Here is a 57,671-nt window from a genome sequence, read left to right as displayed (position 1 = left end):
TAGGCTACAGACAGGAAGATAGCGCCGGTAACAATAGCCGCCGAAACAAATCCCAGAATCCTCAGGATCTTTACCCGCAGCGATACTACGAGCTTTTCATATTTTAATGTTTGGGTGTTGTAAAAATACTTAACCTTCTTCATGCACCAGGGTATACTTTATGCGCCATAGTGCAGTGAACGCTATGACAGCAGATTTATTTCGCGAGGCACAAACTTTTGAATGAATGAGGAGCACACTATTTCCCGTGTTAACTTTTTTGCCAGGTAAGATAACCTGTTTTGAATAATCATGCAGGTTTCGATATTTTTGCACTCCCTGTAACACGGCGGGAAATTAAGGCGCACAAACCTAATGTAATTAGATTAAAACATCAACCTTTTGAATGTCAATTTTCTAACTACTTTATAAGGACTTGAAATACAACCACAAGCCCTGAATCAGGTGAAATGCAATTATAAGATATAAAATATATATTAATTCGTATCAATATTTATGACAGCATCTGAAATAAGACAGCAATTCCTGGACTTTTTTGCGTCAAAAGGGCACCAGATCGTGCCATCTGCACCTATCGTCATCAAAAACGACCCTACTTTGATGTTCACCAACGCGGGGATGAACCAGTTTAAGGATTACTTCCTGGGCAACAAAGTACCGGCGCACACCCGGGTAGTAGATACGCAGAAGTGCCTCCGCGTAAGTGGCAAGCACAATGACCTGGAAGAAGTAGGTATTGATACTTACCACCACACCATGTTTGAAATGCTCGGCAACTGGAGCTTTGGCGACTACTTCAAAAAAGAAGCCATCGCCTGGAGCTGGGAGCTGCTCACCGAGATATACAAAATCCCGAAAGACCTGCTCTACGTAACCGTATTTGAAGGCGACGCCGGAGACAACTTGCCCAAAGACGAAGAAGCCTACAACTTCTGGAAAGAACATATTGCGGAAGATCGTATTCTGTTAGGGAATAAAAAAGATAATTTCTGGGAGATGGGAGATACCGGCCCATGCGGTCCCTGCTCTGAAATACACGTAGACTGTCGCCCCGAAGCGGAAAGAAAAGCCGTAGACGGGAAAAGCCTCGTCAACGCAGACCATCCCCAGGTGATTGAAATCTGGAACAACGTATTCATGCAGTTCAACCGGCTGAAAGACCGCTCCCTGGAGCCATTGCCGGCCAAACACGTGGATACCGGTATGGGACTGGAACGCCTGGTACGCGTCATGCAGGGTAAAACCTCCAACTACGATACCGATCTTTTTATGGGTACCATTCACAGTACCGAATCCCTGACCGGTAAGAAATATACCGGCACAGACGAGAAAAAAGATGTAGCCTTCCGCGTTATTGCAGATCATATCCGCGCCATCTCCTTCACCATTGCCGACGGCCAGCTGCCGTCCAATACCGGCGCCGGCTACGTCATCCGCCGCATCCTCCGGAGAGCTGTACGTTATTACTTCTCTTTCCTGGATCAGAAAAAACCATTGCTGCACGAACTTGTGCCTGTCCTGGCTGCCCAGTTCTCACACGTATTCCCTGAACTGCAGCAACAGGTGGACTTTGTGAAGAAAGTAGTATTCGAAGAAGAAAACAACTTCCTCCGCACCCTGGAAAGTGGTATCCGCCGGATCGAAGACTTTATACAACATGCTGCTACCAAAACCGTAGACGGGCAAACAGCCTTTGAACTGTACGACACCTACGGATTTCCTTATGACCTCACCAGCCTGATTGCAGCAGAAAATAGTTTTGCTGTAGACCAAAAAGGGTTCGATGAGGCCATGCAACAACAGAAAGACCGTTCCCGTGCAGCCACCGAGCTGGATATGGGCGACTGGGTAGTACTGGATGAAAATGCCGGTTCTACTTTCATCGGTTACGAACAACTGGAAGGCACCACCAAACTCCTGAAATACCGTACGGTAAAAGCAAAAGGTAAAGAACAATACCAACTGGTACTGGGTCAGACGCCTTTTTATGCGGAAAGCGGCGGACAGGTAGGCGATACCGGTACCCTTCACTTCGGGGATGAAATCATCCACATAACCGATACCAAAAAGGAAAACAACCTGACCATTCACTTTGCAGATAAATTACCGGCGCAACCAACTGCCACTGTAAAAGCTGCCGTAGCCAAAGAGAAAAGACGCGATACCACCCGTCACCACTCTGCTACCCATCTGTTACATGCCGCCCTGCGCCAGGTTTTAGGCACACACGTAGCCCAGAAAGGCTCGCTTGTGAATGCCGATAACCTGCGTTTCGACTTCTCCCACTTCGCTAAAGTAACAGACGAAGAGCTGGCACAGATCGAAACCATCATCAATACCAAGATCCGGGAAAACATTCCGGTGGTGATCAAGGAATTGCCTAAGGAAGAAGCGATGCAACTGGGTGCGATGGCCTTGTTTGGCGAAAAATATGGTGATGTGGTAAGGGTAGTCATCATGGACCCGGCCTACAGCGTGGAGCTGTGCGGCGGTACCCACATCGGCGCTACCGGCGAACTGGGTCAGTTTAAATTTGTATCTGAAGGAGCTGTGGCTGCCGGCGTACGTCGCGTGGAAGCCGTTACCGGCGCACAGGCAGAAGCTTATATCAACGAACAGCTGCAACAACTGAAAGATATCAAAGCGGCCCTGAAAAATCCGAAAGAGCCGGTGAAAACAGTGGAAACACTGCTGCAGGATAAATCTTCCCTGGAAAAACAGGTGGAAGCCCTCGAACTGGAGAAGATCAAACAACTGGCAGCCACCCTGCGTGATCAGGCTGAAGTTATCAATGGTGTTAACTTCCTGGGCCAGGTGGTAAACGTGAGCAATGCAGAAGGCCTGAAACAATTGTCTTTCCTGCTGAAAAATGATATTCCGGACCATGTATTGCTGTTTGTAGCCAACATCGGCGGTAAAGCCAGCGTGGCCCTTACCATCGATGAGAAGCTGGTAGCTGCCAAAGGCTGGGAAGCTCCTAAAGTGATCAAGGAACACATTGCTCCGCTGATCAAAGGTGGTGGCGGTGGCCAGAAAACCTTTGCCACAGCTGGCGGACAGAATACCGACAAGCTGGATCAGGTGATTCCGGCCGTAAAAAATATCCTGCAATAATATTGCTTTAACTACCAATTGATAAAACGGAGATCATACCCGGCTGCATCGCAGCTATGGTAAGATCTCCGTTCGTTTTGTTAAGCCTTATTAACTAATTGTTTTTTAACTTTTTCTTTCCTGCACTCCCCTTTAATTTTGTTACTATAAGCTACATTTAAGTACCAAAAATACTGTGAAACATGACTAAGTTGCTGCAAACCCTGACCTTAGCAGGTTTTACCTGTTTGCTACTGGGCACGGATGCCCGGGCCCAGACCCCTTCCGGTGATAAAAGTAAACTGGGAGAATTCGATGAAATCGTCATTAAACATAAAAGTGACAAGGATGGTAAGGTAACTGTGGAAATTAAGGCCGGCGATATCCTCATTGATGGTAAAAACCTGAATCAGTTCAGCCATCCCGACATCTCCGTATTCAGAAGGCGGATCACCCCTATTGACGGTAATCGTTTAGGGTTTACCGATAATATGCCCGAAGGTGGACTGGAGCTGTTTAATGGCAATGAAGATGAAATAGTAACACCTAATAAAGCAGTATTGGGCGTGATCACAGAAAAGAAAACCGCAACGGGCGTTACGGTGAAAACGGTGGCCAAGGGCAGTCCTGCAGAAAAAGCAGGCCTTAAAACGGGCGATATCATCACACAGATAGACAACACCCTTGTAAACGAACCACGGGAACTGTATGAAACAATCGGTGAATATAAACCTGGTGATAAAGTAACCGTCACCTATACACGTAATAAAAAACTATCCAAAGCGGCCATTAAACTGGAAGAAAGAAAAGCAGGTGATAACAATGGCAGACTACGGGTATATCCTCCCGGCAACAGCGACCGCTTCTTTAACCTGCCTGTTCCTCCCGGAGGCCGGCCAGGATTCGGCGATCACTGGTTTAGCCGGCCGGAAAAAGAAAACGAATTAAAACTGGGCCTGCAGGTTCAGGATACTGAAAAGAATGACGGCGCACTGGTACTCGACATTACGACGGATTCTCCTGCAGCAAAGGCCGGATTTCAGCAACAGGATGTGATCACAGAGCTGGCAGAAAAACCGGTTAAATCAGCCGCGGATGTAGCAGAACTGTATCGTTCCTACCGCGACAAAGGCAGTATAACGGCCAAGGTTATACGCAATGGGCAGTCACAAACCCTCCAGATCAAAATCTCTAAAAAACTGAATAAAATCGATCTCTAAGCTTTATCATATGCAGGATGATGGATAGCATATGATCTCTCCATCATCCTGTTTTACATTATTTTCCGTATCACCTTCAGCTTCTTGCCAAATGGCGCATATTTCAGCGGCACATCCAGCCAGTTGGCGGTTTTCATGATGCCTTTACGGTGGGTGAACGTATCAAAACTATATTTGCCGTGATATTGCCCCGTACCACTGTGCCCTCTGCCACCAAAAGGCAACTCAGGATTGATCAGGTGCAACAATGCATTGTTCACACATCCGCCACCAAACCTCACCTGTTCTATCACCCGTTGTTCTGTTTTACGGCTTTTTGTAAATACATATAACGCCAGCGGAGCAGGCAGCTGTTTGATGGCGCCTATAGCCTGCGACAAATCCGTATAGGTGAGAATGGGTAATACCGGTCCAAAGATTTCCTCCTGCATCACAGGATCCGACCATTCCACCTCATCCAGCAGAGTAGGGGCTATATACAGCTTGTCGCGATCTGTTTGTCCGCCATGTATAATGCGGCCTTCCTGCAAATACGCTGCTACTGTATCAAATCGCCGGGCGTTGATCAGGTGTGAATAATCGTCACTGGCAGCCGGATTTTCGCCATAGAAATCAACAATAGCTGCTTTCATGGCTGCCACCAACTCTTCTTTTACCCGTTGATGCACCAACAGGTAATCCGGCGCTACGCAGGTTTGGCCGGCATTCCAGAACTTCCCCCAGACAATACGTTTAGCCGCTACCGTTATATTTACGTTTTCATCCACCACACAAGGCGACTTTCCTCCCAACTCCAGCGTTACCGGCGTCAGATGTGGTACTGCCAGCTCCATAATCTTTTTTCCTACCGGCATGCTCCCGGTAAAAAATACGTGATCAAAACGGAAAGCCATTAATGTGGGAATCACCGTACTGCCATCTCCTTCTACCACGGCAATGTATGCCGGATCAAAGGTATCGCTGATAAGCGCCGATATGACCGCCGCCGTATGTGGCGCCATTTCGGAGGGTTTGACGATCGCGCAGTTGCCGCCGGCAATGGCACCCAGCAAAGGGCAAAGCAGCAACATAAAAGGATAGTTCCAGGGGCCGATAATCAGCGTTACTCCCAACGGCTCCTTATATACTTTACTGCTGCTGGGATAGGTCACAAAGGGAGAGGTCACCGCTTCCGGTTCCATCCATTGTTTCAGGTTTTCCAGCATGTAATCAATCTCCTCATACATAAATCCTACTTCACTGACATAGGATTCCATCGGATGTTTATGCAGATCCTCCTGTAATGCCTGAATGATCTTCGACTCAAATTTTTTAATCCCGTTTTTAAACCGTTTCAGCTGATTTTTACGAAATGTATATGAATATGTATCCCCCGAATTAAAATAAACCTGTTGTGCCTGATAAAGCTGGCTTGCCTGTATATTACTTAACATAGGGTAAAATTTAAATATTGAGACCTTTCTCAATTTAGCAATTTATTGGAACCAGATAGCCCGGAATCCCGGCATTATTTGAATATATTTGTGCTAATCAGTATGGAATATGAGCGATATATACAGCAAATATGAAACAGTAATCGGGCTGGAAGTACATGCCCAGCTGCTTACCGCGAGCAAATTATTTTGTAATGACAGCGCAGCCTTTGGCGGCGCACCCAATACACATATCAGTGCCATTACGCTGGCGCATCCCGGTACCTTACCCCGGATGAACCGCAAAGCGGCAGAATATGCGATCAAGCTGGGGCTGGCCTGCCACTGCGAGATCGAGAAAAATAATTACTTCGCCCGCAAGAACTATTTCTATCCCGATCTGCCCAAGGGCTATCAGGTATCCCAGCATACAGCACCCATCTGTAAAGGTGGCTACGTAGCCATTGTAACCGAAGAAGGCGCCCGGCAGGTGCAGCTGAACCGCATCCACCTCGAGGAAGATGCCGGCAAACTGCTGCACGACCAGGACCCGGCTAACAGCTATGTGGATTATAACCGTGCCGGCGTACCCCTGGTAGAAATTGTGACGGAACCGGATATGCACTCCAGCGATGAGGCCTATGCCTATCTCACGGAAATGCGGCGGCTGGTACGTTACCTCGGTGTGTGCGACGGTAATATGGAAGAAGGCAGCATGCGCTGCGATGCCAACATCTCCGTTCGCCTGAAAGGTACTACCACTCTGGGTACCAAGGTGGAAGTAAAAAACATGAACTCTATCCGCAACGTAAAGCGGGCAATTGATAATGAAGTAAAACGGCAGATCGATCTGATTGAAGCCGGTGGCACCCTGGTGCAGGAAACCCGCAGTTTTGATGCTGCCAATGGCAGTTCCTTTTCTTTGCGATCCAAAGAAGAAGCCAACGACTACCGGTATTTCCCGGAACCAGACCTGGCGCCTTTCCGGCTCACCGATGCCTTCATTGAGGACATCAGGGCATCTCTGCCGGCATTACCGGAAGAACTGATCCGGAAATATACCCAGGAGTTCGGACTACCGGATTATGATGCCCGCGTGATCTGCGACGATAAAGCCACTGCCGACTATTTCGAAAGCCTGATCGCCCTTACGCCGCAATACAAGGCAGCAGCCAACTGGATACTGGGCCCCGTGAAGTCTTACCTGAACGAGCATACCATAGATATCTCCCGGTTTCCGGTAACGCCGGCAGCACTGGCAGCACTGATAACGCTAACGGATAGTGGAAAAGTAAGCTTCTCCATTGCTTCCTCCCGCATACTCCCGGAAATGATACAACAACCGGAAGAGCCGCTGGCCATAGCCACCCGGTTGAATTTACTGCAGGATAACAACGCCGACAATATTACGCCGATCATTGAGGAAGTACTGGCGAAGTACCCCGACAAGGTAGCGGCATTTAAAGGTGGCAAAAAAGGGCTGATGGCGCTGTTTGTCGGAGAGGTCATGAAACTCTCCAAAGGGAAGGCCGATCCGAGGCTGACCAACGAATTACTGGCAGAGAAATTGAAAAACTGAGGTAGCATTGCCGATAATTAGTTTATATTAACCAACTTTAGCCCAGATTAATGTTCAAAAAATAGTAGCATGAAAAAATACTTATTATGGATGTCCGCGGGAGCCTTCCTCGCAGGGTGCGCCGGACAAGAGGAAAAAGGAGCATTTAAAATAGACGGACAATTTACCCATCTCCCTGCAGGGCCGGTGGTATTGGAAGAATTGACGCTGGACAATGTGAAAGTAGTGGATTCCGCCAACGTAAAAGATGCCAGTGGTAAATTCTCCTTTAAAGGAATGGTAGCAGAACAAGGCTTGTACCGCATCCGCTTCCAGAACGGGAAATTCGTACTGTTGTCACTGGATGCCGGTGATATGAAAGTGGATGGTGACCTGGAGAACCTGGAGCAGGTTAAAATAACCGGTTCTGAAGCCAGTGCCGAACTGCAACAGTTCATGGGCGAAATCAGCAAACAATCCATCTTGCTGACCGAAGATATGCGCAAACTGGACAGCCTGCACAATGCAAAACTGCCCGACAGCCTGTTTCAACCGCAGTTAAAGGCAATACAGCAAAAGGAAAAAGATTTTGAAAACAGATTCTTCGATCTGGCAGAACAAACTAAAAACCCCGCTAACGCAGTTTTTGCGATCAGCCAGGTAAGAAATGCCGAAGAAATCATTGCACATAAAAAAGTAATTACCAGCCTTACTACCCGTTTTCCAAAGAATACGCTGGTAAAAAGTATGACTACTAAAATAGCAGAACTGGAAAAAAACGCACAGGGCGGTGATGCTGCCGGTGGCGAAGAACCAGCTGCTGCTGTAAAGGTTGGACAAACAGCGCCTGACTTTACCCTGCCGGATACCAATGGTAAGATGGTAAGTCTGAACTCTTTCCGGGGCAAATATGTACTGATTGACTTCTGGGCCAGCTGGTGCGGACCTTGCCGTCAGGAAAATCCTAACGTGGTAAAAGCATTCCAGCAGTTCAAGGATAAGAACTTTACTATCCTGGGCGTATCCCTGGATAAAACCAAAGATAACTGGCTGGAAGCGATCAAACAGGATGGATTAACCTGGACGCATGTCAGCGACCTGAAATTCTGGGAATCTGCCGTAGTGCCTTTATATGGCCTTAACGCTATTCCTTCCAATTTCCTGCTCGATCCTCAGGGTAAAGTAATTGCTTCCGATCTGAGAGGAGAGGCCCTGGTAGCCAAATTAAAAGAAGTGATCAAATAAGCCTTCAGGTTATATTATTTTAATAAGCCGGGATGACAACAGACCAATGCGGATAACGCGGCGACTGTACGTCATCCCGGCTTCGTTTTTAGGATGGTATGCTGTCCCTGATATCACTAAACCACGATCGCGTATCATCCTTAACGTGAAGGGTTATACGCGATCGTGGTGTGGGGCAGCTCAGGAAGCCCTCAAATAAAAAGTCCCGGGAAGAATCCCGGGACGTATTGTTAACTGAATATATTACTCATCATCTAATTAAATACTGAATTGCTTATTGTACTCAACTAGTAATTCGGATTCTGTGCATTTTTCAATGTAGGATTAGATGCAATTTCTGTAGCTGGTAATGGCCACAGGAACCGGTAGTGAGAATAAGCAAATCCGCTATACTTTGCCTCTGTAACCGGTCTGGTTACTGCATTATAGTTGCTGCCATCCGCTTTCAGCTCAGTAGGCAATATTTTCGCAGGAATACCGGAAGTACCGTATTGGGCATCCAGTGCCAGACGGTGAATATCCGGCCAGCGACGACCTTCACCTGCAAATTCAACACGGCGTTCATTTAATACGGCCTGTATCATATCTGCCGGAGGCGCAGTGATAATGTTTGGACTGGTAGGCAGCAGGGAACGGTTACGTACTGCGCTGAACAGTTTAAATGACTGTGCATTGTTACCCAAACGAGCGTATGCTTCTGCTGCATTCAGCAGTACTTCTGCATATCTGATCACCGGCGCCCAATCTGATTTATTCAGATAATCGCGGTATTTATAGTTGAAGTAGTAGTTCTGGCTAGGTTTGCCATCTACTTTCAATGTTTGTTTGAACTGCAGTTTTTCCCGACGTAAGTCATCCGCAGCCCAGAAAGTAGCGTTAAACAAAGCAGGACTGGTAGCTACCAGACCACGGCCTTTCAACTCAGCAGGACCGAACATGGAAGCCAGCGCACCGTTGGTACCGGGGTTGGTAACCGCGTTGTTCGCAATAGAGAAGATAGACTCTGTATTCTGATCTGCTTTCAGGAAAGGACCATCCGGGCTTTCTGTCAGTTTGAATCCCTGAACAGGGCTCACGAAAGTACCGCCCTGGTCTGCGCCCAGTTTAGTAGCTTCGTCGATCACCCCTTTCCAGTCACCCATGTGCAGTTTAATCCTTGTTTTCAAAGCAATAGCAGCACCTTTGGTCGCTTTTGCAATGGTAAATGCAGGGGCGGATGCAGCCATATGTGTTTCTGCATAATCCAGATCAGCCAGCATTTTGGTATAATCTTCCTTCACGGTTCCACGACCTATTTTCATAGCAGCCTGGATTTGTTCCGGTGTGCTCACCGGCAGATCCCTGTAAGGAACACCCACCTGAGAACCAGCACCATCTGCATAAGGACGGCTGTAGTGAATCAGCGCTTCATGATGTGCGAGTGCACGCAAGAAGCGGGCTTCTCCTTCAATCTGGCCAGCCTTTGCTTCGGTGATAACACCATTCTTCGCAGCAGTACGCACCCCATCGATCAAAGTATTCGCCTGGTTGATCAGCGCATACAGGTTCACCCACATCTGCACATTGTTGGCAGAAGTAGGGCTGTAGGTAGCCTTGTAGGTAAATTCGTAGAATGCCTGCAGGTTGATCATATCTTCCCCGCGCATTTCGTCCTGCTCAATGGCAGCCGAACCAAAAGGATAACCACGACCCACCGTATAGTCATCATTGTAACTACCAATAGCAGCAGTGCTATACATACCATTCACCGCCAGCTCAATCGTTGCCGGATCTTTAAAAACAGATTCAGACGGATAGGCATTTTTAGGCGCCAGTTCAGTAAATTTTGAACAGGAGGCAGTTCCCAGCGTGATAGCCAGTAAGGCTGCAGTAGCGGTTCTCATACCTCTGTTATATTTATATGCGAATGTATTTCTCATGTTCGTTAAATTTTAAAGTCCTACGTTGATACCGAATGTATAGCTACGGGGAACAGGGTTGGTGTTGTAATCCAGACCAGGCTGAGTGTTGGCTTTTGAATCAACATAGGTATTCAACTCTGGATCCAGACCGGAATACTTAGTGATAACAAATGCATTCTGTACCTGTGCATAGATACGGAAGTTGTTCAGCTTCATTCTATCCAGCATTTTCTTAGGCAGGGAATAACCCAGACCGATGTTCTGTGCACGGATAAAGCTGCCATCTTCCAGGAAACGGCTGTTCATGTTACCACTCTGTAATACGAAGTTATCGGAACCGTAGTGCAGTTTAGGCACATCCGTTACCTGACCAGGCGTTGTCCATCTGTCCAGGATTACTTTACCGTTGTTCTGGAACTTCATGTTGCTCAGACCTTCCTGACTGGTAACATTGTATACTTTATTACCACCGGAGAAAGATAAGAAGATGTTGAAATCAAATCCTTTGTAGGTAACCGTGTTGTTCAAACCACCATAGTAGGTAGGTGTAGCCTGACCCAGGATCTTTTTATCCTTGGCAGACAAACCATCGGCAGATTTGGACACATCGCCCGGATTAGCCGGATCGTATGCATAGTAATTACCATTTTTCTTATCATTGTCAGCTCCCTGATAAGCCTGTACAACTGTACCGTCACCTTTTACCCATAACTGATTACCGTTGGCAGGGTTTACACCGGCAGACTCATAACCATAGAAAGCTCCCAGTGATTCACCTACGCGGGTCAGGTTATAAGGGTAAACGATATCCGCACCATCAACCAGCGCAGTCACTCTGTTCTTTACAAAAGAGAGGTTGAAGGAAGTAGACCAGGTAAAGTCACCTTTCTGAATATTCAGGCTGTTAATAGTGAACTCAAAACCTTTGTTGTACATCTTACCTACGTTGGAGTAGAAAACGTTCGGCTGTGTAGAACTTGGCACACCCAAAGACGGAGGCAGCGGGGACGCCAGGATCATGTTGTCGATATCATTTTTGAAGTAGTCAGCAGTGAACGTGATACGATCTTTCAGGAAAGCCATATCAAAACCAACGTTCATTTTTTTGCTGGTTTCAAAAGTCAGATCAGGATTGTATACCTGGTTAAAGGCTACACCCAGGAAAGAACCATACAGGGAAGGTTTGTAAGTACCGGCATAAGGATAGGCACCAATTTCTACGTTACCTACTTTTGCATAACCACCACGCAGTTTCAGGTTGCTTACAAAATTCAGCCAGGAAGTATTCTGGAAGAAATTTTCCTGAGACACTCTCCAGCCCACAGACACACCCGGCAGGGTTACATTCTGTTTGCCGATTGGCAGGGAAGAAATCGCATCTCTACGTAAAGTACCGGAGATCAGGTAACGGTCTTTGAAACCATAGTTCGCTCTTACAAAGTAAGACTGGAAAGCGCGCTCCAGGATGTTACCACCCACTGTATGCGTGCTAACGCTGTTATCGATCAGGTTATTGGTACCAAAGAAAGGGCTGGTCAGGTTAGTACCTTGTCCGCTAAAGCTTCTTTCTCTTGTTTTCTGATTTTCCATACCTACTACGGCATTGATGTAATGGCTGCCGATAGTTTTGTTATAGCTCAGGGTATTTACCCAGTTGTAACGGAAGTTGGGAATAGACTGCTGGAATACCAGTCCGTTCAGGTTTTTACCATCACCATGGGTACTGTTCCAATATTGATAATCTTCACCATTCAGGTAGTTAATACCTAACTGGGTTCTCAGATCAAAGTTTTTCAGAATTTTCACACTGGCAAAAGTATTACCGGTGAAGTTCAGACTTTGGTTACGGTAGATATTGTGATCCAGTACATATTTAATGTTGGTATAGTTATCGGTGATCACCAGTTTGTTGGCGCCGCTACCCAAAGTATTGGTGGTGCTCAGGTTGTAGCTACCATCATTCCACTGTGCCGGTACGTTAGGGAAAGCACGCATGGCGTTGGCCAGGTTACTGGACAAACCAACCTGGCTGGTGTTCAGACCATTGTTTTTGATGTAGGATACGCCGGCATTTACACCTACGGTTACTACATCCAGCACTTTCTGTTCAACTTTCAGACGCACCTGGTATTTAGTCTGGTCGTTACCTACCAGAATACCTTTCATATCGGTATAACCGAGGGAAACGTAATAGTTGGTCTGATCTGTAGCGCCGCTCATGGAGAGTGCATGATTCTGTTGGAATCCTGTTCTGGTCACTACTTTCTGCCAATCTGTATCGTAGAAGCCACCAGCCGGGTTAGGGGTTGGGTTGGCATATTTTTCAGGATCAGAAGGATCTGCATTGAACAACTTCTCATTGTTGATCATTACAAATTCATCTGCATTCAGCAGTTTGAAACGCTTGGAAGGGGTAGCAGCAGCTAACCAGCTATCGTAGGTTAAACGTGCTTTACCGGATTTACCTCTTTTGGTAGTTACCAGGATCACACCGTTGGAAGCGCGGGAACCATAGATGGCAGTAGCTGCACCATCTTTCAGTACTTCCATGCTTTCAATATCGTTCGGGTTGATATCACCCAACGGGTTGTTTGGCGTAATACCACTCTGGCTACCGGTGATGTAGGGAACACCATCAATTACATACAGCGGATCAGCGCTGCTGCTGATACTGTTTGTACCGCGGATACGAATACGGGCAGGTTGGCCGAGCATACCGCTGGAAACCGTTGCCTGCACACCCGCTACCTGACCAGCCAGCTGGCGGTCGATACTGGGAGCTGCCGCGTTTTTCAGGGAAGCACCTTTAATACTGGAAACAGAAGCAGTCAGGTTTTTACGTTCTACCGTACCATAACCTACTACCACTACTTCACTCAATCCTTTTTCATCTGTAGCCAGCTTCACATTCACAATAGATTTACCGGCTACATTGAGCTGCTGGGTAGCATAACCGATAAAGGAGAATTCGAGAGATGACGTATTTTCTGCAACAGTCAGTTTAAATTCACCAGTAGCTGTGGTCAGTGTACCGGTAGCACCATGGGTCACTTTTACCGTCACGCCGGGTAATGGTGAACCATCTTTTGCATCGGTAACTTTACCGGTGATTGTTCGTGATTGGCCCAACACCTGCAAAGTGCTGATAGCCGCGAACAGCCAGAGAAGCAATCCTTTCTTCATAAGCGATTTTGATTTGAAAAAATAAAAATTGATAAGTAATAGTCTAGATTTTGTGCATGGCAATGCCCTTAAGCATTATAGCTTCCAATATAACCAGTAGGAATAAACGAAAATAAGTGCTGCTGTTGCGGGCGAATGTTCCGCGAATACAGTTGAATGCTACATACTTTGTTGTTCCCTCATAAGCAACTCCAATTTGATTCTACTAATTTTAATGATTCAGGTTCTGTCTACAAAAATTCAACGCTTTTTTACAGCTTTTCTACATAACTTAAACGAATAAACGAAAATAGCAAGCCTACCGGTTACGCACTGGTATACCGCCTCTATTACAGGTAAAATTGTTACGTGACAGGTGTTGCAATCAGCCAGCTAAAAGCAGGCCGCATCCGGTTTTCCGGACAACAGTTGATCACCTACAACCTGACTGATTAACACTTCCCGCTATAGTTTTGAGAAAAAGATACTTTTCCCGTTGGCATAAGCAGGCATGGTAACAAATACACTTCAGTTGTTCTGATAAATAATACGTAAAAGGAAAAGTTTTTGCAGCTTGTTCCTCATAAGCATTTGTGGTTCCTACATACACATCTGTTAACAAAGCAGTAATAATATTCAGCTATAAAAAATAATTTCTATAAAAGAACAGTTACTACCTATGAAAGTAACGTGATGAGAACAAATATAATTAAAAAATGAAAAAAAGAAATTAACATTTTCATGTTATGATAAAAGAAAAGGGCTGCCCATAAGAGCAGCCCTTTTTTCAGTTATCAGGTAAAGCAATCAGATATACTTATTCAGCACCACCAGCCCACCAGATTTTGTTTTTGAAAATGTTCACAGATGGTACGTTTGCCGGATTTGAACTTACCTCACTGGTAGGATAAGGCAATCTTTCCACGAAGCCGTAGTTGGTCAATTGGTTTTGCGGATTATTCATGGCAGGAATCCGGGTTCTGCGGTAGTCATTGTATGCCTCAATAGATTCAGACTCGTAGAAAGAGATATATTTCTGTGTCAGGATCTCTTTCAGGTTATCTGCCTGGGTAGTACCCAGTAAAGGCACCACTTTGTTGTTATAATAATCGGTAGCGCCACTTACGTTGTAATAGGCGAATGATTCCTCTATAGCTCTCTGTAAAGCCGGTCTGAAATCCAGTCCTTTTCTGGCCTGCGCCTCTGCCTCGATGAATTTCAGCTCATGGAAACTCATGAGTGGAGTAGGCGCTGTTTTGGTCCCCAAAAGTGAAAAGGAATAATAATTCCCCTGTGACTGTTCGGCTGTTCCACTGGGAGCAGGAAATACCGCTCCGTCTCTCAATGAAAAGTAGGCGCCCATACGCGGGTCCTGACGAGCAGCCATCAGATCCACCAGTGTTTTACCAGCTGCCAGGTATTTCCTATCTCCCCAGAACTGCGACCAGGGGTTTTCTCCTCTGGCAGTACCATCATACCTGGTAAACTTGAACTCCTGTGCTGCATTTACAAACCCTTTAGGCACACACTCCAATACAGAGTCTATTGCTTTTGAATCTACATTGTTCATATGCAGGAAATACCGTGCCTTTAAACTCCAGGCTGCTTTGATCCATTTGTCAGCTGTCCATGAACCAGCACCAGTGCCACCGTACAGGAGATCATTGGCTCTTAGTGCTGTCGCAATATCGCCAGGCACCTTTACACTCAGATTCTCAATACCTTTGTTCAGGTAAGGCAGTATGGTACTTTTGTATATATCCTGTTGTTTATCAAAAACAGGTTGAAAATTTCCTGCACCTTTCAACGCCTCCTTAAAAGGTACCTGGCCCCACATATCCGACACCACGGCAATATTGTAGGCCATCAGTACCTGAGCAACGCCCAGCACGGTCTTATTTTGCGGCTCACTACCCTCAGGAGAACATTTTTTAATGATATCCTGCAGGATCATCATGTTGTCATATACAGCATTCCAGGAATTATTGGCCAGGGAAGAAGCTTTTACGCCAATACGGGTATCTGCATCCAACATTTGCCCCCAGGTACCGGCATTATGTTCAATGAACACAGAAGCATACCACGCCAGATCAGTACCTGTAGTACCAAAGGCTGATTCTAGTGTTACAGAAGGAATCTGATTGATCGCCGCTACATCAGCGGGGTTATTCCGGTCCCGGTTTATTTCATCCATTATCTTATCTGAACAGGCAGAGAAAGACAATGCGATAAAAGATCCGGCTATATATTTCCAATATTTCATAACTATCCACATTTAAAATTAAAAAGTAAGATTTAAACCACCACCGAAGCTACGTGTTTGCGGGAGTGACATATAATCGAAACCACCCTGCATGTTACCATTACCCTGTGACGCTTCAGGATCGAAGTTTGGCAACTCTGTCCACAGCAGGATATTACGGGCAGATAAAGACAGCGTAGCTGCTTTAATGAACTTAGTACGTTCACAGATCTTACGTGGCAGGTCAACTGATACGGCTACTTCTCTCAGTTTCAGGAAAGAAGTTCCATAGATGTTGGCTTCTGAAATGTTGCCTAATACGTTATTGTATAATGTCTGGAAGTTATTGGCGCCTTTAATAACAATATCATTAGCCTGGCCACCGGTGTTATCATCTTTTACGGTAGAAGCTTTTACACCTTCATAAAGCAGCTGGTCAGTAGCACGACCTTCCGTTTTCTTGGAAGCACCATACAGATTCATCAGCCTATTGGCGCCAGAATACATCTGACCACCTTTTTTCCAGGCCAGCAAAGCATTTACACGGATAAATTTGTAACGCAGCCCTGTGCTGAAGTCCATGAGGAAATCTGGTGTTACCAGACCGATTACTTTATCAGTACCTGCCAGCGGCATTCCGTAAGTCTTGCTATTAGGATCATCATCAATCATCATCTTACCTTCGCTGTTACGCATGAAGGAGGTACCATAAATGGCAGGATAAGTGTAACCAATAGCGGCACGCACCTGTGGATCAGTAAATCCACCCAGGTAGATATTTTCTACTCCTGGAGCCAGGTCAATTACCTTGTTGATTACTTTAGTATAGGCAATATTCACATTCCAGTCGAAATCAGCCGTCTTAACCGGCAGCAGTTTCAGGGTTATCTCATGCACATTGGCGGACATTTCACCACCATTTTTGTACTGACTACCGTAGCCGGTAGAACCAGCCAAAGGCACGGCAAATATCTGGTTAATGGTATTTTGTTTGGTGTAGGTATATTCTGCAGAAATGCGGTTATCCAAAACGCCCACTTCAGCACCTAACTCTATGGATCTGGTGTTCTGCGGTTTCAGGTCTCTGTCATACAAAATACCATTTGGCCTGAATCCAAGTACGGAGTTAAACGGAAACACGATACCGTCTGTAATAAAACCACTACCGGAAGTATGTCTGGTATATACCAGCGGAGAGTATGGACCAGCAGTACCTACCTGGGCAACAGATGCTCTTACTTTAGCATAAATTCCTTTGTCCTGCAGGGCTGGCAGTTCACTCACTACCCACGCCAGGGAAGCAGATGGGAAGAGGAAAGAACGATTACCTTTCGGCATGGTGGAAATATATTCATTACGGGCAGAGATATTCAGGTATACCATCTTTTTCCAGTCTAAACCTGCACTTCCATAGAAACCAACTCTTCTTTCCTTGAATTTGGCTTCTGTACTGTTTTGAGAAAGGGCATTACCCAGCTGATGAAATCCTCCTACACTGAAACCAGTTCCTTCTTCAGCTAATCTACGTACAAAGTTGTCGTTTACTTCATTACCTAATAAAACGTTCAATTTGAAATCTTCACTCAGCTGCTTGTTGTAGGTAAGGTTTAACAGGGAGTTGAATGTACGGTTCAGGAACATCCTGTTGATGATTCTACCACCACCTGGAACGAGCGGAGAAGGAACCGCATTATCAACGGTACTACCAGCAGTAGGAGCAGATCCCAGCTCATATATTTCTTCCATATCTGTAGTGTAGATATCAGTACCCAACTGATAACGCACGTTTAAATCCTTGATCGGATCATAGGAAATATAGGCATTACCGAAGAAACGTTTGGTCTTTTCATTGAAGGAGTTAAACTTATTAGACCAGTACGGGTTATCAAAAGTACCTGTTCTGTAGGAAATCTGTTTGTAAGGTTTGCCTTCTTCATGCATTGGCGTACCTTTCATATCATAGGTAGCAGGAGCACCATAGATTTCAAACAGGATACTGTTATTACCGCTAGGCAGTTTGTCAATATCTACTGTAGACAGGTTAAAGCTGGTTCCGATTTTTACTTTAGGACTTACATCAAAGTTACCGGCAAATTTTGCATTGTATCTTTTCATACCAGTGCTGGGTACAATACCTTTCTGAGAAGTATTGGCGAAGCTAATAGCATAGTTACCCATACTACCATTCTGAGACAGACTCACAGAAGTATTGGAAGTATTACCGGTCTGAAAGAAATCTTTCGGGTTATTGTAAGCCAGTGGCAGTACCCATGCTTGTTTCTGCGGGCTCCAGTAACGGCCACGGGTCGCATCAGTAGGGGTGTTATTATTGTAGGCATTACCTACGTTACCACCATATTTGGGATTATCCGGCAATGTGCCAATTTCAGGCCCCCATGCGAGAGAACCCAAATGGCCATAAGTTCCGCCTGATCCCTGTGAATAGGTAGATTGTATCTCCGGCAGTCTGGAAATCTGGTCAGCCTGATAGTTGGTAGAAACACTAATAACTGGTTTACCTTTTTTATTGCCTTTACCACTTTTGGTAGTGATCATGATCACACCATTTGCCGCACGCATACCATACAAGGCAGATGCAGCCTGACCTTTTAATACGTTCAGTGTTTCAATATCATTAGGATCAATATCTATAGAACGACCGGCAAAGTCGGCACCGGTTACACCGTTACCTGTTACATTATAGTCTGGATTACTGTTGATCGGCATACCGTCCACTACATACAGCGGAGCGTTGTTTCCATCGAAGAAACGCGCACCACGGATGAAGATCTGGGCAGATGCACCCGGCATACCGCTGGATGGTCTTACTTCCACACCGGATACTTTACCCTGGATAGCTGTAGCCAGGTTAGGGTTGGCGCCGCGTACCAGCTCGTCTGCTTTTACGGTACCTACGTTATAACCCAGTGCTTTCTTTTCACGGGTTAAACCCATCGCGGTTACTACCACCTCATCCAACTTCTTGTTGTCGGCGGCCAGGCGCACATTCACCACTTCTTTACCAGCGGATTCTGTTACCTGTGTGTATCCAATGAAACTAAAAATAAGGGTGGCATTTGATGGTACTTCTATTTTATAGGAACCATCTGCATGTGTAACAGTACCGGATTTAGTGCCTTTTACGACTACCGAAACACCTGTTAAAGGAGCGCCGTCGCTGGCATCTGTAACCCTTCCTTTAACGGTTCGTGATTGAGCAGAAGCGTGCAACACGCTAATGGCCACGACAAGCCATAAGAGTAATACTCTTTTCATAAGCAATTCAGATTTTGTATAGATTTCAGTTAACCAATTACAACAAACGGGAATTAAAACATGACGGAACGTATTTCATCTACTATCAGATCACAGGTAACGTCAGAATAACGGCATAACAATACGACAAGTGAAGTCACACACTCTATTTGGCATGTAATAAGGGTATGACAGCATTGGTTCGCAAACACAGAAAATAGCAGAATAAGTATAACGGAATTAAGTTCTCGTCAAAAAGTTACTTCCTGAAACTTTAGATTTTGATTATTATTAAATAATTAAACGCTTCAAATAATTAAACTTCCTGCAATATAGCAAAAATAGAAAACACTTGGTGATACAACTAAGATAGTATTTTTATATGATCGCAATTGAGTATAATAATGCTTGACAAGTTTACTTTGTCATCAAAATAATAAAAAAACATCGGATAACAAGATTTCGAAAAATCCTGTTATCCGATGTTTTTTATTAGGATACCGGCTCTTTTTTGCCGGCAACAAATTATAGTTTGGTATACCTGATGCTCAGACTGGAACCAGGATAGTTAGCTGCATCCGGGCCATAGGGTTGCGCCACCTGGTTACTGAACATCGTCACCGTCAACCCGCTGTTCATGTATACATCCAGCCCTATTTGGAAGTAATCATCCTTTACCAGCGAGGCAGCCGTTTTACCAAACAAGGCAGCCAATTGCGCAGCAGTAGCGGTAACGGCAGTAGGGTAGGCGGTAATATCTGCCTTTAATACTTTTACATTGGTACGATCTCCTTTGAATATCACTACCACATCCATTTTCCGGGGTTTCTCATCATCCTTGAAGTAAAGATCTGCATTGAATTTCGCCTGAAATGTATTTACATCACCAATATTTGCATCTGAACCAGCTGCTTTGGTAATCAATGGTATAGATGCCCGTTTCAGATCATCCGGCAAACGGGGATTCTGATCTTTCTTACATGCTCCTGTCAACACCATCACACTGATTAGTACTACTAACTGTATGAGCTTATTCATATCCTTATGTTTTTAACTTTAGTAAGTATTAGTTTTTATCCCAGAATACGCGGAAATTGGCCGGCTGTTTCTGCGGCGGTGCATTCTGATTCACGTTCAGATCCAGGTTGCTCCAGGGCAAAGACAACGGGAAGTCCCGGCTTTGCTGTACCGGAATAGCCGCCTGGTTGCCCGCGATAGTGGGATCTCCTTTTAGCGGCGGCTGTAAAAATCCGCCCGGGGCCATTGCCGGATCTCTCGGATTAAACAACACCGGATAGCCGGTACGTCTGTAATCCGTGTATTGATCCACACTGTTACCAAAACTGGAAATCCATTTCTGCGTCATAATAATTTCCAGTTGCCCGGCAGCAGGCTTTCCTTCATATTCCTGTATCACTTTATCAATGTAGCCGGATACACCGGTGTTGGCGGCGAGCAGTGGTACATTCTTTTGTTTGGAGGCAACCTGCACAACATAATCTACCTGGTTAAAGGATTCCTGTATGGCCTGTCTTAGCTTGGCTTTTGCATCTCCCGGCAACAGCCCTGCAAACTGTAGTTCGGCTTCAATATACAGCCGGTCTGCATAGGTGAGCATCCGGAAAGGTGCAGCGCCGGTAGCATCTGCGCCGGTTACTTCCATCGTATCTGCCTGATAACGGCCACCAACCGGATAAATACCAAAAATGGTCATAGACCCTCCCTGGCTAAAATCACGATTTACACTCACGGACCCGAAAGGAATACTAACGAAACTACTATCCCGGAAATCCGTCGAATTCTGCGCCTGCTCATCAAACTTCAACTGGCTGTAAAAATAATACCGTACCCGGGGGTCGGGGTTACCGGTAAATATCCTGTTGTTGTTTCCCCGCAGTATTTCGTAAAACCAGGGACTTTGATAATGCGAGCGCTGGGTAGCAAAATAATCATTGTAACCAGGGTTACGATCATCCGGAGTAGTACCCCGTCCGTATTGGAACATAAATCCCCCATCAATATCTTTAATCAGGCTGTCTTTTGCTATCAACGCCTTCACCTGGGCAGATACATCCTGTACCAGTCTTAACTGATTATACAGCTTTAATTTAATGGTATGCGCCAGACGTATCCACTTCTCTTTATCACCACCATAGAAAAGGTCATCTCCGGCAGGTACCAGCGAGTTGACAGCATTGGCATTGTTGATATTGCCGATTGCCTGATCCAGCAATGCGAATAACTGCGGATAGATTTCCGCCCCTTTATCGTATTTAGGATAACGAATACCCGCTGATAAAAATTTATTCGCCTGTGAATAGGGTACATCTCCAAATACATCTACATACTGACTGATCGCATAAGCCTTGATGATTTTTGCGATGCCCACATACACCATATTCCCGTTTTGTGTACCCTGTCCTATCAACACATCTATATTCTGCAAAGTTCCCAGCACATCTGATCCTACCTGTGCAGGGGCGCTGCTATACAGGCCGGTCCAGGAACCGGTAATGTTAATATCATTACCATCTGAACTGTACTGATCCTGATCTTCCCGTACGGTTACCTGATGCATATAAACAGAAAGCACTTCCGTTAATCCGCGGGCGCCACGATTATCATTGGTGAAACCCAATGCATAGGACAGTCCCTGTTCTGAAGACGTAAGCAAACGGTTTTCCGCAGTCTTCGCCGCATAGTTCGGATCCGTATTGATATCCAGAAAGTTCTTGGTACATGATACCGTTATTATCAGGATTCCTAAACATGTATATATTAGTCTTTTCATAATTTCCGGTTTTGGCTTTTTAATTAGAAACTCACTTTCAGGTTGATACCATAACGACGGGTAGTAGGAGCAGAAGACAGTTCTATACCCTGTGTAGTAGAATTACCGAAGCTGTTGGTTTCCGGATTAAAGTTGCTGTACTTGGGAAAATTAGGTGCTACGTACCATAAATTACGACCGGTAAGAGTGACGGTTAATCCACCTATCGGCGTTCTCTTGAAGAGAGTTTTAGGAAAATCATATCCCAGTGTCAATTCGCGGAAAGTATATACCGTCGCGTCGTATACGTTCCATTCCGTAGCGGAGTTGATACCAAAGGATTCTCCGAAATACATTTCAAACATACTGACATTGGTGGTGTTGGGAATTTTATTACCTCTGGCATCTCGAAGGGGCAGCCCTGTATTGGGATCACCATAATATCCGGGAATCACATAACCGGTTTCCCGGTTTCTGGTGTCTTTGGTCACCCCACGTCCCAGCAGGGAACTGTTGGTAACGGAGTACATATCGCCACCCTTCGTCAGATCAAACAATGCATTCAGGAAAAATCCCTTATAGTTGAAGGAGGTGTTGATACCTGTTTTAAAATCAGGATTGGGATCGCCGACCATCTGTTGTTCCGGATTCCTGATCAGCAGCCCTGTGGTAGGATTGATGAGCAGGTTACCTTCTTCATCGCGGTAGTCCACGGTACCTCTCAGGTAGCCGAAAGGTTTACCGGGTTCCAGGTAAGGCGACATGGTGTTCAGTACATTACTCAACGGAATACGCGTTACGCCGGGCAACAAAGACACCACTTCACTTACATTTTTGGTAAATACCCAGTGCAGGTTCCAGGTAAAATCCTTTGTTTTGATGGGCACTACGTTCAGATCTATTTCAATTCCCTTGTTGGATATCTTACCAAAGTTTTCATAATACTGGGTAAATCCGGAAGAAGCAGGTAAGGTAATCGGCGCAATCTGATTCGTGGAACTTCTGCTATACCACGCGAAGTCCAGGGCAATTCTTCTGTCGAAGAATTCGAGGGTTGTACCTACTTCCACATCCTGCGTAAATTCCGGTTTTAATTCCGGGTTGTTGGCTGTGGGTGATTGCACTACCCCGGAAACGCCCATAATAGGGTTATTCAGGCGGAAAATGTTCTGCAGGGAATATGGGTCTGCATCACGTCCTACTTTCGCCCAGCTGGCCCTTATTTTACCGAAATTCAGCACATGGCTTTCCATACCGAAGGCCTGCGTAAATATAAAGGAGCCGGATACACTGGGATAGAAATAGCTCCGGTTATTGGTAGGCAGGGTAGAAGACCAGTCATTTCTGCCGGTAACGGTTAAGAAAGCAAACTGTTTGTAAGCCAGTTCCAGATCGGCGAAGATACCCCACAAACGGCGCTGGGAAAAGGTGCTCAGGTTGGGTAGCAACGTTTTGATATTACCGATCGTATAAATACCCGGCGATACAATTTCGTTACCCAGTACAATCTGGTCGCGAGTCGTACGTTGGTTCACGTTATGCCCTACAATCGCCTTGAAATCAAAATCACGGTTCTTTAGTTTTGGCGTGATGATGGCCAGCAGGTTGGACTCAATTTCCTGGAACTGATAGTTATCTTCCACGATGCGGCCGAGTCCTTCTGCCGCACGCGAACCTATATCGGTTACCTCTCTTCTGAAAAGGGTATTGGTATTGGTTCCTATCTGATAGGAGAGGTTCAGCCAGTCCTTCACGCTATAGGCGAATTTAATACCCGCCACATAACGGTCTGTATTGGTTTTAACGGTATTGTGCCCAAAAGACCATAATGGGTTGTCAAACTGGTCGGTGAGGGGCGATACCGGATGTCCGTTTGCATCGGTAGTCGGCAATCCGGCAATATTCCAGTTTCTGGCCAGGAAGAGGTTACGGGCAAATGAAGAGGCAGAACCTTCTACCTGGTTCTCCCCAAACACGCCTCCCACCTGGTTGGACCGGGAATAGGAAAAGTTCGCGCTGATCGTTAAACCCATATCCAGTTTGGTTTGTCCACCCACGCTGATATTGGCGCGGTTGAAACTGGAGGAAGGCACATAACCGTCTTGCGACAGGTACGAAGCCGTGGTACTGATAGACGTTTTTTCATCGCCGCCATTGGCAGAAACGGAGTTTTCGAACAGCGATCCTGTTCTGAAAAGATCTTTTACGTTATTGGGATAGGGCCGGTAAGCCATTTTTCCAGAAGGGAAAAGCCCCGGGAACGCATTCACATAATCCGGCCAGGCGGGCACCGAATCAATAGACCCAAACTTAGGCCCCCAGGAGCCATTGGCATTGGCATATCTGAACCGGCTACCAGCTCCGAAATCATTCTGATAGCTTGGCAGACCTGCTACCTTTTCCATCGCATAGGAAGAAGAGTAGGTCACTTCCAGGCCTTTTTTAGAGCGGGCTGCGCTACCTGACTTAGTGGTAATCACCACAGCACCGTTGGAAGCCCTGGAACCATATAACGCAGCAGCGGCGGCGCCTTTCAGCACCGACATGGAAGCAATATCATTAGGATCGAGGGAAGACAAACCACTGGAATAGGCACCGCCACCGGATGTCTGGCTGGAAGTAGTTACCTGGTCGTTGTTATAGGGGATACCATCCACAATAATCAGCGGTTCATTGTTGCCAAAGAAGGAAGTATTACCCCGGACATTGATACGCGTGGAAGCACCGGGCGTACCCTGAGAAGTACGTATATCTACCCCCGCTACCTTTCCCTGCAGCCCTTTCAGCATGTCAGGTTCCGATTTTTGCAGAATGTCATCTGGTTTTACCTGTGTGAGGGAGTAGCCGAGTTGTTTTTCATTTCGTTTGATACCTACTGCCGTCACCACTATTTCGCCCAGTTGTTTTTTATCGGCTTCCAGGGCAATGTTTATCACATTGCCGGCACCTACTGCCACCTCTTTGCTCAGGTACCCCACGAAAGAGAATACCAGTACCGCATCGTTGGTAACATTGGGTATTTTGTAGCTACCATCACCGATGGTGAAAACACCTTTCGTAGTTCCTTTAATCACGACTGTTACACCGGGAAGCGCAGATCCGTCTTTTGCATCGCTTACTTTGCCGCTGACGGTCTTTGTTTGGGCTACTGCGGTTACACCGCTGCTGAGAATAAACAGCCATAGGAGTAGCGCTTTTTTCATAAGCAACTTAGTTTTGATTGACTGGAAAAAAGAAGTTAACCTCATTAAATTACAACTAAATCACACAAATGTTATCACAGACAGTTAAAATAATATCATATAATTTGATATTATTTGCTATATGATAAAATGGAAATATTTGTTAATTAACAAGTAGATAACAAGTAGATATCAGCAAAGATTAGTGGACAGACGACAACCGGCTATGTTATTTTTGATGCCGGATCCGGAAGAAGTGCGAAAAAAGATTTTTTCAACAGGGAAACTATGCAGCAGTAAATAAATCCGGCTGTATCAGACAGGAAAAACAAACGTTAAGGTATATACGAAAATATCGGGGTATAAAAAAAGGCGCTGTTTAAAACAGCGCCTTTTTATTGTTATGTAGTCATGCAAACAATTAGTTCGTCTGATACTTTGGATTCTGTACAATCTTCGGATTCGCATCGATTTCTGTCTGCGGAATCGGATAGATAGCGCGGTAGTCGTCTGCAACGATCTTAGCTGCTGTTAAGGCATCTTTATCACGTACAATACGTTCGCCGTTATGTCTGAAAATATCAAACATACGATGACCTTCACCCATCAGCTCTACGCTGCGCTCATATTCAATCTCTGCGTTAATGGCTTTGTCATCGTTGCTTTTAAATTCAGGCAGGCCGCGTTTTGCGCGCAGGGCATTGATATCAGCAACTGCTTCGGTTAATTTACCGGTTTGCGCGTAAGCCTCTGCACGATTCAGTAATACTTCACTGATTCTCAGAATTTTCACGTCGGCCAGACCCAGCATATTGATGGATTTATTGCCTTCCCATTTCATCAGATAGTTACTACCTAAATTTTTCACAAAAGCCAACCGGGCATCACTTGCCGGGATAGTTGCCACAAAAGCATCCTGCAGTCTCACATCACCATAACCACCCACTGCTTTAGGGACATAGATATATCCGAAGTTATTGGTACTGCGGTTATCATTGATGGTAAATTTCAGGCTGAAAATATCCTCTGGTGTCGCATCATTTTTCTGATAGGCTGCTACCAGTTCATTGGCTTCATACAGTTTGTATCTGCTAATCAATTTGGATGATTCTGTAATAACATCCTCGTATTTAGCCATGTACAGGTATACGCGGGAAAGCAATGCAGTAGCAGCATCTTTATTACCACGGAATACCTTGCTGGTTCCTGCAGCTGATTCCGGCGCCAGGTCACGGGCTTTTAACAGATCACTAATGATCGCATCATAGGTAGCTTTCAGTGTAGCTCTGCCTGGTTTGATACCAATCGGACCATCCGGCACTTCTGTTACGATAGGAATACCGCTATTAGGCTGATCCAGGATCGCTTTTCCTGCATTGCTGGCAGGAATCCGGCAATATCTTCTGGCCACGTCAAACTGGGCCAGTGCACGCAGAAAGTAAGCTTCTCCCTGATAAGGTTTGGTGTTGTCATTGGAGGGCAGCTTGCTGATCACAATGTTCGCCTGGTTAATAGCCCGGTAAGCATTCAGCCAGGTATTGGGCTGTGAAGTAACACCTGTAGGCGTAGCGGTATAGGTAAACTCCGTTTTGAATCTGCCGGAACCACCACTGATTACTTTCACATTATCACCACCAACATCATTCAGGACCAGAAAATCACGGCCATAATATTCCAATGCCTGTAAACGCTCGTAAATACCGTTGGTCAGTATACGTACATTCTGTTCATTGATCACCACATTTCCTTCCTTTGAATCGGCAGGTTGTTGGTCCAGCTTTTTACAGGAGTTAAATGAAAGTACTCCTAAGGAAGCCAGCGCCAGTATAGAAATTTTTGACTTTGTCATAATTACACACGCATTAATTAGTTAATAATCTTCCGCTTAGAAACCTACGTTTACACCAATAGTGAATATGCGGGAAGTTGGGTAGCGGAAGAAATCATCACCACCGTTGTTACCAGGTGAAGTCACCGCGGTAGGAGCAATCGGGTTGGTGTTGATATCCGGATCCCATCCTTTATAGCTGGTCAGCGTAAACAGGTTTTCTGCCTGCAGGAACACTCTCACCTGTTGCATTTTCACTCTTTCCAGTGCATTTTTAGGCAAAGTATAACCTACCGTCAGGTTTCTGATTCTGGCGTAGGAAACATCTTCCAACCAGCGGGAAGACAGTGATTCAGATTGCGTATCCACATTCCACATCAGTTTAGGCTTGGAGGCGATATCGCCTTTCTGCTGCCACCTGTCTTTCATCGCGTCTTTAGCAACATTACCTGCAGTATTCAGACCATCGCTTTCCAGGTCAATACGGCTTACGTTGTAAGCTTTGTTCCCCCAGCTGAAAGTGATCAGTAAGGACAAATCAAAATCTTTGTAAGTCAGTTTGTTGGTGAAACCACCGGTGATTTTCGGCAGTGCGCTACCGGCATATTTCCGGGGAGCTTCTGCGTAGTTTTTGGTAGTCTTGCCATCAGCAGTTTCCCACATAGCAGCACCATCTATCGGATCTACACCCGCCCAGATAGGCATGTACCAGGTACCAAACTCACGTCCTACTTCAATACGTTGTCTTTTCTGGGAAATGAACTGTTGTCCTTCACCCAGGGCCAGTACTTTGTTTTTCAGCGTAGCAAAGTTCAGGTCGGTCGTCCACTGGAAGTCTTTGGTTTTAACCGGAATACCACCAATCGCAATTTCAAAACCCTGGTTCATCATACGACCAACGTTGTAGTTGATGGTAGGGAAACCAGTAGTCATGGATAATGGTAACTCCATTAACAACGCAGAAGAGCGTTTGTCATAGAAGCCCAATGATCCGTATAAACGTCTGCCAAACACACTGAAATCAACACCTACGTCAAACAGGTTCTGTTTTTCCCAGCTTAAGCGTGGATTCGCAGGCTGAATGGCAACAGGCGCCGGTTCATCATTGTAAGTACCGGTAAAGCCATACAGCTGAGCAAAAGGATAGTCACCCAGGCCTTCTGCGTTACCCATGATACCGTAGCTGGTACGTACTTTCAGGTCATTTAACCAGGTAATGGATTTGGCAAATTCCTCTTCTGTCACGCGCCATGCGAGTGCACCGGAGTAGAAGTTACCATAACGGCTGTCTTTAGGGAAACGGGAAGAACCATCTCTTCTGAAGCTACCGCTTACAAAGTATTTGGATTTATAGTCGTAGTCAACTTTTGCCAGCATACCGTGGAAAGCATAGCTATACTCGTTACCAATGATGCTCTGCATGTTGGCACCTACGGAAGGCACCTGCAGGGAGTTGTCAGAAAATCCTTTTTTGGCAGCACCGCTGTAAACACGGTTCTGGAAGGAATATTCATTCCCTACCAGCACGCTCAGACCATGGTCTTTATTGAAAGTGGTGGTGTAAGTCAGTAATTGCTGTGTGGTATACAGACCGAAGTTGGTGCTGTAGTTCTGTAACAGACCGTTGTAGATACGGCCATCGTAGGTATTCGGGCCTCTCCATTGTTTTTCACGGATGTTGGTGAGTTCCGCATTTCCTTTCACAACCAGGCGTAAACCTTCAATGATATTGTAACCCAATGCCAGGTTCATATTCATCGTGGTGTTATTGTTTCTGCCGTAGTTGTTTTCCACTGCGTGCAGGAAGTTACCACCGGTTAATACTGGTCTTAATGTTCTTGGAATAGAAGACAGCGGGGCCCAGTCATCCATACCTGGCTGGCCGGGCAGGTAACCATTGTATATATCACCATTGGCATCACGGGCAGGAATAAACGGTACGTTACTCATGGCACCCAGCAAAGGAGACGTATAGGTAGCACCGTTATTGGCGTTGTACTGATCAGAATAGGAACCGCTCATTTTAGCGCTCAGATCCAGTTTATCAGAGAATTTATGGTCTACGTTCAAACGGCCGGCATAACGGGAGAAGCTACTACCGATCAGGATACCTTCCTGTTTGAAATATTCACCTGAAGCGTAGAACTGCGTTTTTTCATTACCACCGCTTCCGGAAATAGCATAATTCTGCGTTCTACCGGTACGGAAAGCTTCTTTACCCCAGTCTGTATCGTAGTTTGCCAGATAATCCGGGCGGGCGTTTTTCACATCCTGCTCAGTAAATACAGGCGTACCGGTTCCTGGATCAATCGCATTACGCATAGCCAGCCGCTGATAATCCAGTAACTCACGGGAGTTCATCATCGGGATTTTTTTCGCCAGATTCTGGAAACCGTATTTACCGGAGAAGTTGATTTTGCTTTGTCCTTTTTTACCGCTTTTGGTAGTAATAACGATTACACCGTTAGAACCTCTTGAACCATACAGCGCAGTAGCAGCTGCATCTTTCAGGATGGTGATGTTCTCGATATCTGCCGGGTTCAGGCTGGAAATCACATCCTGGGTAGGGGTATTCTGGGTAAAGTCACCAGAAGACATAATGATACCGTCCAATACATAGATAGGTGCGTTGCTGGCAGAAATAGATCCTACCCCTCTCACACGTACTTCTGTTTTAGCACCTGGCTGACCAGAGTTGGTAGAAACAGAGATACCAGGAGCATTACCCTGCAGCATCTGGTTTACATCCGGTAAAGCCACGTTGTTGATCTTTGCACCGGAAACAGTAGAAGCAGCAATGGTGGAGCTTTTCTTCTTTTCAATGGTATAACCGGTAACGATTACTTCTTCCAGGTTTTTGGAATCTACCTTCAGTTTAATGTTTAAGGTAGCGTTGGTACCTACTGCCACTTCTTTGGCATCATAACCAATAAAGGATACCAGGAGCGTAGCATTGTCTGCTACCTGTACACTGAAAGTTCCGTCCGGGTTGGTGGTAACGCCCTTGGTAGTGCCTTTGATCTGGATGTTGGCACCAGGGATGGCCGTGCCGTCACCGGCATCGGTCACTTTCCCCGTTACAGTGCGGCTTTGCGCAAAGACCTGTCCGCCCAGCAATAGCACGGACAAGAGGAGAAATAAAACTTTCCTCATAAGCATGATTTTGTTTCCGTAATTTATTGTAACCGTAAATAATTAGTCTTCAAGGCTATTCACCTTGATTGATTTCCGTTAATAGTCGGTAAAATTTGTAGAGAGAAAGACTTCAGGTTAATTGTATAGTATATAGGTATACGTTGACAATATGTAAAAAATTCACTCCAAATATTGCAATTCATTCAATAAATCGACAAGATAAGTTGTAAAAGTTATCCTCACAAGCAGTTTCCTTAGCAAAATTTCAACCGGGCACCAAATATAAACTAATTTAACAAAAAATTAAGCTTGTAATTTTCCCTATAACATTTAGATAACACTCTTTTAACTTTTCGTTAACATATTACATAAAAAGTGCGGTCATAATTCACTGATAACAAAACAAGCGGTAAGATTACCGCCTGTACTCATCAACCAAAATCTAAATCGAGAATAATAAATAGCCCGCCGAAGCGGGCAAAAACGAAGGTCAGGAAAGGGTGAGCGGGTACACCTTCAACAATTCCAGCAATACCAGGTAAAGGTCTTCATTACGGTGATTAAACCTGTACTCGCATTCTTTCAAATGCAGGTAAGCCGTGTTGCGGTTCAGCCCCTTGAATTTAGCCAGCCGGTGCTTTGTAAGCCCCCAGAAAGCATCTACATCATCCATCTGATGGGTATCAGACGACTGGCTGCCCAAACGGTACAACCGGTACTGTCCCAGGTCCACCACCCCATTGTACTTCCGTAAACGTTCCGATACCCCCACAGTCTCCAATACGGAACGACCCCGGGTGGCGGCATGAATCATGGAACGACTTACATCTGGTAAAATTTCGGTGTGTAACCGGTCAGCAGATCTGCAGATGCCAAAAATAACTGGCTTAATAATCCGGTCTACTTCCGGTTTTACAGCCACCAGCGTACCGCTGTCGTGGTCTGTAAAAGGCTCACTGTGCCGATTGTCGTAGGCAACGACAGGAGCTGGCACAGGATGCTGCGTTTCGCAGTAACGGGCTATCTGGTGTCGAAGCTTTTTCAGGTAGCTGTTAATAGTTACCCTGCTTACACCGCTGATATTCGCTATCTGGGTCGCAGTGAGATCATCGGCGAACAGCCGCAGGATCTCCTTAAATTTGCGCTCAGATAAATGAGCGCCCTTTAAGTACTTGTTTTTCATGAACTAGTGTGGTTAGAATGGCATTATAAACCTCATACTTTTTTGTTATAAAGCGTCACCCTTTTTTACAAGCGGTGAAAAAGGTATTTGAATGCTTTCCACTAGATTATTTCACCCCCCTTTTTTGTCCATTCAAGCTAAAAAATTGGCTAAAAAAAAGAATTACAAATCACACATTTGGAATCCTGCGTTTTAAAGCAGGTACAAGCGGTCTATCTTTTCAGATATATGCCCCGCATAATCATCGATTCCTGATGTGTAATCTGTAATTCTCTTTATACAGTTTCCCCTTGCAGGAACACTGCTATTCTTTATCGCTGATACCTAATTTAGCGATCTCTATATCTTCTTCTTCATCCAATGTATTCCACAGCTCTTTCTTCTTCGCCTTCTTCAGCAACGCCTTCTCCATCCATAACAGCAACGCCGGCAGAATCGTCAGGTTGGTAATCATGGCTACGATCAAAGTAAGGGAAGTTAACCAACCCAATGCTTTGGTACCACCGAATCCGGAAAAACTGAAAATCATAAATCCGGCAAACAGAATCAGGGAAGTATAAATAATACTCAATCCGGTTTCATGAATGGTTTGTTTCACCGTAGCACTGATATCATCCCCATGCCGCGGCAATTCCTGTTTAAAGTTCACCAGGAAACGGATGGTAACGTCAATGGCTATCCCAAGCGCTACACTGAATACCAATACTGTAGATGGCTTTAAAGCTACACCCAGCCATCCCATTACACCGGCAGTAACTACCAGCGGTATAATATTCGGAATCAAAGAAATCAGCAGCATCCTCCAGGAACGGAACAGGTACAGCATACAACCCATGATCAGCACAAATGCCAGCAGAATACTCTCTGTAAGCCCATTGATAATAAACCGGGTTCCTTCCTGGAATATCACACTGGTACCGGTAAAGGTTACCTTATAATGGGCGGTATCGAATATGGCCGTCACTTTAGGTCGCAATGAATCCATCAGTACCGGCAGGCGCTGTGATCCCACATCTTTCATATTTACACTCAACCGTGCTACCTGTTTGGTACTATCCATATAAGAAGATACCAGCTTGGAGAAGGTAGAAGTAGCCGGCGCACTGCCTGCCCCCTTCATCCGCAGATAAGGCGCCAGGAATCCCAGGTCAAACTGGTTGGGCACCGCATAATTGGAGCTGTCTCCGTTATAGTAAGCCTGCTTGGCAAATTTAATACCTTCCACTACCGATAAAGGACGACCAAAATCAGGCTGCGCACTGATCAGCGCCGTCAGTTCATCCAGCTTATTCAACGTTTGCAGGTTGATAACACCATTCTTTCTTTTGGTATCCACCGCTATTTCCAGCGGCATTACGCCTTTAAAATTCTTCTCAAAGAATTTTAGGTCCGTAAACAGCTTATCTGTTTTCGGAATATCGTCCAGCATGTAACCAACAGACTTCAAGCGGCCCATACCTACAATCGCCAGTACCAGCAACACTACACTCACACCATATACCCACGGCCGGTATTTAAATACCAGCATCGTCAGGAAATCCAGCATCTTCCCAAAGAAACCATCACCTGCATGGGAGGTATGTTTGGTTTTAGGTGCCGGTAAATAACTCAATACAGAAGGCAAAAAGATGAAGGAGATCAGGAAGATGAACATAATGTTCAACCCTGCTACTACACCAAATTCTTTCAGGATAGCACTATTGGTAAAACAAAACACACCAAAACCAATGGCAGCGGTGATATTGGTAAACAGGGTTACGATCCCCATCCGTTGTATCATACGTACCAGTGCCCTGGTTTTATTACCGTGCTTCGCGTATTCCGTATGGTATTTACTGAGGAAGTACACACAGTTGGGAATACCAATCACGACTATTAAAGAAGGGATAAGCCCCGTCAGCAATGTAATTTTATACCCCATCAATACGATGGTAGCCACCGACCATACCACGCCAATAGCCACTACGATCATGGACATCAATACGGCGCCCAGGGAACGGAAGAAAAGGAATAATATCAATCCGGTTAACAGGAAAGATATTTTCAGGAACAATTTCAACTCATCAGCCACCTTAACGGCCATGACTGTACGAATAAGCGGCAATCCGCTCAGTCTTACTTCTGTATGGTGTTTTTCTTCAAATGCTTTCGCCAGTTTGGTAATCTGCGCTACAACAGCAGTACGTTTGGGAGAATTAAAAACATCCTTGTTTACATAGATAGCCATCAGGTAAGCATGGGTATCCGGGTTGAACAGCAACCCTTTGTAAAAAGGAAGCCGGTTAAAAATACCGGCTAAACTGTCGATGGTGGCCTGGCTCTCCAGGTTCCCCTTGAACAGCAATCCGGCTTCCAGTTTCTGTGTACTGTCATTCTTCACCAGATTCACGGCCATCGGCACACTCATGATATTTTCTACAGCAGATACCTCTTTGATATCTTTATTCAGCTGCACATAATCACGGAAAAAATCTTCCTGGAAAAATTTATCGGTCTGTACACCCAGCACCAGCGTGTTACCATCTGCACCAAACTTGTTCTTAAACTCCTGGAATTCAAGATATCTGGGGTTGTCATGCGGTATGGTAGCCACATAGTCGTAAGACATCTGTACCTTACTGGCAAAGTATGCCATTACTCCCGTACTGATGAGCAATAGAACAAGAAGTGATAATCGGTATTTTAGCACAAAGCCGGCTAAACGTTGCCACATAAGGATCTGCGATTTAGTAAATGCCGTAAAGGTAAATAAAAATAGCTATTGCCCGGTAGTATTCAGGGACTGCGCCCATCGCTGATTATATACAGCTTTTGGCTAAATTGCGGTCGTTCACCAATACAAAAAGCTAACAGCCTAAAACGCTGACAGCAAAAAAAATGTTACATAAAACGCGCGGCATCGTATTACGCACTGTAAAGTATGGAGACACCAGTCTGATTGTGAGTGTATTCACGGAGCTATTCGGACTGCAATCCTATATCGTTAATGGCGTACGCTCTTCCAAACCGAAGGCAGCCAAGGGTAACCTGCTGCAGCCAGGCAATATCCTGGAAATGGTGGTGTATCACAACGAAATAAAAAACCTGCAGCGGATCTCGGAATTTAAGCTGGGATTCATTTACAATGCCCTTCACTTCAATGTGGTGAAAAATACGGTGGCGTTATATATGATCGAGTTGCTGCAGAAATGCCTGAAACAACCCGAGCAACACCTGGAGCTATATTACTTTGCAGAACATACCCTCCAGCTGCTGGATATTTCCACCATGCCGGTAGCAGCCAATCTGCCCCTGTATTTCACGCTGAAACTGGGAGAGCACCTGGGCTTCCGTCTCAATGGCCGTTTTTCAGAATATACCCCTTACCTCGATTTGCAGGAAGGTACCTTCACAGATCTGCCGCCACACCACGTAGACCACCTGGATCCCATTAACAGTGAACTCACCGATCAGTTGTTTCAGTGCAGCGAAGTACAGCACCTGGCCAACGTAAATATGAACAAGGAGAGAAGAAGAAAATTAATGTATGCTTATCTCGATTTCTTCCGGCTGCATTTACCGGATTTTACAGAAATGCATTCTCCGCCTATCCTACACGAAATCCTTGACGCCTGACCGGGCAGCCTTTGCGCCGGCTTCTGTAAAGAACTTCAGGGCAGTATCCTGTCCGTCAAAAACAGCATAGGAAAAATAATTGATCCAGTCACCCAGGTTAATATACCGGCTGCTGTCATTCAGGCGGATATCGAGTGGCAGATGACGATGCCCGAATATGAAGTAATCAAAGTGTTCTTTTTGCAGCACTTCCTTGCTGTAAATGGCCAGCCATTCATTTTCCTCTCCGAGAAAATGCTCCAGTTCCTGTCCGGTAGCGGAGCGGCTTTTGCGGCTGAAATAATTAGCCAGCGAGATACCCCAGGCCGGATGCATGGCAGAGAATAACCAACGGCAAACCGGGTTCCGGAATACCTTTTTCAGCAATTTATAGCCGTGATCACCGGGGCCCAGGCCATCGCCATGACCGATATAAAATTTCTTTCCGGCAATGTTATAGGTCTGCGGCTCATAGTACACAGGGATGTTCAGCTCTTCTTCAAAATAACCATTCATCCACATATCATGGTTGCCGATAAATACAGAGATCCCGATTCCCTTGTCTGACAAAGCTGCCAGCTTACCGAGCGTACGGGTATACCCTTTGGGGATGACGTGTTTATATTCAAACCAGAAGTCAAAAATATCGCCTACCAGAAAAATGTGCGCGGCATCTTTTTCGGCCATTTCAAGCCATTGCAGGATCAGCTTTTCCCGCTCTCTGCTGGCAGCTGCAGTAGGAACGCCCAAGTGAAAGTCGGAGGCAAAATATATTTTCTTATCGGCTGGTAAGTGAATGTCCATGCTTAAAATTATTAAGCTTTCAGCAAATAGCCATCAAACATGCAGTAAACAAAGCAGGATGCTCAGATCACAATATGTTGATGGCTAATGACTGAAAGCTTTTTATACTATTCGTCTACTAAAAATACGTATACTTCTTTAGGGCCATGAATACCTACGACCAGTGTTTTTTCGATATCAGCCGTGCGACTGGGTCCGGTGGCAAAAGAGATCGCAGAGGGCAGGTGTTGGCCATACTTATCTTTCAGCTTATTGAACGCATCTTTCAGGTCAAATACCAGCTGGTGCGTATAGGCGATCATGATATGTACCGGTGTATATACCGGTAATGCCCTGCCGCTGGGTTGCGCTGCACTCAGTACCACAGTACCTGTGCGGGCTACCAGGTATTCACAGTCAGTAATAGCGGCATCGGCTTCATGCATGTTGCCCTGGTTGAGCGCAGGCAGTTCTTCCCGATGCAGCATTTTCAGCAAAGCCGGTGTCTGACAATAGATATTGTGCCAGTCCTTGTTTTCACAAAGCAACCGCAGATTATCCATCAGTTCCGCTTTGCTGGTACAGAAAACAAATTTCCCCTGTAATCTGGTAAATTCTTCTGCAAACTTTAGTTCCAGTCCTTCATTTTCTGTTTTGAACACAGAAGAGTTGCCCTCCGAGTTAGGGAAGGGCAACTGTACTGACTGACTTAACGCATTCCGTACTCTCTTCAGAATATTTTCCTTAGCAGGAGAAATCTTCATATCAATATTTATGCATTAGCGGGTGATGGAGAAGGATTGATAATATCTGACGGATGAACGCCATCTGTTGTCATACCTTCTTTGTTTAATTGATGCTCTCTGTGTACATCGTAAGGGCGTTTACCAATCAGCCTTTCCAGGTCTGCCTGGTATAACACTTCTTTAGCCAGCAGCTCTTTTGCTAAAACCTTCACCTGATCCATTTTATCGGTCAGCAGTTTTTTGGTTCTCACATAAGCTACTTCAATCAGTTTCCTTACTTCTTCATCAATCATTTTGGATGTTTCCTCAGAATAAGGTTTGGTAAATGCCTGTTCATTGTTAGGATCATAGAAAGACACATTTCCTACCTTTTCATTCATACCATATACGGTTACCATCGCATAGGCCATACGGGTAATTACCTGCAGGTCATTTTGCGCACCGGTAGAGATTTTTCCAAATACCAGTTCTTCTACTGCACGGCCGCCCAGCGTCATGCAGATATCATCCAGCAACTGTTCGGTGTTATACAGGTATTGCTCTTTAGGCAGATACTGTGCATATCCCAGTGCAGCCACACCACGCGGTACGATGGTTACTTTCACCAGCGGATTCGCGTGTTCCAGATGCCAGCCGCAAATAGCGTGTCCGGCTTCATGGTAAGCAATTACTTCTTTTTCTTCCGGAGAGATGATTTTGTTTTTCTTTTCCAATCCACCGATTACACGGTCAATGGCGTCGTTGAAATCATCCATTTCTACCTGTGCCTTTCCTTTACGGGCAGCAATCAGCGCTGCTTCGTTACATACGTTGGCAATATCCGCACCAGCGAAACCTGGTGTCATGGAAGCCAGCTTCTTCACATCCAGGATAGGGGATGTTTTGATTGGTTTCAGGTGTACTTCGAAGATTGTTTCTCTTCCTGCCAGATCCGGCTTATCAATAGAGATCTGACGGTCGAAACGTCCGGGACGCAGCAATGCACTGTCCAATACATCCGGGCGGTTGGTAGCAGCCAGGATAATGATACCGCTGTCTGTTCCGAAACCATCCATTTCTACCAGCAACTGGTTGAGGGTGTTTTCCCGCTCATCGTTGCTCATCATCACGTTTTTACCTCTTGCACGACCAATAGCATCAATTTCATCGATGAAGATGATACATGGTGCTTTTTCACGGGCCTGTTTAAACAGGTCACGTACACGGCTTGCACCTACCCCTACGAACAGTTCCACAAAGTCGGAACCAGACATAGAGAAGAAAGGTACCTGTGCTTCACCAGCCATTGCTTTGGCCAGCAAGGTTTTACCGGTACCCGGAGGGCCTACCAGTAACGCACCTTTCGGTATTTTACCACCCAGTGCGGTGTATTTCTTCGGATTTTTCAGGAAATCCACGATTTCCATTACTTCCACTTTTGCTTCATCCAATCCGGCCACGTCGTTAAAGGTGATGTTTACACGGGTACCTTTATCGAACAGGGTTGCCTTGGATTTACCGATATTGAAGATGCCGCCCGGGCCTCCGCTGCCACCGGCAGGTCCACCCATTTTACGCATCAGCAGTATCCATAAACCAATGATGAGAATGATCGGTAACAGTAACTGGAAGATAGGTTCAAACCAGCTTTGACGTTCGTCGTAGGAGATTTTTACCTGGTTTTCCACAGGAATACCTTCCTGGGCTTTATCGATATCCTTTTTAAAACTTTCTTCGCTACCTATGGTAAACCGGTAATGCGGCCCCAGGTTTTCTCCGCCGAACTTACTCTTCGAAACTTCGTTGAATTTGGGTTCTTTGAGATTATCTTTCTTTATGTAGACTTCTACATATTTCTTGTTTACTACAACCAGCTTATCTACATCTCCAGGTTTGAGGTATTTTACCTGAAACTCCTGGAAGCTGATTTCTTTGGTAGGGGATCTTAAATCAAAAAAGTTCATTGCGAGCAGGGCCACACCAATAAAGGCATATACCCAGTATATATTGAACTTCGGTCCTTTCCTAGGCGATCTTTCCGAACCCTTGTTGAAGTTATTGCCTCCTTTTTCCATAGTCTTACGCTCCTTTACGGATGTTTATTGCAATCAAAATAAAATGTATAATTTATCTCTAAAAACAACTTTTGTTTAGTTATCGTCATTATGCTCCATTCTTTCGGCATCGCTCCACATTTCCTCCAGATTATAGAATTTTCTTGTTTCCGGCTGGAAAATATGCAACACTACATTTACATAATCAACCAGTACCCACTGCTGGGATGAAAATCCTTCGTGTTTGTAGGGTTCCTCTTCCGTATGCTTCTCTACTTCCTCTGTTACATAATCAGCAATCGCTTTCACCTGCGTACCGGAATTAGCTTCACATAATATAAAGAAATCGGCCACGGCTTCAGGAATCTGGCGTAGATCCAGGGATACGATATTTTCCCCCTTCTTCTCCTGTATGGCCTTTATGATGGTGGTAAAAATTTCACTTTCTCTGGTCAGGCGTAATTGCGCCTTTTTCCTCGTGCTCAGAACGGTTAAGGGTGCCAATAAATCACGTTTTTGTTAAAAATAATCTTTAATTGTCAAAGTTACTAAACAAGCCGTAATATAATGCGCTAAAAAACACGCCCCGGGCCGTCCAAATGTTAATAAAATAATAAAATGAATTACTTTTCGGGCCGGAAATTCAGACTAAAAAAGATTCATGTGATAGGACACCCGTTTTATATATTAGACGAAATAGACAGCACCAATAACTATGCCATGGAGCAGGTAAATTCAGGCCAGGTGACATCCGGTACAGCCTGGTTTACCAGCAACCAAACCGCAGGAAAAGGAACCCGCGGAAAACAATGGACGGCACAACCCGGAGACATCATTGCGCTCACGGTAGCCCTGCAACCGGCGATGTTGCCGCTTTCAAGACAATTTTTACTCAGTGCATCCATTGCCCTCGGCGCCTGGGATTTTCTGCATGCCTATGCCGGTGATGAGGCGATAATTAAATGGCCAAATGACATTTACTGGCGTGACAGAAAGGCAGCGGGCATCCTGATTGAAAATGTTTTAAGAGGAAACAGCTGGCAATATGCCATAATCGGCATTGGCGTGAATACCAATCAGGCCCGGTTTCCGGATCATCTGCCGAATGCCGTATCGCTCCGGCAAATCACCGGTAAATCCTGGGACCCCGTCACCCTTGCCAAAGAACTATGTGCTGCCTTCGAAAAAAGAATACAACAGCTGCAGCCGGCGCATTACGAAAGCATCCTGGAAGAATACAAATCCAAGCTTTTCCGCTGGCAGCAACCCGCACTATACCGGAAAGACGGCGAAATATTTCACGGCACCATCCGGGACGTATTACCAGACGGTCACCTCTGCCTGGAAAGAGATGGCTCTATCCTGCAACTGGGCTTTGGTGAAGTAGAGTTTATCATTCCCCGTTGATCACCGGTCAATGCCCCGGTAGCTTTGCTGCTTTTTGTATATACCTTCCCGTAATACAGCCGGCAACCGGGGCGATAATCCGGATAACAGATATACAGCGGTACTGTCTTCCTCTTCCCGAGACAAGGTCGCATGCAGCATGCCTGTTTGCTGCACCTGGCCAAACAACGGCATTAACCGCTTTTCGGGAGCCTTACCTACTTTGATAATATACCGGATGGTGTCCATTGCCGGTATCCAATACACATAATCTGCACCAAAGGATACCGCTGCCGGCATTTTACCCTGGTTGTAATAATTCAATGCACCTGCCTGCCCATAGTTATCGCAGATGATCAGCGTTGTCGCTTTGTCCGCCGGAGGCACCTGCTGCCATGCCGTTAACGTCAGCGCTGCCAGTTGCCGCCAGCCCAGCATATCTGCAAAGTCCTGGGGCAATGCATGTTCTTTTCCATCTTCCCAATACAGCAAACCCAATGCATGCATTTTTTCCTGCCGGGTAATCAGTACCTCCGGCGCCTGCACCGGAAAGATGATGGGTACTGCCGCTGCAAAAGGCAGTATAATCACCCCTAACCACAGCGGCCGTACATACCGCCACAGGCGGGGCCGGAACAGCTGCTCCCAGTATACACTGCCAAATACCAGTAACAGCGGGAATAATCCTGCGGCATAATAGCTCTTGGCTTTCAAGGCCGCAAAAAGGAGTATCGCAAAAAGGTAGGTCCACCCCAACAAGCGATAGGGGCGAAAAGGCGGAAAAAATAACCAGCCTGCCAATGCCGCCAGGAACAGAAAAACACCCCCGATAAAAAACAGTAACTGATCGGCCATAAAAGACATCCGGCTTACATGCACCAGCTGTGTTTCACGCAGCTCCTGCATATGATGTATCACCGGCCATCCCATACGTACCTGCCATATCAGGTTGGGTAGTATAATCAGTAAGGTTATGATGCCGGCATAATAAAGCGCGGGCCGCCGGAATGTTTGGGGGCGGGACACCAGCAAAGCAGCCAGCCAGGCTACTGTCAGGAACCCGATATTGTATTTGTTCAGGATACCGATGCCTGTTGCTATTCCCAGCCACCATAGCCACTTGCTGTGAGCCGTATGCAGGTATTGTAATAAACACCAGCACACGGTTGTCCAGGCCAGCACGTCGAAAGAGTTGGGTTGATACAGCAGGTTTATCCGCGCCATACCGGAACAGATAAAAGCGGTAGCCGCCAATACCTGTGCATACCAGCCGCCCCGTAATAAGGCTACCATCTGCCAGATCAAGACCAGGGTTAAAGCGCCGTATAAAGCCGGGAAAAAATGTACCCAGGCAGTACCGTTACCCAGCCAGTGAATGAGGAGTGAATTAAAAGCAGTCAATGGCGGCACCGACAAATACCCTGCAGCCAGATGGTGAGCCATATCCAGATGCAGGTACTCGTCCCGGTGCAGGTCGTATCCTGGATGTATAACGCCATATTGAAAAACGATTTTTATGACCACAAATGACAACAACAACAGCAGGGATACACGGCGATTCATTGGTTGTATGTATAGATTAAATGTGATGATCTGTTTACAAAATCATACTCAAAAAAAAGAGATACCTGCATCATTTGCAGGTATCTCCGTAATTATATTATTCAAGATATCTTGTTCGTGGCATCATGTGGCAGAACGCCCTGCATATGCAATCATCAAAGGATTGATGATAACAAGATTTTGGTTGATAAAGGCGTTAACAAATTGTGAAATTTTTAGAACTTAAGCAAAAAATTATTTGCAACGAAGATGCATTTAAAAAATCATCTGAATGATACCAAGGGTTTCAGGTTAGTCAATGCAGTGAAAACTTAACATACATGCGATCAAACAGCACAGTCGTTAATACAGAATTGTTTAAATTTGGTTATGCCTACTCCCAAAAACGCTTCCATCCGCCTGAAGACCATGGAAGATTTCAGTAATGATCTGCTGCTGTATAACCCAACTGCTCCGATACCCAAAGCGCCGGTTCGCGGAAGCTTCTCCGTACATGAACGGTCTGAGTATCCTTGTCAGGATGAAGTGATAGCCAGCAGACGGGACTATTATAAAATAAGTTTGCTTTCCAAAGGGAGCGGGACCTTCACGATAGGAGAACAGCGGTTTGAAATAGATGGCCCGACCCTGCTTTTCATCAATCCTTTTGAATTAAAAACATGGCGGCAAAGCTCAGCTGAACAGGAAGGCTACTATTGCCTGTTTACTGAGCAGCTTTTTGAATCCCGGCATAACCAGGAAGACCTGTTGCAATACCCGTTATTTCAGCTGGGCGCACAGGCGGTATTTAAACTTTCTCCTGCCACCACGGAATACCTGCAATCTATCTTCCGGCAACTGATGCGGGAGTATCACGAAAATGCTGCTTTTAAACAGGAAGCTATTCTTATTTATCTGAAACTACTGATGCTGGAAGGCAAAAGAATTGCCGCACAAAACCAAACACCCGTGCGGGTTTTAACCGCCGCACAGTTGCTGGCACAAAAGTTTACAGATAAACTGGAGAAACAGTTTCCCATTGAATATACCCATCAGCAGTTGCCACTCAAAACCGCCAAGGAGTTCGCACAGGTACTGAATACGCATCCCAATCACCTGAATGCCTGCGTGAAATCAGTAACCGGACGCACTGTGAGTGAACATATCCGGCAGCGGATGTTGCTGGAAGCCCGTTTATTACTCATTCATACCGACTGGCACATTGCCGAAATCGCCTGGTGTCTGGGGTTTGAAGATCCCGGTAACTTTACCCACTTCTTCAAAAATCACAGTGGCCAATCACCACATCTGTATCGTACCCGGTAATACTTTGATTTTAACAAGTAATACTTTGCCTGCTACAACCCACATCCTTGTACCGCTACTTAATTTTGTAACGTTAAAACACGATCAATATGCAGTACAGAAAACTGGGAAAAACAGGTGAATCAATCTCCGCTATCGGACTGGGTTGCATGGGCATGTCATTTGCCTATGGCAGCAGCCAGGATTTCAACGAGCAGGAGTCGCTCGCTACCCTGGAACTGGCGCTCGATCTGGGCATCAACTTCTGGGATACAGCAGATATGTATGGGCAGGGTGCCAACGAAACCCTCCTTTCAAAAATACTGGCTACCAAACGGGATAAAGTTTTCCTGGCCACCAAATTCGGATTTAAATTCAGGGAAGATGGTTCCACCTATTTTGATGGTTCCCCCAAATACCTGAAACAGGCCTGTGAAGCAAGTTTAAAAAGATTAAAGGTAGATGTGATTGATCTCTATTACTCACATCGTATAGACGATACCGTTCCGGTGGAAGACACTGTAGGCGCTATGGCTGAACTGGTGAAAGAAGGAAAAGTACGTTATCTCGGGCTGTCGGAAGCCAGTGTAGCTTCCATCAGAAAAGCACAGGCAGTACATCCTATTGCTGCGTTACAAAATGAATACTCTTTATTTACCCGCGATGTGGAAAGTAGCGTACTGGCTACCACCCGTGAGCTGGGTATTACCCTGGTAGCTTACAGCCCGCTGGGAAGAGGCCTCACTACCGGCGCTATTACCAATACCAGCAACTTAAGCGACGCCGATTTCCGTAAAGGGTTGCCCCGTTTCCAGGCAGGCAATTTTGAACAGAATCTGCAAACCGTAACCGCACTGGAAGCTTTTGCCAAAACCAAAGGGATTACTGTGGCGCAACTGTCGCTCGCCTGGCTACTGGCGCAGGGAGAGGATATTGTACCTATTCCGGGCACCAAACGCCGTAAATACCTGCAGGAAAATGCAGCGGCAGCAGCTATTCAGTTTTCTGCTGCAGATGTGGCAGCGATTGATCAGATTTTACAGGAGAATACCGTGGCAGGGTTACGCTACTCAGAAGGGGCCTTAAAACTGGTAAACCGTTAATGGTTATAGTCTGTTTTTCTTCCCCTGTTTTACAGCCCGAAAGCTGCCAGACAGGGGAAGAAAAAATTATTTTGTTTTCTTGTAGCCCCAATCCTGGAGCCATTTGATTACTTTCTCGCGATAATCGCCCTGGATCAGTATCTGGCCTTCTTTTGCACTACCACCTGCACCACATTTGGTTTTCAGTTCCTTGCCCAATTTCTCCAATGCTTCTACGGTACCGGAAAAACCCGTCACGAGGGTCACTACTTTACCGGCACGTTGTTTCTTATCCAACGTCACTTTCAGCGGCTGATCAGCCGGCGCCAACGTTTCTTCCGGGGCGGTATATTCCGGCTCAAAAGAGAAGTTAGGATCCGTGGAATAAACAATACCACTACCTGATGTATTTTTCTTTTTTGACATCTCTCTAAAATTTAAAGGTTAATCATTGACCACTACCTGAATCGCAGCCTGCTGTATGCGGAGGCGTACCAGTCCCGGTTCAGAAAGCGGTACCGCATCACCGTCTACCTGCAGGTATTGCAGTTCGCTGCTGCGGATGGTAATCTCCTTGCCGGTATAATGCTGCATAAAACGGGTTTTATCAATATTACCCAGCAAAGAATACATGCTAACAGGCAATAGTTCTAAAAAGCTTACCGGCGGCATAATACAAATATCCAATAGTCCGTCGAATACATTGGCACCGGGCGCCAGTTTAAATTCATATCCAAACTGATTACCGTTGGCAATGGTCAGCAGAAAAGCAGGCACCTGCAGTTGTTGTCCATCAATATCGATAGAGTAGGAGGCAGGCTGATAGTCTTTAAAGCTTTTGAGCACCAGCTTTGCATAACCAGAGAGCCCCCGTTTTTTTGTATGCCGGAATTGTTCTGCAATCAAGGCATCAAATCCCACACCGGCATTACTGAGAAACAGGTGTTCATTGGCATAGCCAACATCTATCGCGCGTTGTTTGCCGGCTGCAATCAGGCGCAGGGCTTTATGTACATCCAGCGGAATTTTAAGTGCCCGTGCCAGACCATTACCACTGCCTAAAGGCAAAATGGCCATCGCCGTTTGGCTTCCTACCAATCCCTGTGCTATTTCATTGATAGAACCATCACCGCCTACCGCCACTACGGTATGTACGCCATTCTTTACGGCTTCTCTCGACAAGTCCGCACCATGCCCGAGGTAAGCCAGGTGTGTAATGCTCACTTCAAACTGGTCGGCCGGCAAATGTTGCCGGATAGCATCTCCCAGTTTTTTCTCACGGTCTGTGCCAGCCTTGCGGTTAATGATAAATAAAATCTTCTTCAAAAAAACTGTTTTAAAGTATGACAGCCTTCAGGCTCAAATCAAGACTCACGGCATGGTGAATCATCGCTCCCACAGAAATATAATCCACGCCTGTTTTAGCATACTCCTCCAGGTTGGTAATGGTAATACCGCCGGATGCTTCTGTTTCAAAACGGCCGTTTATCAGTTGCATCGCAGCTGTAATATCAGCCGGGGTGAAATTATCCAGCATGATACGATCTATTTGTCCTACTGCCAGTACCTCTTTTACATCTTCCAGGTTACGCGTTTCCACTTCAATTTTCAGTGGCAGGTTACGTTCTTTCAGATAAGCCACCGTATTAGTTACAGCAGCGGTAATACCACCAGAGAAATCGATATGATTATCTTTCAGCATAACCATATCGTACAGTCCCATACGATGATTCACGCCACCGCCTATACGAACTGCCTCTTTTTCCAGCAACCGGAAGTTGGGCGTGGTTTTACGGGTATCCAGCACCCGGGTATGATATCCTTTGAGTTTTTCCACATAGCTGTGGGTAAGGGTAGCAATACCACTCATCCGCTGCATACAGTTCAGTACCAGTCTTTCGCCCATCAGGAGGGTATGTACGGCTGCTTCTACTTCAAAAGCCGTTTCACCGGCTACCATCGCGTCACCATCCTGCTTCAGCGGCTTAAATACGGTGTACATATCCAGCCATTTAAAAATAGCGGCCGCTACTTGCATACCTGCCAGGATACCGTCTTCTTTTATTTTGAGTACGGCACGTCCCCGGGCTGTAGGTGGTATACAGGCCATAGTGGAATGATCACCGGTTCCTATGTCTTCTGCCAATGCGCTTCTGATAAATGCTTGTAACGCTGCTTCTTCTAACATAATTCATGTGTTTTCAGATTTCATGGAGATCATGAAACCCACCTATTTGACAACAAAAATAAAAAGTGCCCCGCAATTAATTGCGGGGCACCGGGTTTTTCAACTAATTTATGTTGAGCACTTTTATTTATTTTCAAATCTCAGTTCATTCAATACCATAGATCCTCCCTTCTTCTGTAAGAAGAAAGAAAGCCTGTAAGTACCGCCGGACGTGGCCAATGTTCCAATCCCGAACCGGGAACCTTCTCCTCCCTGGTGTACCAGTTCAAATGTTTTCACCTGGTTTTTGGAGAAGAAATCCTTTAAAATAACTTCTGCCTGTGCCTTGCTGTAGGAGTTCGCCTTTCCTGCTATGTTAATTTCTACGTTATTATCCAAAAAACGGGATAAGCTACTCGCATCGCCCTGTTTAATCGCACTCACTACATCTTCAAAAGGGCCAGCAACTGTATTACCAAATGAGCTTGCCGACAGCGTAAATGCCGTAAAAATTCCTCCCAACAATAACACCCCCAGCACCATCAATAGCTTTTTCATTGTCAGTTTTTTTATTAAAAGTGTGATTTTTTCAAACTCAAATTAAATGCTAAAACTATGCCAAACACACTGTAAGTCAATAAAATCACATCATAGTAGTAGCAATGAACGCCTAAATTATAACATAGAGTTAATATGTGTTTTCATTAAAATAAGTAAGGATGAAATCTGTTATAAAAACTATAACGCGGTTACCTCCGCTTTATATTTTACGAATACTTTTATTTTTGTAAAATATTTAAACCCATTATAAGTACTTTCACCCCCTGAGTGAAATAATATTAAACCTTAACCAGACAGGATATGGAAAAGAAAAGAGCCATTCTCGTAATTATGGACGGATGGGGCGAGGGTAAAGTTCCTACGGCCGACGCTATTGCACATGCTAAAACACCTTTTGTAAGCAGCTTATATAAGCAATACCCGCATAGCAACCTGGTTACCTGCGGAGAAGCGGTAGGCTTGCCGGAAGGACAAATGGGCAACTCAGAGGTAGGTCACCTGAATATTGGCGCCGGAAGAATAGTATACCAGGAACTGCAAAGAATCAACGTGGCCGCCCGGGATGGTGAACTGGCCAGCAACCAGGTACTCCTGGATACCCTGGCACATGCTAAAAACAATAACAAAGCACTGCACCTGATCGGACTTGTAAGCGACGGTGGTGTGCACTCCCATATAACACACCTGAAAAAATTAACGGAAATCGCCCATCAGCACGGACTGGAGAAAGTATTCATCCATGCCTTCACCGATGGCCGCGATACCGATCCTAAAAGTGGCCTCGGCTACCTGGAAGACCTCTCTGCCCACCTGGCGCAAACAACCGGTAAAATAGCTTCCGTAACCGGCCGCTATTATGCCATGGACCGCGATAAACGCTGGGAACGCGTGAAACTGGCCTACGACGCGCTGGTAAATGCTACCGGTACACCTACTCAGGACCTGTTTACCGCCATTAAAGCTTCCTATGCAGAAGGCGTAACCGACGAGTTTATTAAACCGATTATCGTAACAGATGACGCCCAGACGCCATTGGCCCGGATCGAAGCAGATGACGCCGTACTGTGCTTCAACTTCCGTACAGACCGTTGCCGCGAAATCACCCAGGTACTCACGCAGGAAGCTTTCCCTGATTTTGGTATGCAGCCACTGCACCTGTACTACACCACCATGACCGAATACGACCGCACTTATAAAAATGTGCACGTGGTATTTGAGAACGACAACCTGAACATGACATTGGGTGAAGTACTGGCAAAAGATGGTTACTCCCAGATCCGTATAGCTGAAACCGAGAAATACCCACACGTATCCTTCTTCTTCTCCGGTGGCCGGGAAAAAGAATTTGAAGGAGAACGCCGGCTGATGGTACCTTCTCCGAAAGTAGCTACCTACGACCTGCAACCCGAAATGAGCGCCAATGAAGTAACCGATACGATTGTACCGGAGATAGAAAATAAAACCGCTGATTTCATCTGCCTCAATTTTGCCAATGCAGACATGGTAGGACACACAGGTGTATTTGAAGCAGCCATCAAAGCAGTAGAAACAGTAGACCATTGCGTGGAAAGAGTTGTAACCGCGGCCCTGGCCAGTGATTACACCGTTTTCCTGACGGCCGATCATGGCAATGCCGATTTCATGATCAATGCAGATGGTACTCCCAATACGGCACATACCCTGAACCTCGTACCACTGTTTATCATCAATAAAGATTTCCGCGGTACGGTAAAGGATGGGAAACTGGGCGACATTGCCCCCACCATTCTCCATTTCATGGGATTATCCGTTCCACCTGAAATGACCGGTAACCTCCTGGTATAATCTCCAAATAACTATCAACAACTAAAGCGCCCGGAAGGACCACCTCCTATTTGTCGCATTCCGTGTGCTTTAGTTGTGATTTACCCCATTTACGACCAACCCCTCAACTTTTTTTGTATTTTCTTTCATTATTTTTTTTCTCCTGTAACTTTTACTTTCCCAACAGCGTTTAATAACCAATACATTGGAAAAAACATCAGCCTTATTGGCTGATCTTCATATTTTTAGTGCTCTCGACAGATTTGCTCATGCATCGATGCGCCGTTTTTACGGCGCATTTTTTATGACCCGTATTTAAGTATTAATTTTGCTGCATGAAAAGATTCCACCCGGCTTTAGTGCTGTTAGCCTTCCTGGGGCAAACCGCCTGCCTTCCGGATAATCGTTCGGGAAAGAGCAACTCACAAGATAAGTACATTGCATTGCCGGCGTATTTTGTCGCGGAAAAAACACATCTGCTGGCCGCCAACCTGGTATTACATAAAACCGCCGTACTGAACGGACAACGGGAATCATCGACCATCGCAGGCACCGATAGTACTGCTATTCAGGACCTGTTGAAGCCTTTCACAGATGCAGACCTGAACAAGCCTTCCCTGCGGGATGAATATGATACTTCCAGCTTGTATGATCCGTTTTCCGGCAGTAGGTCCTATATCTACAAATCCAAAGGGCGGCAAACCAATCCGGCTGAAATTACCCTTGAAATGGATAAACACGGCATCATACAACGGGTAAACATACACGCCTATACCAGCAATCAGGTATACGAGTTCCGGCAGGATCTGGCTTACCTCCGCAATAAACGTATCAACATCACTACTTACCAGAAGATTGCCTTCCTTTCTTCCAAAGAAGTAGAGATCGACGTAACCATGGCGCCTAAAAATGAGCAGCAATAATGACAGGAGCAGCATTCCAGCAAATTTCACATACTATTCCTGTAGAAGCAGGCATTTATAAGTATTACGATGAAGAGGGCACCCTCCTGTATGTAGGGAAGGCGAAAAGTTTGCGCAAACGGGTAAGCTCCTATTTTGCCAAAAACCACGACAATTACAAAACCAGGAAACTGGTTGAACATATTCATCATATAGAATTTACCATCGTAAATTCGGAACAGGATGCCTTCCTCCTGGAAAACTCCCTCATCAAACAATTCAGGCCCAAGTATAACATCAACCTGAAAGATGATAAAACCTACCCTTACATTGTGATCAAACACGAGGCTTTCCCCCGTGTATTTTTCACGCGCAATGTCATCAAAGATGGCTCGGAATACCTGGGACCATTCACCTCGGTAGGCCGCGTACGGGAGATACTGGAGGTCATCAAATACAATATTCCGCTCCGTACCTGTAACCTGAATCTGTCTGACCAGAATATTAAGAAAGGGAAGTTCAAAGTATGCCTGGAGTACCACCTGGGCAACTGTAAGGGCCCCTGCGAAGGCTTACAAACACCAGAAGACTACCAGCAGGGTTTACAGCAGGTAAAAAACGTACTGAAAGGTAATCTCACGCCGGTGGTGAACCTGTTTAAAGAACAAATGCAGGAACACGTGGCCAGGATGGAGTTTGAGAAGGCCGAAATCATGCGTAAAAAGATAGAAAGCCTGGATGTATATTCTGCTAAATCCACCATCGTTAATACCCGCATGGGAAATATCGATGTATTCTCCATTATCAGTGATGGTAATCATGCCTACGTCAACTACCTCCGTATTCTTAACGGCACCATTGCAGATACCAAAACGGTGACCCTGGAAAAACAACTGGAAGAAACCGATGAGGAAGTACTGACTTACGCGATCGCCTATCTCCGGGATGTGTTTAAAAGCCTGACCCGGGAAATCGTAGTGCCCTTCCCGTTAAGCTATCCGGAAAATGACCTGACGATCACCGTTCCGAAAGGGGGCGATAAAAAGAAGCTGCTGGAGCTGTCGGAGAAAAACGTGAATTACTTCAAGGAAGAGTTATTCCGCAAAAAGATACTGCACCTGGAAGGCAAGTCTGATATGGAACGGAAACAGGTACTCTATCAACTGCAGGCCGACCTGGAATTGTCTGACCTGCCGGTACATATTGAATGCTTCGATAACTCCAACTTTCAGGGTAGCTATCCTGTAGCTGCCTGTGTGGTATTCAAAGACGGGATTGCTTCCAAAAAGGATTACCGGCACTTTAATATTAAAACAGTGGAAGGTATCAATGACTTTGCCTCCATGAAAGAAATTGTATACCGCCGCTACAACCGCTTACTGGCCGAACAACAACCATTACCCCAGCTGGTGATTATAGATGGTGGTAAAGGGCAGTTAGGTTCTGCGATGGAAAGTATCCGGGAATTAGGCCTCATTGGTAGTATGACCGTAGTGGGGCTGGCTAAAAATGAAGAGGAAATCTTTTTCCCCGGCGACTCAGAAAGTATCAAACTTCCTTTCAACAGCGAAAGCCTGAAACTGATACGCCGCGTGCGCGATGAGGTACACCGCTTTGGTATTACCTTTCACCGGCAGAAGCGCAGTAAAGGCACCTTTAAAAATGAACTGGAAGGCATAAAAGGGATTGGTGAAAACACCGCTACCCAGTTATTAAAAACCTTCCGTTCTGTGGCCAAAATAAAACTGCTCAGTGAAGCAGAATTATCGGCCGAAGTAGGCCCCTCTAAAGCGAAACTGATCTGGGATCACTTTCATAACGCGTAAGGTTATACGTTCCTATGCACGCGCCGCTCTTGCTGCCTGCAACATATGCCGATGGGTATGTGCCGTCAGGAACCCGAACGTATCACCCACCGATAGCTTAATAAAGCGGCTGATGGAGGTGGGTACTTTTGCCTGCCGGATATTTATTTTTGCTGCCCGCTGCAATAACGCCTGCATGCGTGTTTGTTGCTGTATAAATTCTGCTATAACCGTGTCAGCCGACAGCTGTACTGGTGGCACATGGTCACGGGGCGATTGCATCTTGCTACGCAAAGTCTGATCTGTATTGGGTTGCATCAACCGGATAAAATAAGCGCCCAGCCAGCTGCTTTTGAAATGTGTTGCAGGTTGGCTTCCTTTACTGGCTGCTGTTGTGATCACTTTCTCGAGCGCCGGCAGGTAATACCTGCCATAACTATTTAAGTGCTCAAGGCATTGCAGCGCGCTCCATTTTCCCGGAGCAGGGGGCTGCTGCAATAAAGCGGCTGTTTTACCATCGAAATATCCTGCTGCCTGCTGCTGCATCTGTACAGACTGATCATACAGCTGTTTCAGCAGTTCCTTAGTGTTAACCTGCGACATGTCAAATACTTATTTAATGCAAAGCTACCAGGGTCTGGGTTAGAAAATCTTGGTCCAGCCCAACATTTTATAGTTTTACCGTACCCAATAGTTTACTGAAAGTAGCCGGATCGATACCCAGGTAGGAAGCCAGGTATTTGTGAGGTATCAGCTGCAGCACCTGCGGGCTGCGGGTAAGCAGGGTTTTGAATTTTTGTTCTGCGGTAAAGCAAAGCAATTCTCTATGTCTTTCCAATACACCAGATAATGCGCCGACAGTACCCAGTCGTACCCAACGTTCTATCAGCGGGTATTGCAGGGTAAGCCGGTTAAAGTCGGCAAAGGTCATGCGGAGCAGGGTGCTGGCGGTTAAGGTTTCGAGATAAAAAGGAGAGGGGCGTTGCAACTGGAAGGCATCCATGACACCTGAGAAGGAGCCGGTATAGGTAAATATGATGGTGGATTCGCGATCGCCATCCAAGCTAAACACCCGTTGTACACCGGCGGTAACAAAGTAAATGTACCGCTCTATTTCGCCGGCTACTGTCATCATTTCTTTTCGTTTATACGTCACCGGTACCCAGCAGGAGGCAAATGCGCCCCATTCTTCTTCCGGGAGCGGCATAATCTGATCAACGGCTTTATGTAACAGTTCCAGCATACACGACAAAAAAATTACGGATTAAAACCTAAAAATTAAGCATTTTAGGTTTTAATCCGTAATTCCAATATTGGATATAACGAATATTAATATTGCCAGAGATCCTGTTCTTTGTTAAAGATACGGTCTTTAATGCCTTGTCCTTCCATCAGACGCATTCTGCCATCTTTAATGTAGTCTTTGATCTCCCGGTTATAGGTATTGTTTTCCTTCACGATGTAGCTACCGTAGAACCGCATTTCGAAAACGTCTTCCCAGCTGATAGTGGAAGCGTCGTTATTCTGGTTGTATACATCGTATTTGGCCAGGATAGCGCGTGTATCAGGATAGTATACCCAGAACAAAGGAATAGAGGCACGAATGCTACCATCCTCATTGATACGGGATACCATGGGAGCGATACCGAGGATACGCACTTTCAGTGCAGAGGCCTCTTTATCGAATACCCATACTTCTTTGATCTTGTACTGTTTGATGGTACGGGGATCGAAGTCGTCGCGGGTGGTTACCATTTTCTCTTCGCCGGTTACCGGGTCGATGCTACGTACGGTTCTTTCTTCACCACTGATCCTGTTCTGGATTTCGGAGTAAGGCATTACCGTTGTGAAGCGGTCATCGATAGGGTTGAAGGCCTCTATCTCTTTATTCTTGATAGCGGTCAGCAGAATATTGATAAACAGCTGATTGATACCACCCTCATCTTCCACATTGTATTGGAAAGGAAGGTTGATTTTTTCCCTTACGTCGATTACCTGCCATACACGTTTTTCCCAGAAACGATCATCCTCACGGATGTAGTCATAGGTGATGGGAACACGTTCTCTTGCGAGGTTCCTTTCTACCACGCCATCAATACGCAGTGATTTACGGGGAGTGTCTACGACGGTTCCGGTAATTCCATCTGGGCGTTGAGAAGCAGGGATAGCAGGAGGAGGCGTAACAGCATTACCTGTTGCCGGGTTTACAACCGGGGCGTTGGGGTCCTGCTGGGGAGCTGCTTCCGTTGCAGTTCTGCGGCGGGTAGTGCCGCCACGGCGCTGCGCTTCAGCTGCTGTTGCCAGCATTACCAGCAACATTGTGCACCAACCAATTCTGTTAAATATTACTGCTCGCATAATTCAGTAATTTATTGACCGTTAGTTTAATTTAAATATAGTGCTCGGCATCGGACGAACCACGCCATCCGGACCTTTCACTTTCACGTTTTCAAAATATACTTCGTCACCTGGGCGCAGAGAGCGGATAGATCCGGCTACGTTACCAGGGAAATAAGCGGAGGTAGCATCACCTTCAGTGTATTCGCGACCTTTAGCCTGAATACCCACGCGGTAACCAATTACTTCGTATTTCACACCTTCGAATTCGAAGTCTTCCAGGTCAGCACGTAAACCGCCCTGTACTTTAAAGTCAGCTGCTTTCATGCTGCCGCCTTTATTAACACCCACTTTCAGTACTGGATCCGGTACTCTTTTTACACGGAATTCTTTCTGACCGAGGGATTTTACTTTACCGTCCACGTTAGCTACTACATTGATAACAGCTTTACCTGGCTGGCTTACAGTTACTACATACTCACCTGAACCGCGTTTGGAAATGGTACCGCCGTTAATGGAAGCGGATACTGATTCGGCAGGCACACCCGCAGCAGAAATCGAGATCGGGTTCTGCAGACCGATGTACAGCACGTTCATTTTATCAGCGGAGATAGAGGTGGTAGAAGCACCTACATTATAAGTTTCTGTAAAGGGATAGGATTCAGGAGCGCCGCCGGTTGGGCTAGGCAGTGTAATTGTACCGGAGATGGTTTTTTCACCGATGCCGCTGGCTGCTGCAGTAAAAGTACCCAGACCTTCTGTTGCGGTAATAGTTTGACCGTTTACCACAATGGTAGGATTCACGGTAGTGCTGTAAGCACCTACTGCGATCTGTGCGGTTAAGGTCTGACCTTCCATCAGGTTTTTGGAATTCAGGGAGATGAATGGTCTTACTTTATCGAATTTGAAGGTGCTTGCATCGATCTGACGGAACAGATCATCGATGATAGCAGATTCTGAGTTTTTGATATCATTCTGGAATTTACCCAGGATGGTTACTGCTGCTACAGCAGGTACCATGTTGAAGTGGTAGGTAGTCCAGCTTTTGTTCAGATTACCATGTTCGTTACCTGATTTACCTACTTCAATTTTCAGTGGCAGGGTTTTTTCGAACTGGTCTTTTTTCTTAGGATCAACGTAAGAAAGCAGCTGCGTACGCAGTTTGGTGAGTCTTGCTTCCAGGTCTGGTCCTTTTTTCTCATTTTCCATGATGCGGGTAGCTGCATCCAGGTTATCCTTTCCTTTCATTTCCCCGTGTTCATCTTTACCACCGGCGGCAGTAACGATTGTTTCTTTCAGGGATTCGAGGTAAGAATACATGTCCGCAGACAACTTCTTTACTTCTTCCGCTTTTGCTTTGAGAGGTGCTGTCTTGGCAGCATTGTCTTTCATTTGCGCCTCAAACTGACTGTAGATGAAGTTGTTCTTCGCAGTTAAGGAATTATTGGAAGTATTGATAGAATTATTAACGATAGAAAAAGCGTTTAATATTTCAGCAGAGACGTTCAACGCGAGCATGGCCGTCAAGACCAGGTACATGAAGTTGATCATCTTCTGCCTAGGATCTTTAGGTAGTGCCATAGTTTGTTTTCAGATTTAATTGAATGGTTTGTTAACTCAAAACTATTAGCGGTACCTTATTTTGATCCATGCATTGCTGACAGCATGTTACCATAGATAGTGTTGAGGTTGCTCAGGTTTTTAGCCAGCAGGGAAATCTGCTCCTGTGTTTTCTTCGCATCTTCTACGCTACCGCTCATCGCTGCTGCAGTGTTCTGCAGATTGCTGTAGAATTTGTTCAGAGCTTTCAGGTGGTTGTTAGTGTCCTGCAGTTCCAGTTCATACACGGCATTCAGGGAAGCCAGGTTTTTAGTCATACCCTGCATTTGTTCGTGGAAGTTTTTGGTAGACTCTGAAGCAGAGCTGAAAGAAGATACCGCAGCAGCAGCTGTAGTGTAAGCGTGAGCTACGTTACCGATAGCGCTGGCAGCTTCTCTTGTTTTCTGTGTGTAATCGCCGGTAGCAGCTACTACATCACTGATGTCTCTCATTTTGTCAACAGTAGTACCTAATTTCTGGAAGTTTTCGCTCAGGCGCTGCAGGTTGGCAGGCGTGATATCTGCTTCCTGTAACATTTTGTCCAGACCGGCAACAGCAGGGGATCCGGCAATAGCTACTGCCTGAGGCTGAGATGCGGAAGAATCCGGAACGAATGCATACACAAAGAAAATCAGGGCTTCGGTGCTCAGACCAAAGATCAGTGCGACATCGGCAAAAGGCCAGTGTTGCAGTTTAAATAATGCTCCTATAATTACAATGGAAGCCGCAATACATACGAAAAAGTTCAGCCATTGAGCTTTTTTAGGATTCATAGCCATAGGTTAAAATTTAATCTGGTTAAAGTGTTTAGTGTTAAAGTACTGTATGGAATAGTTGTTACTCGCAGAGGTGCTGATAATAGTGTTCATAATATAAAGGTTTGATGGTTATATTAAACTGCTATTACTGAATGCTTATTTGTTTTATCTGTGCTTGCTTCTTTTACTCAGGGCAATGGTACATCTGAATCCAACGTATGATTTAGAACTATCCTGGTATTCATATGTTCTGGTGCCGGTTTGCAGGAAGTAACCCACATCTTTCCAGGAACCACCTCTGATCGCCTTACGTTTCATTTTCAACGGGGCATCATCCGGAACATCCATTCTTAAATACGGGTTCATATCTGATGTAAAGGAGTAGGCATTTTCATAGAAGATATCCGCGGTCCATTCTGCCACGTTACCGGACATGTTGTACAAGCCGTAATCGTTAGGCCAGTAGGCATCTGCACGTACTGTGTAGAAACCGCCGTCTTCCGGATAGTTACCACGTCCTGGTTTGAAGTTGGCCAGCAGACATCCTTTTTTGTTACGGATGTAGTAACCACCCCAAGGGTATGGTGTTTGCTCTCTTCCACCGCGGGCAGCATATTCCCACTGGGCTTCAGAAGGCAGCTGGAATTTATCTTCCGTAAACAGTTTTTTACTGTTGCGGTAATCTTCCCAGAACTTACTCCTCCATTCGCAGAAAGCAGTTGCCTGGTGCCAGTTAACGCCTACTACCGGATAGTTATCAAAGGCAGGATGCCAGAAATACATACGGGTCATTGGTTCATTGTAGGCATAAGAGAAGTCTCTGATCCAGCACAATGTGTCGGGATAAATAGGCACGTCTTTTTTCACGATGAAGGTAGAACGTGGTTTACCGAAATTCTCTCTCATCTTGGCTTTATCCCAGTTGAAAGTTTCCTGGTGATAAATCAGTTTACCCACGTCAATATCTTTACGGCCGTATAAACGGTCAGCCTCGGAATACACCATGGCGTCCAGTTTCTCGACAGTACCTTTATCTTTCCAGGTAATTTTCTGTTTCCAGTCAATGATATCCTGTCCGTCGTCCTGCTTTACGTGACCCAACAGAATATGGGCGATGGAATCCGTTACCCACTGTACAAACTGGCGATACTCGTTATTCGTAATTTCCGTTGCATCCATGTAAAATCCGGAGATGGAAATTGACTTATTACGCGCCGTGTACGCATAGTTTACATCTTCATCACTGGGTCCCATGTGAAAGGTTCCAGGTGGTACATAAACCATCCCATAGGGGACCGGGGGAGAATACTTTGGTCTGGGGCTCACGCCGATTAATTGCCCTTGTGCGTTTTTGGGGCCTTTACTACCGCCACAACTGGCCAGCAGGGAAACCAGTAAAACTGCCAACAGACCTCTTAAATAGTTAAGCTTCATAAGGGTAGCTTTCATTCAGATTACGTTTTTCTATGAACCAGCCTGGTGTTATTTGCCTGTATACAAGGGAACACAATTCTCCAATTTCACCCGCTTTGTTTATATGAAAGATAGCAAATGTAATAATTAATTTTAATCCGTAGTGACTTTTTATCCAACTTTTTCAATTGTACTCAACTCGCTTCGGTAACTAATTTAAACGTATTTTTTAACATTTTATTATATAATCACTCCAACATTTATACAAACAATACCTGTAATAATAACGAGGCAATTTACATAATTATTATATTAAATTAATTATTTCTTCTATATAACTAACTGGCTTAATACAATGGTAATCTTTACATAAATATACCAGGGTACTTTCTCCGGTAGCCCGCTGTGACAACAACGGAATACCAGACACATCAGCCGGAGCTCCTACCAACACCCGGTAAGGAATAAACCATTGGCCGGCATCGTTCATCCGTGCCCGGTAATCAGCTCCTACTATTGCCAGTTCGGCCGTACCCGTTACAAACTGTAATAACTGGCTCGCCCACACGCCAAAAGAAGTAGGGTAGCGCACCACAGTTTGCGACAACGCGGAAGTAGCACGCACCGCCTTATCTGCCCAATCTTTGTTATCAAAAACAAGGGCGAGAT

General features: G+C 45.6%; 40 protein-coding genes (2 of these 40 running past the window's edge). 11 read left to right on the top strand and 29 right to left on the bottom strand.

The window, feature by feature from the left end; translation table 11 throughout:
• A protein-coding gene (locus OL444_RS04700; RefSeq protein WP_264734388.1) for a peptidoglycan DD-metalloendopeptidase family protein crosses the window boundary here: on the bottom strand, window positions 1–143 show its beginning. The gene continues 829 nt to the left of window position 1, outside the view; only the first 143 of its 972 coding nucleotides appear in the window; the start codon lies at window positions 141–143; its stop codon lies beyond the left edge, outside the window.
• A gap of 352 nt (window positions 144–495) precedes the next feature.
• Here OL444_RS04700 and alaS point away from each other — a divergent pair, with 352 nt between their 5' ends.
• Together alaS and OL444_RS04690 are read left to right on the top strand one after the other, a co-directional pair.
• Window positions 496–3,114: an alanine--tRNA ligase gene (alaS, locus tag OL444_RS04695; RefSeq protein WP_264734389.1), complete on the top strand. Its 2,619-nt coding sequence runs from the start codon at window positions 496–498 to the stop codon at window positions 3,112–3,114.
• A gap of 182 nt (window positions 3,115–3,296) precedes the next feature.
• A complete protein-coding gene (locus tag OL444_RS04690; RefSeq protein ID WP_264734390.1) occupies window positions 3,297–4,313 on the top strand; it encodes a PDZ domain-containing protein in 1,017 nt (338 codons plus the stop codon).
• A 53-nt stretch (window positions 4,314–4,366) separates the two neighbouring features.
• Here the strand turns inward: OL444_RS04690 and OL444_RS04685 are convergent, their stop codons facing one another.
• Window positions 4,367–5,746, bottom strand: a complete 1,380-nt coding sequence (locus OL444_RS04685) for an aldehyde dehydrogenase (protein ID WP_264734391.1) — start codon at window positions 5,744–5,746, stop codon at window positions 4,367–4,369.
• A 109-nt stretch (window positions 5,747–5,855) separates the two neighbouring features.
• Between OL444_RS04685 and gatB the strand changes: the two genes are divergently transcribed.
• Both gatB and OL444_RS04675 read left to right on the top strand, forming a co-directional pair.
• Complete coding sequence (gene gatB / locus OL444_RS04680; RefSeq protein WP_264734392.1) at window positions 5,856–7,304, top strand: Asp-tRNA(Asn)/Glu-tRNA(Gln) amidotransferase subunit GatB; 1,449 nt, start codon at window positions 5,856–5,858, stop codon at window positions 7,302–7,304.
• Window positions 7,305–7,373: 69 nt separating this feature from the next.
• Entirely contained in the window at window positions 7,374–8,528 is a 1,155-nt protein-coding gene (locus OL444_RS04675) for a TlpA disulfide reductase family protein (protein ID WP_264734393.1), read from the top strand.
• Between the two features lie 287 nt (window positions 8,529–8,815).
• On the opposite strand, the gene OL444_RS04670 is transcribed toward OL444_RS04675, so the two are convergent.
• From OL444_RS04670 to OL444_RS04620, 11 genes are all read right to left on the bottom strand, one after another.
• Window positions 8,816–10,447 (bottom strand): RagB/SusD family nutrient uptake outer membrane protein, encoded by a 1,632-nt coding sequence (locus OL444_RS04670; RefSeq protein ID WP_264734394.1) that lies wholly within the window; start codon window positions 10,445–10,447, stop codon window positions 8,816–8,818.
• A 12-nt stretch (window positions 10,448–10,459) separates the two neighbouring features.
• The gene (locus tag OL444_RS04665; RefSeq protein WP_264734395.1) at window positions 10,460–13,612 is read right to left on the bottom strand and encodes a SusC/RagA family TonB-linked outer membrane protein; all 3,153 of its coding nucleotides are present in this window, start codon (window positions 13,610–13,612) and stop codon (window positions 10,460–10,462) included.
• A 796-nt stretch (window positions 13,613–14,408) separates the two neighbouring features.
• Entirely contained in the window at window positions 14,409–15,854 is a 1,446-nt protein-coding gene (locus OL444_RS04660) for a SusD/RagB family nutrient-binding outer membrane lipoprotein (RefSeq protein WP_264734396.1), read from the bottom strand.
• Window positions 15,855–15,872: 18 nt separating this feature from the next.
• Window positions 15,873–19,109, bottom strand: coding sequence for a SusC/RagA family TonB-linked outer membrane protein (locus OL444_RS04655; RefSeq protein ID WP_264734397.1), 3,237 nt, complete (start codon window positions 19,107–19,109; stop codon window positions 15,873–15,875).
• A 504-nt stretch (window positions 19,110–19,613) separates the two neighbouring features.
• Window positions 19,614–20,126, bottom strand: a complete 513-nt coding sequence (locus tag OL444_RS04650) for a hypothetical protein (RefSeq protein WP_264734398.1) — start codon at window positions 20,124–20,126, stop codon at window positions 19,614–19,616.
• Window positions 20,127–20,154: 28 nt separating this feature from the next.
• Entirely contained in the window at window positions 20,155–21,879 is a 1,725-nt protein-coding gene (locus OL444_RS04645) for a SusD/RagB family nutrient-binding outer membrane lipoprotein (protein ID WP_264734399.1), read from the bottom strand.
• 23 nt (window positions 21,880–21,902) lie between these two features.
• Window positions 21,903–25,061 carry a SusC/RagA family TonB-linked outer membrane protein gene (locus OL444_RS04640; protein WP_264734400.1) on the bottom strand — a complete coding sequence of 1,053 codons (3,159 nt, stop codon included), beginning with the start codon at window positions 25,059–25,061 and terminating at the stop codon, window positions 21,903–21,905.
• Window positions 25,062–25,461: 400 nt separating this feature from the next.
• Window positions 25,462–26,889, bottom strand: a complete 1,428-nt coding sequence (locus tag OL444_RS04635; RefSeq protein WP_264734401.1) for a RagB/SusD family nutrient uptake outer membrane protein — start codon at window positions 26,887–26,889, stop codon at window positions 25,462–25,464.
• Window positions 26,890–26,925: 36 nt separating this feature from the next.
• Window positions 26,926–30,021, bottom strand: a complete 3,096-nt coding sequence (locus OL444_RS04630; RefSeq protein ID WP_264734402.1) for a SusC/RagA family TonB-linked outer membrane protein — start codon at window positions 30,019–30,021, stop codon at window positions 26,926–26,928.
• Between the two features lie 472 nt (window positions 30,022–30,493).
• Window positions 30,494–31,186 (bottom strand): IS1595 family transposase, encoded by a 693-nt coding sequence (locus tag OL444_RS04625; RefSeq protein WP_264734403.1) that lies wholly within the window; start codon window positions 31,184–31,186, stop codon window positions 30,494–30,496.
• Window positions 31,187–31,490: 304 nt separating this feature from the next.
• Entirely contained in the window at window positions 31,491–33,899 is a 2,409-nt protein-coding gene (locus tag OL444_RS04620) for an efflux RND transporter permease subunit (protein ID WP_264734404.1), read from the bottom strand.
• Window positions 33,900–34,063: 164 nt separating this feature from the next.
• Between OL444_RS04620 and recO the strand changes: the two genes are divergently transcribed.
• A complete protein-coding gene (gene recO, locus OL444_RS04615; protein WP_264734405.1) occupies window positions 34,064–34,801 on the top strand; it encodes a DNA repair protein RecO in 738 nt (245 codons plus the stop codon).
• On the opposite strand, the gene OL444_RS04610 is transcribed toward recO, so the two are convergent.
• The 4 genes from OL444_RS04610 to rsfS all read right to left on the bottom strand — a co-directional run bounded on the left by OL444_RS04610 (window position 34,778) and on the right by rsfS (window position 38,846).
• Window positions 34,778–35,584, bottom strand: coding sequence for a UDP-2,3-diacylglucosamine diphosphatase (locus tag OL444_RS04610; RefSeq protein ID WP_264734406.1), 807 nt, complete (start codon window positions 35,582–35,584; stop codon window positions 34,778–34,780). The genes recO and OL444_RS04610 overlap by 24 nt on opposite strands.
• 107 nt (window positions 35,585–35,691) lie before the next feature.
• Window positions 35,692–36,327: a LutC/YkgG family protein gene (locus tag OL444_RS04605; RefSeq protein WP_264734407.1), complete on the bottom strand. Its 636-nt coding sequence runs from the start codon at window positions 36,325–36,327 to the stop codon at window positions 35,692–35,694.
• 8 nt (window positions 36,328–36,335) lie between these two features.
• Entirely contained in the window at window positions 36,336–38,363 is a 2,028-nt protein-coding gene (ftsH, locus tag OL444_RS04600) for an ATP-dependent zinc metalloprotease FtsH (protein WP_264734408.1), read from the bottom strand.
• 75 nt (window positions 38,364–38,438) lie between these two features.
• Window positions 38,439–38,846, bottom strand: coding sequence for a ribosome silencing factor (gene rsfS / locus OL444_RS04595; protein WP_264734409.1), 408 nt, complete (start codon window positions 38,844–38,846; stop codon window positions 38,439–38,441).
• Between the two features lie 114 nt (window positions 38,847–38,960).
• Between rsfS and OL444_RS04590 the strand changes: the two genes are divergently transcribed.
• Window positions 38,961–39,749, top strand: a complete 789-nt coding sequence (locus OL444_RS04590) for a biotin--[acetyl-CoA-carboxylase] ligase (protein WP_264734410.1) — start codon at window positions 38,961–38,963, stop codon at window positions 39,747–39,749.
• Here OL444_RS04590 and OL444_RS04585 read toward each other — a convergent pair whose 3' ends face one another.
• Entirely contained in the window at window positions 39,750–41,291 is a 1,542-nt protein-coding gene (locus OL444_RS04585) for an ArnT family glycosyltransferase (RefSeq protein WP_264734411.1), read from the bottom strand. It lies immediately after the preceding gene.
• Between the two features lie 369 nt (window positions 41,292–41,660).
• Here OL444_RS04585 and OL444_RS04580 point away from each other — a divergent pair, with 369 nt between their 5' ends.
• Together OL444_RS04580 and OL444_RS04575 are read left to right on the top strand one after the other, a co-directional pair.
• Window positions 41,661–42,596 (top strand): AraC family transcriptional regulator, encoded by a 936-nt coding sequence (locus tag OL444_RS04580; protein ID WP_264734412.1) that lies wholly within the window; start codon window positions 41,661–41,663, stop codon window positions 42,594–42,596.
• Window positions 42,597–42,685: 89 nt separating this feature from the next.
• Window positions 42,686–43,678 carry an aldo/keto reductase gene (locus OL444_RS04575; protein WP_264734413.1) on the top strand — a complete coding sequence of 331 codons (993 nt, stop codon included), beginning with the start codon at window positions 42,686–42,688 and terminating at the stop codon, window positions 43,676–43,678.
• Between the two features lie 66 nt (window positions 43,679–43,744).
• On the opposite strand, the gene OL444_RS04570 is transcribed toward OL444_RS04575, so the two are convergent.
• The 4 genes from OL444_RS04570 to OL444_RS04555 form a co-directional block, all read right to left on the bottom strand.
• Window positions 43,745–44,083 (bottom strand): translation initiation factor, encoded by a 339-nt coding sequence (locus tag OL444_RS04570; protein ID WP_264734414.1) that lies wholly within the window; start codon window positions 44,081–44,083, stop codon window positions 43,745–43,747.
• Between the two features lie 18 nt (window positions 44,084–44,101).
• Window positions 44,102–44,983 carry a diacylglycerol/lipid kinase family protein gene (locus tag OL444_RS04565; protein ID WP_264734415.1) on the bottom strand — a complete coding sequence of 294 codons (882 nt, stop codon included), beginning with the start codon at window positions 44,981–44,983 and terminating at the stop codon, window positions 44,102–44,104.
• Window positions 44,984–44,993: 10 nt separating this feature from the next.
• Complete coding sequence (gene nadC / locus OL444_RS04560; protein WP_264734416.1) at window positions 44,994–45,845, bottom strand: carboxylating nicotinate-nucleotide diphosphorylase; 852 nt, start codon at window positions 45,843–45,845, stop codon at window positions 44,994–44,996.
• Window positions 45,846–45,968: 123 nt separating this feature from the next.
• Window positions 45,969–46,382, bottom strand: coding sequence for a DUF4783 domain-containing protein (locus tag OL444_RS04555; protein WP_264734417.1), 414 nt, complete (start codon window positions 46,380–46,382; stop codon window positions 45,969–45,971).
• Window positions 46,383–46,685: 303 nt separating this feature from the next.
• On the opposite strand from OL444_RS04555, the gene gpmI reads away from it, so the two are divergent.
• The 3 genes from gpmI to uvrC all read left to right on the top strand — a co-directional run bounded on the left by gpmI (window position 46,686) and on the right by uvrC (window position 50,916).
• Complete coding sequence (gene gpmI, locus OL444_RS04550; protein ID WP_264734418.1) at window positions 46,686–48,209, top strand: 2,3-bisphosphoglycerate-independent phosphoglycerate mutase; 1,524 nt, start codon at window positions 46,686–46,688, stop codon at window positions 48,207–48,209.
• A 314-nt stretch (window positions 48,210–48,523) separates the two neighbouring features.
• Window positions 48,524–49,111 (top strand): hypothetical protein, encoded by a 588-nt coding sequence (locus OL444_RS04545; protein ID WP_264734419.1) that lies wholly within the window; start codon window positions 48,524–48,526, stop codon window positions 49,109–49,111.
• Window positions 49,111–50,916: an excinuclease ABC subunit UvrC gene (gene uvrC, locus OL444_RS04540; protein WP_264734420.1), complete on the top strand. Its 1,806-nt coding sequence runs from the start codon at window positions 49,111–49,113 to the stop codon at window positions 50,914–50,916. Before OL444_RS04545 ends, uvrC begins: the two co-directional genes overlap by 1 nt.
• Window positions 50,917–50,928: 12 nt before the next feature.
• Here uvrC and OL444_RS04535 read toward each other — a convergent pair whose 3' ends face one another.
• The 7 genes from OL444_RS04535 to OL444_RS04505 form a co-directional block, all read right to left on the bottom strand.
• Window positions 50,929–51,498 (bottom strand): DinB family protein, encoded by a 570-nt coding sequence (locus OL444_RS04535; protein WP_264734421.1) that lies wholly within the window; start codon window positions 51,496–51,498, stop codon window positions 50,929–50,931.
• A 67-nt stretch (window positions 51,499–51,565) separates the two neighbouring features.
• Complete coding sequence (locus tag OL444_RS04530; protein WP_264734422.1) at window positions 51,566–52,138, bottom strand: Crp/Fnr family transcriptional regulator; 573 nt, start codon at window positions 52,136–52,138, stop codon at window positions 51,566–51,568.
• An 86-nt stretch (window positions 52,139–52,224) separates the two neighbouring features.
• Window positions 52,225–53,253: a type IX secretion system ring subunit PorN/GldN gene (gene porN, locus OL444_RS04525; RefSeq protein WP_264734423.1), complete on the bottom strand. Its 1,029-nt coding sequence runs from the start codon at window positions 53,251–53,253 to the stop codon at window positions 52,225–52,227.
• A 21-nt stretch (window positions 53,254–53,274) separates the two neighbouring features.
• A complete protein-coding gene (gene porM, locus OL444_RS04520; protein WP_264734424.1) occupies window positions 53,275–54,813 on the bottom strand; it encodes a type IX secretion system motor protein PorM/GldM in 1,539 nt (512 codons plus the stop codon).
• 56 nt (window positions 54,814–54,869) lie between these two features.
• Window positions 54,870–55,604, bottom strand: coding sequence for a type IX secretion system motor protein PorL/GldL (porL, locus tag OL444_RS04515; protein ID WP_264734425.1), 735 nt, complete (start codon window positions 55,602–55,604; stop codon window positions 54,870–54,872).
• A gap of 150 nt (window positions 55,605–55,754) precedes the next feature.
• Window positions 55,755–57,023, bottom strand: coding sequence for a T9SS ring complex lipoprotein PorK/GldK (porK, locus tag OL444_RS04510; RefSeq protein WP_264734426.1), 1,269 nt, complete (start codon window positions 57,021–57,023; stop codon window positions 55,755–55,757).
• Window positions 57,024–57,309: 286 nt separating this feature from the next.
• Window positions 57,310–57,671, bottom strand: partial view of a thioredoxin domain-containing protein gene (locus OL444_RS04505; protein ID WP_264734427.1) — the 3' end only. 1,684 nt of this gene lie beyond the right edge of the window; 362 of the gene's 2,046 nt are visible here — the last part of the coding sequence; its start codon lies beyond the right edge, outside the window — the gene reads right to left on this strand; the stop codon is at window positions 57,310–57,312.

This window comes from Chitinophaga nivalis (assembly GCF_025989125.1).
Lineage (GTDB): Bacteria > Bacteroidota > Bacteroidia > Chitinophagales > Chitinophagaceae > Chitinophaga > Chitinophaga nivalis.
The sequence above is the reverse complement of the archived record's forward strand: the minus strand, read 5'-3'. Positions and strand labels throughout refer to the sequence as shown.

What these genes read in the sequence shown, in the direction of transcription:
- alaS (WP_264734389.1), top strand. Translation starts at nt 496, where the DNA reads ATGACAGCATCTGAAATAAGACAGCAATTCCTGGACTTTTTTGCGTCA.
- OL444_RS04690 (WP_264734390.1), top strand. Translation starts at nt 3,297, where the DNA reads ATGACTAAGTTGCTGCAAACCCTGACCTTAGCAGGTTTTACCTGTTTG.
- OL444_RS04685 (WP_264734391.1), bottom strand. Translation starts at nt 5,746, where the DNA reads ATGTTAAGTAATATACAGGCAAGCCAGCTTTATCAGGCACAACAGGTT.
- gatB (WP_264734392.1), top strand. Translation starts at nt 5,856, where the DNA reads ATGAGCGATATATACAGCAAATATGAAACAGTAATCGGGCTGGAAGTA.
- OL444_RS04675 (WP_264734393.1), top strand. Translation starts at nt 7,374, where the DNA reads ATGAAAAAATACTTATTATGGATGTCCGCGGGAGCCTTCCTCGCAGGG.
- OL444_RS04670 (WP_264734394.1), bottom strand. Translation starts at nt 10,447, where the DNA reads ATGAGAAATACATTCGCATATAAATATAACAGAGGTATGAGAACCGCT.
- OL444_RS04665 (WP_264734395.1), bottom strand. Translation starts at nt 13,612, where the DNA reads ATGAAGAAAGGATTGCTTCTCTGGCTGTTCGCGGCTATCAGCACTTTG.
- OL444_RS04660 (WP_264734396.1), bottom strand. Translation starts at nt 15,854, where the DNA reads ATGAAATATTGGAAATATATAGCCGGATCTTTTATCGCATTGTCTTTC.
- OL444_RS04655 (WP_264734397.1), bottom strand. Translation starts at nt 19,109, where the DNA reads ATGAAAAGAGTATTACTCTTATGGCTTGTCGTGGCCATTAGCGTGTTG.
- OL444_RS04650 (WP_264734398.1), bottom strand. Translation starts at nt 20,126, where the DNA reads ATGAATAAGCTCATACAGTTAGTAGTACTAATCAGTGTGATGGTGTTG.
- OL444_RS04645 (WP_264734399.1), bottom strand. Translation starts at nt 21,879, where the DNA reads ATGAAAAGACTAATATATACATGTTTAGGAATCCTGATAATAACGGTA.
- OL444_RS04640 (WP_264734400.1), bottom strand. Translation starts at nt 25,061, where the DNA reads ATGAAAAAAGCGCTACTCCTATGGCTGTTTATTCTCAGCAGCGGTGTA.
- OL444_RS04635 (WP_264734401.1), bottom strand. Translation starts at nt 26,889, where the DNA reads ATGACAAAGTCAAAAATTTCTATACTGGCGCTGGCTTCCTTAGGAGTA.
- OL444_RS04630 (WP_264734402.1), bottom strand. Translation starts at nt 30,021, where the DNA reads ATGAGGAAAGTTTTATTTCTCCTCTTGTCCGTGCTATTGCTGGGCGGA.
- OL444_RS04625 (WP_264734403.1), bottom strand. Translation starts at nt 31,186, where the DNA reads ATGAAAAACAAGTACTTAAAGGGCGCTCATTTATCTGAGCGCAAATTT.
- OL444_RS04620 (WP_264734404.1), bottom strand. Translation starts at nt 33,899, where the DNA reads ATGTGGCAACGTTTAGCCGGCTTTGTGCTAAAATACCGATTATCACTT.
- recO (WP_264734405.1), top strand. Translation starts at nt 34,064, where the DNA reads ATGTTACATAAAACGCGCGGCATCGTATTACGCACTGTAAAGTATGGA.
- OL444_RS04610 (WP_264734406.1), bottom strand. Translation starts at nt 35,584, where the DNA reads ATGGACATTCACTTACCAGCCGATAAGAAAATATATTTTGCCTCCGAC.
- OL444_RS04605 (WP_264734407.1), bottom strand. Translation starts at nt 36,327, where the DNA reads ATGAAGATTTCTCCTGCTAAGGAAAATATTCTGAAGAGAGTACGGAAT.
- ftsH (WP_264734408.1), bottom strand. Translation starts at nt 38,363, where the DNA reads ATGGAAAAAGGAGGCAATAACTTCAACAAGGGTTCGGAAAGATCGCCT.
- OL444_RS04590 (WP_264734410.1), top strand. Translation starts at nt 38,961, where the DNA reads ATGAATTACTTTTCGGGCCGGAAATTCAGACTAAAAAAGATTCATGTG.
- OL444_RS04585 (WP_264734411.1), bottom strand. Translation starts at nt 41,291, where the DNA reads ATGAATCGCCGTGTATCCCTGCTGTTGTTGTTGTCATTTGTGGTCATA.
- OL444_RS04580 (WP_264734412.1), top strand. Translation starts at nt 41,661, where the DNA reads ATGCCTACTCCCAAAAACGCTTCCATCCGCCTGAAGACCATGGAAGAT.
- OL444_RS04575 (WP_264734413.1), top strand. Translation starts at nt 42,686, where the DNA reads ATGCAGTACAGAAAACTGGGAAAAACAGGTGAATCAATCTCCGCTATC.
- OL444_RS04570 (WP_264734414.1), bottom strand. Translation starts at nt 44,083, where the DNA reads ATGTCAAAAAAGAAAAATACATCAGGTAGTGGTATTGTTTATTCCACG.
- nadC (WP_264734416.1), bottom strand. Translation starts at nt 45,845, where the DNA reads ATGTTAGAAGAAGCAGCGTTACAAGCATTTATCAGAAGCGCATTGGCA.
- OL444_RS04555 (WP_264734417.1), bottom strand. Translation starts at nt 46,382, where the DNA reads ATGAAAAAGCTATTGATGGTGCTGGGGGTGTTATTGTTGGGAGGAATT.
- gpmI (WP_264734418.1), top strand. Translation starts at nt 46,686, where the DNA reads ATGGAAAAGAAAAGAGCCATTCTCGTAATTATGGACGGATGGGGCGAG.
- OL444_RS04545 (WP_264734419.1), top strand. Translation starts at nt 48,524, where the DNA reads ATGAAAAGATTCCACCCGGCTTTAGTGCTGTTAGCCTTCCTGGGGCAA.
- uvrC (WP_264734420.1), top strand. Translation starts at nt 49,111, where the DNA reads ATGACAGGAGCAGCATTCCAGCAAATTTCACATACTATTCCTGTAGAA.
- OL444_RS04535 (WP_264734421.1), bottom strand. Translation starts at nt 51,498, where the DNA reads ATGTCGCAGGTTAACACTAAGGAACTGCTGAAACAGCTGTATGATCAG.
- OL444_RS04530 (WP_264734422.1), bottom strand. Translation starts at nt 52,138, where the DNA reads ATGCTGGAACTGTTACATAAAGCCGTTGATCAGATTATGCCGCTCCCG.
- porN (WP_264734423.1), bottom strand. Translation starts at nt 53,253, where the DNA reads ATGCGAGCAGTAATATTTAACAGAATTGGTTGGTGCACAATGTTGCTG.
- porM (WP_264734424.1), bottom strand. Translation starts at nt 54,813, where the DNA reads ATGGCACTACCTAAAGATCCTAGGCAGAAGATGATCAACTTCATGTAC.
- porL (WP_264734425.1), bottom strand. Translation starts at nt 55,604, where the DNA reads ATGAATCCTAAAAAAGCTCAATGGCTGAACTTTTTCGTATGTATTGCG.
- porK (WP_264734426.1), bottom strand. Translation starts at nt 57,023, where the DNA reads ATGAAGCTTAACTATTTAAGAGGTCTGTTGGCAGTTTTACTGGTTTCC.